This is a genomic window from Ottowia sp. (assembly GCF_047601385.1).
Classification (GTDB): Bacteria; Pseudomonadota; Gammaproteobacteria; order Burkholderiales; family Burkholderiaceae_C; genus Ottowia.
The window spans coordinates 1,571,022-1,626,846 of sequence record NZ_JASGJP010000001.1; the positions used below are offsets into that span (position 1 = coordinate 1,571,022).

Annotated in this window: 52 protein-coding genes, 1 other RNA gene and 2 pseudogenes (2 of these 55 only partly in view); 17 read left to right on the forward strand and 38 right to left on the reverse strand. The window is 70.4% G+C overall.

All coding sequences use genetic code 11. The annotated features are described in order from the left end of the window. On the forward strand, positions 1-1,041 hold the 3' portion of the coding sequence (locus QM772_RS07640) for a trypsin-like peptidase domain-containing protein (RefSeq protein WP_415135133.1). 114 nt of this gene lie to the left of the window's left edge; 1,041 of the gene's 1,155 nt are visible here — the last part of the coding sequence; its start codon lies off the left edge, out of view; the stop codon is at positions 1,039-1,041. A gap of 78 nt (positions 1,042-1,119) precedes the next feature. On the opposite strand, the gene tatC is transcribed toward QM772_RS07640, so the two are convergent. The 8 genes from tatC to hisI form a co-directional block, all read right to left on the reverse strand. Next, a complete protein-coding gene (gene tatC, locus QM772_RS07645; RefSeq protein WP_415135135.1) occupies positions 1,120-1,920 on the reverse strand; it encodes a twin-arginine translocase subunit TatC in 801 nt (266 codons plus the stop codon). 55 nt (positions 1,921-1,975) lie between these two features. After that, the gene (gene tatB / locus QM772_RS07650; RefSeq protein WP_415135137.1) at positions 1,976-2,461 is read right to left on the reverse strand and encodes a Sec-independent protein translocase protein TatB; all 486 of its coding nucleotides are present in this window, start codon (positions 2,459-2,461) and stop codon (positions 1,976-1,978) included. 97 nt (positions 2,462-2,558) lie between these two features. After that, positions 2,559-2,786, reverse strand: a complete 228-nt coding sequence (tatA, locus tag QM772_RS07655; protein WP_415135139.1) for a Sec-independent protein translocase subunit TatA — start codon at positions 2,784-2,786, stop codon at positions 2,559-2,561. 204 nt (positions 2,787-2,990) lie between these two features. Then, entirely contained in the window at positions 2,991-3,359 is a 369-nt protein-coding gene (locus QM772_RS07660) for a histidine triad nucleotide-binding protein (protein WP_415135141.1), read from the reverse strand. Continuing rightward, on the reverse strand, positions 3,356-4,396 hold the full coding sequence (locus tag QM772_RS07665; protein ID WP_415135143.1) for a patatin-like phospholipase family protein: 1,041 nt from the start codon (positions 4,394-4,396) through the stop codon (positions 3,356-3,358). Before QM772_RS07665 ends, QM772_RS07660 begins: the two co-directional genes overlap by 4 nt. Further along, complete coding sequence (locus QM772_RS07670) at positions 4,389-4,784, reverse strand: DUF4870 family protein (RefSeq protein WP_415135145.1); 396 nt, start codon at positions 4,782-4,784, stop codon at positions 4,389-4,391. Before QM772_RS07670 ends, QM772_RS07665 begins: the two co-directional genes overlap by 8 nt. Beyond that, entirely contained in the window at positions 4,781-5,170 is a 390-nt protein-coding gene (locus QM772_RS07675) for a phosphoribosyl-ATP diphosphatase (protein WP_415135147.1), read from the reverse strand. Before QM772_RS07675 ends, QM772_RS07670 begins: the two co-directional genes overlap by 4 nt. Before the next feature lie 5 nt (positions 5,171-5,175). Next, a complete protein-coding gene (hisI, locus tag QM772_RS07680; RefSeq protein WP_415135149.1) occupies positions 5,176-5,565 on the reverse strand; it encodes a phosphoribosyl-AMP cyclohydrolase in 390 nt (129 codons plus the stop codon). Positions 5,566-5,761: 196 nt separating this feature from the next. On the opposite strand from hisI, the gene QM772_RS07685 reads away from it, so the two are divergent. Further along, positions 5,762-6,190 carry a polyhydroxyalkanoic acid system family protein gene (locus QM772_RS07685; RefSeq protein WP_415135151.1) on the forward strand — a complete coding sequence of 143 codons (429 nt, stop codon included), beginning with the start codon at positions 5,762-5,764 and terminating at the stop codon, positions 6,188-6,190. Between the two features lie 93 nt (positions 6,191-6,283). Here the strand turns inward: QM772_RS07685 and hisF are convergent, their stop codons facing one another. Next, positions 6,284-7,063 carry an imidazole glycerol phosphate synthase subunit HisF gene (gene hisF, locus QM772_RS07690; protein WP_415135153.1) on the reverse strand — a complete coding sequence of 260 codons (780 nt, stop codon included), beginning with the start codon at positions 7,061-7,063 and terminating at the stop codon, positions 6,284-6,286. A 120-nt stretch (positions 7,064-7,183) separates the two neighbouring features. Between hisF and QM772_RS07695 the strand changes: the two genes are divergently transcribed. Both QM772_RS07695 and QM772_RS07700 read left to right on the forward strand, forming a co-directional pair. Further along, complete coding sequence (locus tag QM772_RS07695) at positions 7,184-7,447, forward strand: AbrB/MazE/SpoVT family DNA-binding domain-containing protein (RefSeq protein WP_415135155.1); 264 nt, start codon at positions 7,184-7,186, stop codon at positions 7,445-7,447. Between the two features lie 10 nt (positions 7,448-7,457). Beyond that, positions 7,458-7,850, forward strand: coding sequence for a type II toxin-antitoxin system VapC family toxin (locus QM772_RS07700; RefSeq protein ID WP_415135157.1), 393 nt, complete (start codon positions 7,458-7,460; stop codon positions 7,848-7,850). A gap of 27 nt (positions 7,851-7,877) precedes the next feature. On the opposite strand, the gene hisA is transcribed toward QM772_RS07700, so the two are convergent. From hisA to hisC, 4 genes are all read right to left on the reverse strand, one after another. Continuing rightward, positions 7,878-8,624: a 1-(5-phosphoribosyl)-5-[(5-phosphoribosylamino)methylideneamino]imidazole-4-carboxamide isomerase gene (gene hisA, locus QM772_RS07705; RefSeq protein WP_415135159.1), complete on the reverse strand. Its 747-nt coding sequence runs from the start codon at positions 8,622-8,624 to the stop codon at positions 7,878-7,880. 74 nt (positions 8,625-8,698) lie between these two features. After that, positions 8,699-9,370 (reverse strand): imidazole glycerol phosphate synthase subunit HisH, encoded by a 672-nt coding sequence (hisH, locus tag QM772_RS07710; protein ID WP_415135161.1) that lies wholly within the window; start codon positions 9,368-9,370, stop codon positions 8,699-8,701. A 43-nt stretch (positions 9,371-9,413) separates the two neighbouring features. Further along, positions 9,414-10,013, reverse strand: coding sequence for an imidazoleglycerol-phosphate dehydratase HisB (gene hisB, locus QM772_RS07715; protein ID WP_415135163.1), 600 nt, complete (start codon positions 10,011-10,013; stop codon positions 9,414-9,416). Next, positions 10,010-11,113, reverse strand: a complete 1,104-nt coding sequence (gene hisC / locus QM772_RS07720; RefSeq protein ID WP_415135165.1) for a histidinol-phosphate transaminase — start codon at positions 11,111-11,113, stop codon at positions 10,010-10,012. Before hisC ends, hisB begins: the two co-directional genes overlap by 4 nt. A 148-nt stretch (positions 11,114-11,261) precedes the next feature. Between hisC and QM772_RS07725 the strand changes: the two genes are divergently transcribed. Then, positions 11,262-12,290, forward strand: a complete 1,029-nt coding sequence (locus QM772_RS07725; protein ID WP_415135167.1) for an NAD(P)-dependent alcohol dehydrogenase — start codon at positions 11,262-11,264, stop codon at positions 12,288-12,290. A gap of 82 nt (positions 12,291-12,372) precedes the next feature. Here QM772_RS07725 and QM772_RS07730 read toward each other — a convergent pair. From QM772_RS07730 to QM772_RS07805, 16 genes and pseudogenes are all read right to left on the reverse strand, one after another. Then, positions 12,373-14,380 (reverse strand): annotated as a pseudogene (locus tag QM772_RS07730) (acyl CoA:acetate/3-ketoacid CoA transferase). 159 nt (positions 14,381-14,539) lie between these two features. Beyond that, positions 14,540-15,916: a histidinol dehydrogenase gene (hisD, locus tag QM772_RS07735; protein WP_415135169.1), complete on the reverse strand. Its 1,377-nt coding sequence runs from the start codon at positions 15,914-15,916 to the stop codon at positions 14,540-14,542. Next, a complete protein-coding gene (gene hisG / locus QM772_RS07740) occupies positions 15,913-16,587 on the reverse strand; it encodes an ATP phosphoribosyltransferase (protein ID WP_415135171.1) in 675 nt (224 codons plus the stop codon). Before hisG ends, hisD begins: the two co-directional genes overlap by 4 nt. Further along, positions 16,584-17,861, reverse strand: coding sequence for a UDP-N-acetylglucosamine 1-carboxyvinyltransferase (gene murA, locus QM772_RS07745; protein WP_415135173.1), 1,278 nt, complete (start codon positions 17,859-17,861; stop codon positions 16,584-16,586). Before murA ends, hisG begins: the two co-directional genes overlap by 4 nt. Before the next feature lie 71 nt (positions 17,862-17,932). After that, positions 17,933-18,178 carry a BolA family protein gene (locus QM772_RS07750; RefSeq protein WP_415135175.1) on the reverse strand — a complete coding sequence of 82 codons (246 nt, stop codon included), beginning with the start codon at positions 18,176-18,178 and terminating at the stop codon, positions 17,933-17,935. A gap of 1 nt (position 18,179) precedes the next feature. Beyond that, entirely contained in the window at positions 18,180-18,989 is an 810-nt protein-coding gene (locus tag QM772_RS07755; RefSeq protein ID WP_415139519.1) for an ABC transporter permease, read from the reverse strand. Between the two features lie 8 nt (positions 18,990-18,997). Continuing rightward, positions 18,998-19,942 carry an ABC transporter ATP-binding protein gene (locus QM772_RS07760; RefSeq protein ID WP_415135177.1) on the reverse strand — a complete coding sequence of 315 codons (945 nt, stop codon included), beginning with the start codon at positions 19,940-19,942 and terminating at the stop codon, positions 18,998-19,000. Between the two features lie 44 nt (positions 19,943-19,986). Then, entirely contained in the window at positions 19,987-20,289 is a 303-nt protein-coding gene (locus QM772_RS07765) for an STAS domain-containing protein (protein ID WP_415135179.1), read from the reverse strand. A 1-nt stretch (position 20,290) separates the two neighbouring features. Continuing rightward, positions 20,291-20,944 carry an MlaC/ttg2D family ABC transporter substrate-binding protein gene (locus QM772_RS07770; protein ID WP_415135181.1) on the reverse strand — a complete coding sequence of 218 codons (654 nt, stop codon included), beginning with the start codon at positions 20,942-20,944 and terminating at the stop codon, positions 20,291-20,293. Between the two features lie 94 nt (positions 20,945-21,038). Next, entirely contained in the window at positions 21,039-21,776 is a 738-nt protein-coding gene (locus tag QM772_RS07775; RefSeq protein ID WP_415135183.1) for a VacJ family lipoprotein, read from the reverse strand. A gap of 86 nt (positions 21,777-21,862) precedes the next feature. Continuing rightward, positions 21,863-22,354, reverse strand: a complete 492-nt coding sequence (mlaD, locus tag QM772_RS07780; protein WP_415135185.1) for an outer membrane lipid asymmetry maintenance protein MlaD — start codon at positions 22,352-22,354, stop codon at positions 21,863-21,865. 29 nt (positions 22,355-22,383) lie between these two features. Beyond that, positions 22,384-23,166, reverse strand: a complete 783-nt coding sequence (gene mlaE, locus QM772_RS07785) for a lipid asymmetry maintenance ABC transporter permease subunit MlaE (RefSeq protein ID WP_415135187.1) — start codon at positions 23,164-23,166, stop codon at positions 22,384-22,386. Beyond that, complete coding sequence (locus QM772_RS07790; RefSeq protein WP_415135189.1) at positions 23,163-23,987, reverse strand: ABC transporter ATP-binding protein; 825 nt, start codon at positions 23,985-23,987, stop codon at positions 23,163-23,165. Before QM772_RS07790 ends, mlaE begins: the two co-directional genes overlap by 4 nt. A gap of 170 nt (positions 23,988-24,157) precedes the next feature. Further along, positions 24,158-25,633, reverse strand: coding sequence for a glutamate synthase subunit beta (locus QM772_RS07795; protein ID WP_415135191.1), 1,476 nt, complete (start codon positions 25,631-25,633; stop codon positions 24,158-24,160). 15 nt (positions 25,634-25,648) lie between these two features. After that, entirely contained in the window at positions 25,649-30,427 is a 4,779-nt protein-coding gene (locus QM772_RS07800; protein ID WP_415135193.1) for a glutamate synthase-related protein, read from the reverse strand. A 181-nt stretch (positions 30,428-30,608) separates the two neighbouring features. Next, positions 30,609-31,307, reverse strand: a complete 699-nt coding sequence (locus QM772_RS07805; protein WP_415135195.1) for a transposase — start codon at positions 31,305-31,307, stop codon at positions 30,609-30,611. A gap of 173 nt (positions 31,308-31,480) precedes the next feature. On the opposite strand from QM772_RS07805, the gene QM772_RS07810 reads away from it, so the two are divergent. From QM772_RS07810 to QM772_RS07825, 4 genes are all read left to right on the forward strand, one after another. Then, on the forward strand, positions 31,481-33,766 hold the full coding sequence (locus QM772_RS07810) for a CARDB domain-containing protein (RefSeq protein WP_415135197.1): 2,286 nt from the start codon (positions 31,481-31,483) through the stop codon (positions 33,764-33,766). 243 nt (positions 33,767-34,009) lie between these two features. After that, positions 34,010-35,653, forward strand: coding sequence for an MBL fold metallo-hydrolase (locus QM772_RS07815; RefSeq protein WP_415135199.1), 1,644 nt, complete (start codon positions 34,010-34,012; stop codon positions 35,651-35,653). 68 nt (positions 35,654-35,721) lie between these two features. Beyond that, complete coding sequence (locus QM772_RS07820) at positions 35,722-36,876, forward strand: YjgN family protein (protein WP_415135201.1); 1,155 nt, start codon at positions 35,722-35,724, stop codon at positions 36,874-36,876. Continuing rightward, positions 36,873-38,009, forward strand: a complete 1,137-nt coding sequence (locus tag QM772_RS07825; protein WP_415135203.1) for a M48 family metallopeptidase — start codon at positions 36,873-36,875, stop codon at positions 38,007-38,009. Before QM772_RS07820 ends, QM772_RS07825 begins: the two co-directional genes overlap by 4 nt. Positions 38,010-38,085: 76 nt before the next feature. Here QM772_RS07825 and rnpB read toward each other — a convergent pair. Further along, positions 38,086-38,445, reverse strand: an RNA gene (rnpB, locus tag QM772_RS07830) — RNase P RNA component class A. 152 nt (positions 38,446-38,597) lie between these two features. On the opposite strand from rnpB, the gene cysK reads away from it, so the two are divergent. The 4 genes from cysK (at position 38,598) to QM772_RS07850 (ending at position 44,368) form a co-directional block, all read left to right on the forward strand. After that, positions 38,598-39,515, forward strand: a complete 918-nt coding sequence (gene cysK, locus QM772_RS07835; RefSeq protein WP_415135205.1) for a cysteine synthase A — start codon at positions 38,598-38,600, stop codon at positions 39,513-39,515. 247 nt (positions 39,516-39,762) lie between these two features. After that, positions 39,763-40,251 (forward strand): hypothetical protein, encoded by a 489-nt coding sequence (locus tag QM772_RS07840; RefSeq protein ID WP_415135206.1) that lies wholly within the window; start codon positions 39,763-39,765, stop codon positions 40,249-40,251. A gap of 53 nt (positions 40,252-40,304) precedes the next feature. Further along, on the forward strand, positions 40,305-42,644 hold the full coding sequence (locus tag QM772_RS07845) for a tetratricopeptide repeat protein (RefSeq protein ID WP_415135208.1): 2,340 nt from the start codon (positions 40,305-40,307) through the stop codon (positions 42,642-42,644). Continuing rightward, on the forward strand, positions 42,641-44,368 hold the full coding sequence (locus QM772_RS07850; RefSeq protein ID WP_415135210.1) for an NAD(P)/FAD-dependent oxidoreductase: 1,728 nt from the start codon (positions 42,641-42,643) through the stop codon (positions 44,366-44,368). The genes QM772_RS07845 and QM772_RS07850 overlap by 4 nt, the downstream gene beginning before the upstream one ends. A gap of 281 nt (positions 44,369-44,649) precedes the next feature. On the opposite strand, the gene QM772_RS07855 is transcribed toward QM772_RS07850, so the two are convergent. Together QM772_RS07855 and htpX are read right to left on the reverse strand one after the other, a co-directional pair. Then, entirely contained in the window at positions 44,650-45,831 is a 1,182-nt protein-coding gene (locus QM772_RS07855) for a hypothetical protein (RefSeq protein ID WP_415135212.1), read from the reverse strand. A gap of 142 nt (positions 45,832-45,973) precedes the next feature. Then, positions 45,974-46,843, reverse strand: a complete 870-nt coding sequence (htpX, locus tag QM772_RS07860; protein ID WP_415135214.1) for a protease HtpX — start codon at positions 46,841-46,843, stop codon at positions 45,974-45,976. A 117-nt stretch (positions 46,844-46,960) separates the two neighbouring features. On the opposite strand from htpX, the gene argE reads away from it, so the two are divergent. Continuing rightward, positions 46,961-48,112, forward strand: a complete 1,152-nt coding sequence (gene argE, locus QM772_RS07865; protein ID WP_415135216.1) for an acetylornithine deacetylase — start codon at positions 46,961-46,963, stop codon at positions 48,110-48,112. Between the two features lie 67 nt (positions 48,113-48,179). Here argE and QM772_RS07870 read toward each other — a convergent pair. From QM772_RS07870 to pyrC, 4 genes and pseudogenes are all read right to left on the reverse strand, one after another. Next, positions 48,180-48,933: pseudogene (locus QM772_RS07870) on the reverse strand (DUF3025 domain-containing protein). A gap of 8 nt (positions 48,934-48,941) precedes the next feature. Continuing rightward, a complete protein-coding gene (locus tag QM772_RS07875; RefSeq protein WP_415135218.1) occupies positions 48,942-49,799 on the reverse strand; it encodes an NYN domain-containing protein in 858 nt (285 codons plus the stop codon). Positions 49,800-49,891: 92 nt separating this feature from the next. Further along, positions 49,892-50,521: a hypothetical protein gene (locus QM772_RS07880; protein ID WP_415135220.1), complete on the reverse strand. Its 630-nt coding sequence runs from the start codon at positions 50,519-50,521 to the stop codon at positions 49,892-49,894. A gap of 13 nt (positions 50,522-50,534) precedes the next feature. Next, positions 50,535-51,578, reverse strand: a complete 1,044-nt coding sequence (gene pyrC / locus QM772_RS07885; RefSeq protein WP_415135222.1) for a dihydroorotase — start codon at positions 51,576-51,578, stop codon at positions 50,535-50,537. A 160-nt stretch (positions 51,579-51,738) separates the two neighbouring features. Here pyrC and QM772_RS07890 point away from each other — a divergent pair, with 160 nt between their 5' ends. The 3 genes from QM772_RS07890 to QM772_RS07900 all read left to right on the forward strand — a co-directional run bounded on the left by QM772_RS07890 (position 51,739) and on the right by QM772_RS07900 (position 55,010). Continuing rightward, positions 51,739-52,317, forward strand: coding sequence for a TRAP transporter small permease (locus QM772_RS07890; RefSeq protein ID WP_415135224.1), 579 nt, complete (start codon positions 51,739-51,741; stop codon positions 52,315-52,317). A 277-nt stretch (positions 52,318-52,594) separates the two neighbouring features. Beyond that, positions 52,595-53,893 (forward strand): TRAP transporter large permease, encoded by a 1,299-nt coding sequence (locus tag QM772_RS07895; protein WP_415135226.1) that lies wholly within the window; start codon positions 52,595-52,597, stop codon positions 53,891-53,893. Between the two features lie 76 nt (positions 53,894-53,969). Further along, complete coding sequence (locus tag QM772_RS07900; RefSeq protein WP_415135228.1) at positions 53,970-55,010, forward strand: DctP family TRAP transporter solute-binding subunit; 1,041 nt, start codon at positions 53,970-53,972, stop codon at positions 55,008-55,010. Positions 55,011-55,222: 212 nt separating this feature from the next. Here the strand turns inward: QM772_RS07900 and rimI are convergent, their stop codons facing one another. After that, positions 55,223-55,723: a ribosomal protein S18-alanine N-acetyltransferase gene (gene rimI, locus QM772_RS07905; protein WP_415135230.1), complete on the reverse strand. Its 501-nt coding sequence runs from the start codon at positions 55,721-55,723 to the stop codon at positions 55,223-55,225. A gap of 46 nt (positions 55,724-55,769) precedes the next feature. Then, positions 55,770-55,825 carry the final stretch of a DUF1566 domain-containing protein gene (locus tag QM772_RS07910; protein ID WP_415135232.1) on the reverse strand. The gene runs 892 nt beyond the window's last position, so the window shows 56 of its 948 coding nt (coding positions 893-948); the start codon falls outside the window, past its right edge; it ends in the stop codon at positions 55,770-55,772.

Sequence of the window (55,825 nt, forward strand, 5' to 3'; positions counted from 1 at the left end):
AGCACCGGCAGCATCTCGATCATCGAGGCGCCCAGCGCGCCGCCGGGCACGCCGGCGCCGGGCAGCCTGAACGGCGCGGTGCGCAAGGCGGCGCCGGCGGTGGTGAGCATCAACACCAGCACCGCCGTGCGCGGCCCGCAGCGCAACGACCCGTGGTTCCGCTTCTTCTTCGGCGACCAGGCCGGGCAGCAGCAGCAGTCCGGCCTGGGCTCGGGCGTGATCATGAGCCCCGAGGGCTACGTGCTGACCAACAACCACGTGGTGGAGAGCGCCGACGCCATCGAGGTGGTGCTGCAGGACGCGCGCCGCGCCACGGCCAAGGTGATCGGCACCGACCCCGAGAGCGACCTGGCGGTGCTGAAGATCGACCTGGGCAATTTGCCCGTGATGACGCTGGGCAACTCCGACGCGCTGCTGGTGGGCGACCAGGTGCTGGCCATCGGCAACCCGTTCGGCGTCGGGCAGACGGTGACCAGCGGCATCGTCAGCGCGCTGGGGCGCAACCAGCTGGGCATCAACACGTTCGAGAACTTCATCCAGACCGACGCCGCCATCAACCCCGGCAACTCGGGCGGCGCGCTGACCGACATCAACGGCAACCTGATGGGCATCAACACCGCCATCTACTCGCGCTCGGGCGGCAGCATGGGCATCGGCTTCGCCATTCCCGTCTCCACCGCCAAGCAGGTGATGGAGAGCATCGTGAAGAACGGCCAGGTGGTGCGCGGCTGGATCGGCGTGGAGGCGGGCGAGCTGACGCCCGAGCTGGTGCAGACCTTCGGCATCAAGGCGGCCGAGGGCGCGATCGTCACCGGCGTGTTCAACGGCGGCCCGGCCGCCAGCGCCGGCATCCGGCCCGGGGACGTGATCACGCAGGTCGGCGGGCAGCCGGTGCGCACGGTGTCGGAGCTGCTCACGCGCATCGCCGCCCTGGCGCCGGGCGAGGCCGCGCCCTTCGCGCTGGACCGCCGCGGCGAGCCGGTGCAGACCAGCGTCACGCCCGCGCAACGGCCGCGCCCACGCGCGCAGCAGCAGCGCTGAATACTATTTAATTGATAGCTGCCAGCGCACGGCTGGCGGGCGCTGGAGGCCGATTTGGCTTGAAATCATCGAGGCGGCTCAGGGCTTGGCCGCCTCGGCTTCGTCCTCGTCCTCCGGCGCCTTGGTGTGCCGGATGAACAGCGCGGCGGCGCGGATCCCCACCTCGTACAGCAGGCACATCGGGATGGCCAGCGCCAGCTGCGACACCACGTCGGGCGGCGTGACCACGGCGGCGACGACGAAAGCCAGCACGATGAAGTAGCCGCGGAAGCTCTTGAGCTGCTCCACCGTGACCACGCCCAGGCGCGCCAGCACGACGACCGCGATCGGCACTTCGAACGCCAGCCCGAAGGCCAGGAACATGGTCATCACGAAGCTGAGGTAGGCCGCGATGTCAGGCGCTGCGGTGATCGACTTGGGCGCGAACTGCTGGATGAAGGCGAACACCTTGCCGAACACGAAGTAGTAGCAGAACGCCACCCCGGCGAAAAACAGGATGGTGCTGGACACCACCAGCGGCAGCACCATCTTCTTCTCGTGCGAATACAGCCCTGGCGCGACGAAGGCCCACACCTGATAGAGCACCACCGGCAGCGCGATCAGGAAGGCCGCCATCAACAGGATCTTCAGCGGCACCATGAAGGGCGTGATCACGTCAGTGGCGATCAGCGTCGCCCCCTCCGGCAGGTGCGCCACCAGCGGCGCGGCCAGGAAATCATAGAGCTGGCCTGGCCCCGGGTACACAGCCAGCACGCCGGCCACCAGGCCGATGGCCACCATCGCCTTGATCAGCCGGTCGCGCAGTTCCATCAGGTGCGCGACGAAGGGCTGCTCGGTGCCGGCCAGTTCGTCCTCGGGGTCTTGCTTGGGGTCGCTCATGGGAAGGGGATTGTCGCCCAGCCGCGCCGGTGCCGCGGCAGCGCCGCAGCCGCGCTCAGGCGCCGGGCCGTTTCGGCCGGAAGCGGGCCACGCGCGCCGCCCCCGACTGCACCTGGCGGCGCACGCCGTGGCGCGCCTTGTACCACTGCGGGGTGGCGCCGCGCTTCAGGCGCCAGTTCTTGCCGGGGCGGCGGTATTCGGGCGGCGGCGGCGTCCAGGCCGGGGTTTCGGCGGCGGCGTCGGAAGAGGTTCCTTCCAGCCCGGCGGTGGCGTCGCTCCACTCCTTCTCGAAGTCGGCCTTGGTGGCGTGGATGCTCTGCTCGACCTCGCGGCCGGCCTCCTCGACCGACGCCTTCATCTTCTTCAGCTCGTCCAGGTCCATGGCCCGGTTGACCTCGGCCTTGACGTCGGCCACGTAGCGCTGCGCCTTGCCCAGCAGCGTGCCGACGGTGCGGGCCACGCGCGGCAGCTTCTCGGGGCCGATGACGATCAGCGCCACGGCGCCGATCAGCGCCATCTTGGAAATGCCGAGGTCTAGCATGAGAGAGGTTGAGCGTTCGGCGTTGAGCGTTCAGGGGGGAAACCACCCGGAAGCACGCTCAACGCACGACGCTGAACGCTCAACCGGAAAAGAGCCATCAGCTCTTTTCCTTGGCCTGCACGTCGATGGTGTCCTTGGCGGCGCTGGCGTTGGTAACCTGCTCGGCCGACTTGTCGGCATCGGCCGTGCCGTCCTTCATGCCGTCCTTGAAACCTTTGACCGCGCCGCCCAGGTCGGAACCCAGGTTCTTCAGCTTCTTGGTGCCGAACACCAGAACCACGATGATCAGCACGATCGCCCAGTGCCAAATGGAAAAAGAACCCATGATGCTCACTCCTTGCGCCGCACGAAAGCAGCGGCGCGATTGATCGATTTTAGACGGCCGACTTCATTTCAAGTACTTGGTGCTGAAGATGAGGGCCACGAGCGCCAGGGCGATCAGCCAGTGCCAGAGGGAAAACGAATCCATGATGCGCACTCCTTGCGCCGCACGAAAGCGGCGTGGCCGGTCGATTCTAGGCGGCTGACCTCATCCGCGCGCCCACGGGCGCGGCCCGCCCATGACGTGCACGTGCAGGTGGTGCACCTCCTGCCCGCCATCGGCGCCGGTGTTGACGACGACGCGGAAGCCCCCTTCCGGGTACGGCCGGCAGCCCTGCTCCAGCGCCAGCCTGGGGGCCAGGGTCATGATGCGGCCCATCAGCGCCGCGTGCTCGGGGCCGATCTGCGCGAAAGAGGGAATGTGCGCCTTGGGGATCAGCAGGAAGTGCACCGGCGCCCAGGGGGCGATGTCGTGGAAGGCGAGGATTTCCTCGTCCTCATAGACCTTCTTCGAGGGGATCTGGCCGGCGGCGATCTTGCAGAAGACGCAGTCGGGGTCGTGTGCGGGTGCGGTCATGGCTGGGACTGGGGCAGTGGGTTGGTCTTGTGGCGCGCCACCTTCTCCAGGCTGGAGCGCACGCCCACGTCGCCTGCATGGGCTTGCAGCCAGGCGTGGCCGGCGGAGCGCCCCAGATCGTACAGGCGGGCGATGAAGGCGCCGTCGGCGCGCGACTTGCTGGCGGCGCCGAACTCGGCCATGGCGGCGCCGCCATCCACCCGGTGCAGCAGGATGTTCTTGTAGCGCCCTGGGTCCAGCCGGCCTTCGGCCAGCAGGCGGCTGACGAACTCGATGGCGCGCATCTCGGCCAGCAGCGGCGCGTTGAAGGTGATCTCGTTCACGCGCTCCATGATCTCGGGCGCGCTGGCGCCGGGGTTGAAAGGCGCCTCGACCGGGTTGATCTGCACCAGCAGCACGTCGGCGCTCTTCGTCTCGTAGATCAGCGGGTAGATGGCGGGGTTGCCGGAATAGCCGCCGTCCCAGTAGTGCTCGCCCTCGATCTCGACGGCGCGGAACAGCGTCGGCAGGCAGGCCGAGGCCATGACGGCGTCGGCCGACAGGCGCTCGCCGCTGAACACCTCGCCGCGCCCGGTGCGCACGTTGGTGGCGGTAACGAAGACCTTGAGCAGGCGCTGGCGGGCCAGACGGGCGAAGTCCACCTCGCGCTGCAACAGCTGGCGCAGCGGGTTCAGCCCCAGCGGGTTGGCCTGCGCGGGCGACAGCCATTGCGTGAACATCGCGGCGAACGCCTGCGCGGCCGGCAGCGGCACGCCGGCGGCGAAATTGCCCAGCAGGCCCACGCCGTCCCAGAAACGCCGCAGCGCGGCGCGGGCGGCGGCGCGCGCGGCCGCGTCGTCCCGCCCCTGCTCGTGCGCCTTGGCCAGCGCGTGCGCCAGCACGGCGGCGTTCATGGCACCGGCGCTGGTGCCGCTGGCGCCCTCGAAGGCCAGGCGCCCGTCCTCCAGCAGCGCGTCGAGCACGCCGGCCGTGAAGGCGCCGTGCGAGCCGCCGCCCTGCAGGGCCAGGTTGACGCGCCGGGCGCCCGCCTCAGGCATCGACGGGCCGGCCGGCGTTCATGCGCACCATGCCCTTGACGATGCGGTAGAGGAACCAGATGGAGATGACCGCCCAGGCGATGGCGCCCGGCAGGTAGAGCAGCAGGAACAGCGGGAAGGTGACCACGTACAGCACGCCGGCCCACAGCACGGTGCTGATGCGCCACTTGAAATGGCTTTCCTGCCAGGTGCCGGCGGCATCGTCCTTCTTCACGATGTCCATCACCAGCGCGATGATGAGCAGCGCGACGCTCACCTGCGCGCCCGGCACCACGGCGGCCACGGCCACGATCAGGTGCAGGATGTAGCTCACCCAGCCCCAGGTCTTGAGCGAGTCGTCGGCCCGGCGCTGCACGGGCTCCGCGTCGATGATGGTCCTGTCGTTCATGCGTCTGTTCCTTTGGGCTTGGCTTCCGATGCCTCGCGCTCGCGCACCTTGCGCAGCGCCTTTTCCTCGATGCCTGAGAGTCCCTCGCGGCGCGCCAGTTCCGCCACCACGTCGGCGGCGGTAAAGCCGTAGTGCGCCAGCGCCACCATGCCGTGGAACCACAGGTCGGCCATCTCGGCGACGATCTTCTCGCGCGGGCCGCCGTGCTCGGCGTCCTTGGCGGCCATCACCACCTCGGTGGCCTCCTCGCCGATCTTCTTGAGGAAGGCGTCCGGGCCCTTGTGCAGCAGGCGGGCGACGTAACTCTTGTCGGGGTCGCCGCCGACGGCGGGCTTGCGGCTTTCGATGACGGCGGTGAGGTGCGCCAGGGTGTCTTGCGTGGACATGGCGCTCATTTATAGATGCTCGCCGGGTCTTTCAAGACCGGATCGACGGGCTGCCAGCGGCCGTCCTTCAGCACGCTGTAGAAGCAGCTGTGGCGCCCGGTGTGGCAGGCGATGCCGGGCTCGTGCCCGAGCTGGGTGACCTTGAGCAGCACCACGTCGTTGTCGCAGTCGATGCGGATCTCGTGCACCTGCTGCACGTGGCCCGACTCCTCGCCCTTGGCCCACAGCTTGCCGCGCGAGCGGCTCCAGTACACCGCCCGGCCCAGTTCGGCCGTCTTGGCGAGGGCCTCGCGGTTCATCCAGGCGAACATGAGAATGTCGCCCGTGCCCTGCTCTTGCGCGATCACGGGCACCAGGCCCTGCGCGTCCCATGCGACTTGGTCCAGCCAGTTCATGGCGGCATTGTCGGCGATTCGCATCCTCTGGACATGCGCTACTCTTTCAATAGCTTCTGGCGCTTGTCAGGCGGGCGCTGGCGGCAGTTTTCGCCATGAATTTTTTGGGCAGGGCGCTCGACGGGGTGCCGATGGCGCCACAATGGCCGCCTGCCGCGCCACATCCAGCGCGGCCATCACCAGGAGCGAGACCACGATGCCCGACATCCACATCGAACGCCGACACGCCCTGGGACTGCCGCTGGCCCGGCAGATCGCCCGCCGCTGGACAAGCAAGCTGGAGAGCGACTTCAGCCTGCGGTGCCGCTACGAGGAAGGCGCGAAGGACGATCAGGTAGCCGTCAGCGGCCCCGGCGTGGCGGGCTGGGTGGTGGTCAACGCCCGCTTCCTGCAGGTGCAGCTGGACTTGCGCTTTCCGCTGATCACCCTGCGCTCGATGCTGGAGCGGCGCATCGCCAGCGAGCTGGACGAGGCACTGCAAGAGCACGCCCCCCGGAAAGCCGTGGCGAAGAAGCCAGCGCGCGCCGTCGCGCCGCGCGAGGCCGCGGCCGCGAAGCCGGCCGCCCGGAAGACGGCCCCCAAACCCGCCGCGAAGAAACCCGCCCCCCGCGCGCGCAAGGAATGAGCGCCGCCATCCTGGCTTGAAGAACGCCCCGGGGCCGGCAGGGCGTGGCCGACTCTGGACCCTATCTCACCGGAACGGGTTGACCCGGGCGCGTCAGCGCCGCACCTCGATGCCGCGCTCGGCCATGCGCTGCTTGGCCTGCGCCACGGTGTATTCGCCGTAGTGGAAGATGCTGGCGGCCAGCACGGCGTCGGCCAGGCCGGTCTGCACGCCGTCGGCCAGGTGGTCGAGGTTGCCCACGCCGCCGGAGGCGATGACGGGCACCGGCACCGCCTCGGCCACGGCGCGGGTCAGCGCCAGGTCGAAGCCGCTCTTGGTGCCGTCGCGGTCCATGCTGGTCAGCAGGATCTCGCCCGCGCCGTGCTCGGCCATCTGGCGCGCCCAGGCCACGGCGTCCAGCCCGGTGTTCTTGCGGCCGCCGTGGCTGTACACGTCCCAGCCTTCGCCGCGCGCGGCCACCTCGTCGCCCACGCGGCGTTTGGCGTCGATGGCCACCACGATGCACTGCGCGCCGTATTTGCTGGACGCATCGCGGATCACCTGCGGGTTGGCGATGGCGGCGGAGTTGAAGCTGGTCTTGTCGGCCCCGGCGTTCAGCAGCCGCCGCACGTCATCGACGGTGCGCACGCCGCCGCCGACGGTGAGCGGGATGAACACCTGCGAGGCCACCGCCTCGATGATGTGCAGGATCAAATCGCGCCCATCGCTGGTGGCGGTGATGTCAAGGAAGGTGAGCTCGTCCGCGCCCTGCTCGTTGTAGCGCGCGGCGATCTCCACCGGGTCGCCAGCGTCGCGCAGCTCGACGAAGTTGACGCCCTTGACGACGCGGCCGCCGGTGACGTCGAGGCAGGGGATGATGCGTTTGGCGAGCATGGCGCGATTATCGGTCTTGCGCGCCAAGCGCCTGGGTCGAGACAAAATTGTCACTCCCATCTGATTTGACAATTTTCTATAAATTGACAAACTTCAGGCAATCAAGGATTCTTCATTGTCATGACAGACCTCACCATCTCCGACAACGGCCGCGTGCTGATACCCGCCGCGCTGCGCGAGCAGCTGGGCCTGAAGCCCGGCACGCGCGTGCACGCCGAAGTGCGCGATGGCAGCCTGGTGCTGACCTCGGCCAGCCAGCGCGCCGTGCAGCGCCGCGCCTATTTCAGCCGCCTGATGCAGGAGCTGAACGTGGCGCCCGGGCACAGCCTGGCGGGCGAGCTGATCGGCGAGCGCCGCGCCGACAACGCGCGCGACGGCCACTGAAGCACCTGCCATGCCGCACGTGCTGGATGCCTCCGCCCTGCTCGCCCTGATGCAGGCCGAACCCGGCAGCGAAGTGGTGGAGGCCCTGCTGGAGGAAGGCGAGTGCGTGATCAGCACCGTCAACCTGGCCGAGGTGGCCAGCAAGCTGATGGACTACGGCCTGGCGCCCGCGCGGCTGGGCGAGGTGCTGCGGCAGAGCAATGTCGCGCCGGTGGATTTCGATGCCGGGCAAGCCGTCATCAGCGCCGCGCTGCGCCCGCTCACGCGCGAGGCCGGCCTGTCGCTGGGCGACCGCGCCTGCCTGGCGCTGGCCAAGGGCTTGCAGGCCAGGGCCGTGACGGCCGACCGCGCCTGGGCCGACGTGGCGGCGGCGGTGCAGGTCGAAGTGGTGCCGATCCGCTGACGCGGTGGCGCGCGGGCCGCGCCGGATTTACGCCGCGCCGCCCAGCTCGTCCGCACGCGCCTGCGCGGCGGCGAAGTCCAGGTCGCCCGAGTAGATGGCGCGGCCGGCGATGACGCCCTCGACGCCCTCCTCCTCCACCGCGCACAGCGCCTCGATGTCGGCCATGCTGGACAGCCCGCCCGAAGCGATCACCGGGATCGACAGCGCCTGCGCCAGCTTCACCGTGGCCTCGACGTTGATGCCGGAGAGCATGCCGTCGCGGCCGATGTCGGTGTAGATGATGCTTTCGACGCCCCAGTCCTCGAACTTCTTCGCCAGGTCGATCACCTCGTGGCCGGTGAGCTTGCTCCAGCCGTCGGTGGCGACCTTGCCGTCCTTGGCGTCCAGGCCGACGATGACGTGGCCGCCGAAGGCGGTGCAGGCGTCTTTCAGGAAGCCGGGGTTCTTCACCGCCGCGGTGCCGATGATGACGTAGCGCAGGCCGGCGTCGATGTACTGCTCGATGGTGTCCAGGTCGCGGATGCCGCCGCCCAGCTGCACCGGGATGTCGTCGCCCACCGCCTTCAGGATGGCCTTGATGGCGGCCAGGTTCTGCGGCTTGCCGGCGAAGGCGCCGTTCAGGTCCACCAGGTGCAGGCGGCGCGCGCCCTGCGCCAGCCAGTGCGCGGCCATCTCGGCCGGCGCCTCGCTGAAGGTGGTGGCCTGGTCCATGTCGCCCTGTTTCAAGCGCACGCAGTGGCCGTCCTTGAGGTCGATGGCGGGGATGAGCAGCATGATCGGAGTTAAGGGTTAAAAAGACCGCCAGCGCGCACCAGTCAAGCGCCGCCAGCTATCAAAATCAGAGTATCTCAGGGGTTCCAGTGGAGGAAGTTGCGGTAGAGCATCAGGCCCTGATCAGCGCTTTTCTCGGGGTGGAACTGGGTGGCAAAAATGTTATCGCGGGCCACGGCGGAGGTAAAGCGCGCGCCGTAGTCGGTCTCGCCCACGCTGTGCGCCGCCTCGCGCGGGCGGGCGTAGAAGCTGTGCACGAAGTAGAACCAGCTGCCGTCGGGCACGCCGCCCCACACCGGGTGCGGGCGCGCCTGGTGCACGCGGTTCCAGCCCATCTGCGGCACTTTGTAGAGGCTGCCGTCGGGGGCGGTCCGCCCGGCCAGGTCGAACTTGACGACCTCGCCCGCGATCAGGCCCAGGCCCGGCGTGCCGGCGGCGGTGCGGCCCTCGGCGCTGTGGTCCAGCAGCATCTGCATGCCGACGCAGACGCCGAACAGCGGCTTGGCGGCGGCCGCCTCCAGCACCGATTCGAGCAGGCCCGACTCGCGCAGCTCGCGCATGCAGTCGGCCATGGCGCCCTGCCCCGGCAGCACCACGCGGTGGGCGCGGCGCACCACCTGCGGGTCGGCGGTGATGACGGCGTTGACGTGCGTGTCGGTGGTGGCGTGGATCACCGCCTGCGCCACCGAGCGCAGGTTGCCCATGCCGTAATCGACCACGGCGACGGTCTGGTTTACTCCTGAATTCATAGCTGCTGGCGCTTGACTGGCAAGCTCTGGAGGCCGATTTTGCTTAAAGCATACCCTTGGTGGACGGAATCTGCCCGGCGGCGCGCGAGTCGGGCGTGAGCGCCATGCGCAGGGCGCGGCCGAACGCCTTGAAGATGGTCTCGGCCTGGTGGTGCGCGTTGACGCCCTTCAGGTTGTCGATGTGCAGGGTGACGAAGGCGTGGTTGACGAAGCCCTGGAAGAACTCGTGCAGCAGCTGCGTGTCGAACGCGCCGATCATGCCGCTGGTGAATTGCACGTCCGTGACCAGGCCGGGCCGGCCGGAGAAGTCGATGACCACGCGCGAGAGCGCCTCGTCCAGCGGCACGTAGGCGTGGCCGTAGCGGGTGATGCCGCGCTTGTCGCCCACGGCCTGCTTGACGGCCTGGCCAATGGCGATGCCTACATCCTCGACCGTGTGGTGGCCGTCGATGTGCAGGTCGCCCTGGCACTGCACGTCGAGGTCGATCATGCCGTGGCGGGCGATCTGGTCGAGCATGTGGTCGAAGAAGCCGATGCCGGTGGCGAGCTTGGACTGCCCGGTGCCGTCGAGGTTGAGCCTGACGGCGATCTTGGTTTCGGCCGTGTCGCGGGCGACTTCGGCGGTGCGTGGGGTGGTGGTCATAGCGAGGCTTGCAGGGCGGCCAGCATCTGGGTGTTCTCGTCGGCGGTGCCCACGGTCAGGCGCACGCAGTCGGCCAGCAGCGGGTGCATTTTAGAAACGTTCTTGATCAGCACGCCGCGCGCCTTCAGGCCCTCGAAGGCGCGCTGCGCGTCGGGCACGCGCGCCAGGATCATGTTGGCCTCGCTCGGGAACACGGTGACGCCGGGCAGCGCGGGCAGCGCGGCCAGCAGCCGCGCGCGCTGGGCCTTGATGTCGGCCGCCTGCTCGGCGAACACCTCGGCGTGTTCCAGCGCGAACAGCGCGCACTCGGCGTTCAGCACGCTGATGTTGTAGGGCGGGCGCAGCTTGTCCACCTCGGCGACCAGGCCCGCCTCGCCCAGCAGGTAGCCGATGCGCACGCCCGCCAGGCCGAACTTGCTGAGGGTGCGCATGACGAGCACGTGGCGGTGCCGCGCGGGCGCGGCGCGCACGCTGTCGATCCAGCTGCGGGCGGCGAAGGGCTGGTAGGCCTCGTCCATCACCACCAGGCCGCCCTGCGCGCCCTGGGCGTCGATCAGGCGCTCGATGACGCCGGCGTCCCACAGCGTGCCGGTGGGGTTGTTGGGGTAGGCCAGGTAGACGATGGCGGGGCGGTGGCGCGCGATGGCGGCCAGCATGGCGGCTTCGTCCAGTTCGAAATCGGCGGTGAGCGGCACGCCGTGGAAGGCCAGGCCCTGGAGCTGCGCGCTCATGCCGTACATCACGAAGCCGGGCAGCGGCGCCACGATGCTGGCGCCCGGCATGTCGCAGGCCATCGCCAGCAGGCTGATGAGTTCGTCCGAGCCGTTGCCCAGCATCAGCGACCAGCCCTCGGGCGGCGCGGCGTGGGCATGCAGGGCGGCGCGCAGATCGTCCACGCGGGTGCCGGGGTAGCGGTTGATGGCCACCTCGCCCAGGCGCCGGCCCAGCTCGGCGCGCAGCGCGGGCGGCAGGCGGTGCGGGTTCTCCATGGCGTCGAGCTTCAGCAGGCCGGCGGCGTCCTGCACGGCGTAGGCGTGCATGCTCTGCACGTCCTGGCGGATGCGGGCGAGGGGCGAGGGCAGGGGTACTTCGGGTTTCATGCGGTGGCGGTGGGAAGGCCGGCGCGGCCTGGCAGGGATGTTACCGCCCGCACCCGGATTGGCCCCAGGATTTGATCTGAATTCATTTACGCGGCGTCGGCAAGGTATAGGCTCGGCTTTCACGCCATCCCAACGAAGGAGACTCCGCATGAAAGCCGTTCGCTACGTCCAGACCGGGCGCTCGCCCGAAGTCGTCGATCTGCCCACGCCCACGCCCGGCCCCGGCCAGGTGCTGCTGCGGGTGGCGGGCGCCGGGGTCTGCCACTCGGACCTGCACGTGATCGACCACGCGCTGTTCCCCGGCAGCTTCACGCTGGGGCACGAGAACGCCGGCCACATCGCCGCGCTGGGCGAAGGCGTGGCGGGCTGGAAGGAAGGCGACGCCGTGGCCGTCTATGGCCCCTGGGGCTGCGGGCGCTGCCACCACTGCCAGACCTCGGCCGAGAACTACTGCGAGGCGCACGCCAGCCTGCCCGCCATGGGCGGCGGCCTGGGCGCCGACGGCGGCATGGCCGAATACATGATCGTGCCCTCCCCGCGCCTGCTGGTGCCGCTGGGCAAGCTCGACCCGGTGCAGGCCGCGCCGCTGTCCGACGCCGCGCTGACGCCCTACCACGCCATCAAGGCCGCGCTGCCCTGGCTGGTGCCGGGGGCGGACGTGGTGGTCATCGGCATCGGCGGGCTGGGCCACATGGCGGTGCAGCTGCTGAAGGCGCTGACGCCGGCGCGCCTGATCGCCTGCGACATCGACGACGCCAAGCTGGCGCACGCGCGCCAACTGGGCGCCGACCACACCGTCAACAGCCGCGACGGCAAACGCGCGGCCGAGGAAATCCGCGCCCTGGTCGGCGCGCGCGGCGCCGACGTGGCGCTGGACTTCGTGGGCGCGCAGCCCACGGTGGACCTGTGCGCGCAGGTGGTGGGCCGCGGCAGCCGCATCGCCGTCGTCGGGCTGGGCGGCGGCGTGCTGCACTACGCGGCCAACCAGCCGCCCTACGGCTGCCAGGTGAGCGTGCCCTACTGGGGCTCGCGCACCGAGCTGATGGAGGTCATCGCCCTGGCCGAGGCCGGGCGCATCCATGCCGACGTGGAGTCGTTCCCGCTGGACGAGGCGGTGGGCGTCTACCAGCGCCTGCGCGAGGGCCGCATCCACGGGCGGGCGGTGCTGGTGCCCTGAGCCCCATCGCTCCTGATTCAAGAGCTGCCAGCGCTTGATGGGCGGGCGCTGGAGGCCGATTTCATTCAAAAACCCTGGCCGCTCAGCCCTCGCCCCCCAGCGTCTCGCGCACCGCGTCCGTGGCCTCGCCCTCGGACTCGAAGATGTGCGGCGCGACGCCGCGCGAATCCAGCCGCTCGCCCAGCTTGGCGCGCATGAAAGCGCTGCTGGAGAAGCGCGTGACGCCCAGGAAATACTTCTCGCCCATGGCCTTGACCGCCTCCAGGTAGCGGTCCTCCAGCTCGCGGTCCACCTCCCAGCCGTCGTAGTTGACCACGGCGTACACCTTGTGGCCCAGCGGCTCGACCATGGCGCGGATCTTGTCGCAGTAGCGGTCGATGAGCTCCTGCGACTTGACGTGCTCGTCGGAGAAGTTCATGAACAGCGTGTTGCGCTCCTCGTCGTAGGCGAAGCGCGCGTCGAAGGGCAGCCGCAGCAGATCGTCGCGCAGGCCCATCGGCTCGGGGCGGAAGATGCGCGCGTCCATCAGGCGCGGCTCGCGCACGATGGGCGCGAAGGCCATCCTGTCGATGACGTCGCGCTGCACGTCCACGCCCGGGGCGACCTCGATCAGCTCCAGCCCTTCGCGCGTGAGGCGGAACACCGCGCGCTCGGTGATGTAGAGCACCTCCTTGCCGTTCCGCGCGGCGACCGGGCCGGAGAAGGTGCGGTGCTCCACCTGCTCGATGAACTTCTTGTGCTTGCCGTCGCGCTCGATCAGCAGCTTGCCCTCCACGATGGCGACCTCCAGGTCGCCGGCCGTGTGGGTGCCGCAGAACACCACCTTCTTGGCGTTGCTGCTGATGTCGATGAAGCCGCCGGCGCCCGCCAGCCGGGCGCCGAACTTCGACACGTTGATGTTGCCCTCGCGGTCGGCCTGCGCCAGCCCGAGGAAGGCCACGTCCAGCCCGCCGCCGTCGTAGAAGTCGAACTGGTAGGGCATGTCGATGACGGCCTGCGCGTTGGTGGCGGCGCCGAAGTCGCGCCCGCCGGCCGGCACGCCGCCGATCACGCCCGGCTCGGCGGTGAGCGTCATCAGGTCGGACGCCTTCTCCTCTGCGACCACCGCCGCCACGCCCTCGGGCATGCCCACGCCCAGGTTCACCACGCTGTTGGGCCGCAGCTCCATCGCCGCGCGGCGGGCGATGATCTTGCGCTCGCTCATCTCCAGCGGCGCCAGCGAGGTCATGGGCACCCGCATCTCGCCCGAATAGGCCGGGTTGTAGGGCGTGGCGTTGGTCTGCCACTGGCTCTTCTCGTCCGTGGCCACCACGATGCAGTCCACCAGCACGCCCGGGATCTTGACCTGGCGCGGGTTCAGCGTGTTGGCCTCGGCGATGCGCTCGACCTGCGCGATCACCAGGCCGCCGGAGTTGTGCGCCGCCATCGCCAGCGACAGGGTCTCGTTGGTCAGCGCCTCGCGCTCCATCGTGATGTTGCCGTTGGGGTCGGCCGTGGTGCCGCGGATGATGCCGACGTTGATGGGGATCGTCTTGTAGAACAGGTATTCCTCGCCGTCGATCTCCATCAGCCGCACCAGAATCCTCCGTGGTCCTGGCGTTCAGCTTGCCGCCGCCCAGGCGCGGATCGACGAAGGTGCCCAGGCCGATGCGCGACACATGGCCCGGCTTGCCGGCGGCGATGTCGCGGTACAGGTGGCAGATGGTGCCCAGCGGCAGGTTGTAGGCCTCGACCTGGTTGCCGATGACCAGCTGCTGGATCGTGGGAATGAAGTTGAAGTGCGCGCCGATGACGCGCTTGACCAGCCCCGGCTGGGCCAGCCGGTTGACGCCCCGGCCCTCGACGGCCCGGCCCTGCCCGACGCCGAAGAGCAGCGTCAGGTCGCTCGGCCGCCCGAAGGTGGCGGCATCCTGCTCGCTGGCGGCATGGGCTTCGGCAATGGTGTGGATGATCTCTTCGGCGAAGCCGACGCCGCCGAAGCCGCCGATGGCGACCGTGTCGCCGCTGCGGATCAGGCGCACCGCATCGCGCGCGGTCACGATCTTGTTGACGGGGCCCGAGCTTGCGCCGGGCACGATCCTGGTGGCCATGGATTTGTCTCCTCTTGCTATGGATGGGTACTGCGGAACGGTACTCGCCAGAATGTAGATGAAGTCCGGCCCGGATCGGCGCGCGGCGCCGCCTTCATGGAAAACCCCCATGCTCCCCAGAGGAGGGCGTTCCGCCTTGGGGCGGCCCGGCGGTAAAAATCAGGGCGAGGGCTTCAGCCGCAGCTCCGCCGCCCGCGCGTGCGCCTGCAAGCCCTCGCCGTGCGCCAGCACGCTGGCGATGCGGCCCAGCGCCTGCGCGCCCTGCGCGCTCACCTCGATCAGGCTGCTGCGCTTCTGGAAGTCGTACACCGACAGCGGCGACGAGAAGCGCGCCGTGCCGCTGGTGGGCAGCACGTGGTTGGGGCCGGCGCAGTAGTCGCCCAGGCTCTCGCTGGTGTAGGCGCCCAGGAAGATGGCGCCGGCGTGCTTCAGCAGCGGCTCCCACTTGTGCGGCTCGCGGCTGCTGACTTCCAGGTGCTCGGGCGCGATGCGGTTGGCGATGGCGCAGGCCTCCTCCATGCTGCGCGTGTGGATCAGCGCGCCCCGGCCGGTGAGGCTCTTGGCGATGATCTCGGCGCGCGGCATGTCGGGCAGCAGGCGGTCGATGGCGCGCTGCACGGCGTCGATGTAGGCGGCGTCGGGGCACAGCAGGATGGACTGCGCCAGCTCGTCGTGCTCGGCCTGGCTGAACAGGTCCATCGCCACCCAGTCGGGCGGCGTGCTGCCGTCGGCCAGCACCAGGATCTCGCTCGGGCCGGCGATCATGTCGATGCCGACCTGGCCGAACACGTGCTTCTTGGCACTGGCCACGTAGGCGTTGCCGGGGCCGGTGATCTTGTCCACGCGCGGGATGGTCGCGGTGCCGTAGGCCAGCGCCGCCACGGCCTGCGCGCCGCCGATGGTGAAGGCGCGCGTGACGCCGGCCACGTGCGCGGCGGCCAACACCAGCGGGCTGCGCTCGCCCTGCCCCGCGGTGGCCGCGCCCTCACTGCCGCCCGTGGCCACGCTGCCGCGCGCCGGGGTGGGCACCACCATGATGATCTCGCCCACGCCGGCCACGTGCGCGGGCACGGCGTTCATGATCAGGCTGCTGGGGTAGGCCGCCTTGCCACCGGGCACGTAGATGCCCACGCGGTCCAGCGGCGTGACCTTCTGGCCCAGCAGGGTGCCGTCCTCGTCGCGGTAAGTGGCCGTCTCGCCGCCCTGCTGCTTCTGCCAGGCGTGGTAGCGGCGCACGCGCGCGGCGGCCTCGGTCAGCGCGTGCTGCTGGGCGGACGGCAGGCTGTCGAAGGCGGCCTGGAAATCAGCGGCGGTCAGTTCCAACTCGGCCATGCCGGCGGCTTGCAGGCCGTCGAAGCGCGCGGTGTATTCCAGCACCGCCGCGTCGCCGCGCGCGCGCACGTCGGCCAGGATGCTCTTCACGCGCTGCTCGATGGCCTCGTCCTGCTCGGCGCTCCAGTGCAGGCGCTGCTGGAAACTGGGCTCGAAATCCGCCTCGGCCGTTGACAGGCGTGCGGGAGCAGCTATCGGTTTCATAGTTTCTCGGCCTGCGGTGCGGCCGCCGCGAAGGCATCGATGATGCGGCGGATCGGCGCGGTCTTGAGCTTGAGCGCGGCCTGGTTGACCACCAACTGCGCGCTGATGCCCATGATGTGCTCGACCTCGACGAGGTTGTTGGCCTTGAGCGTCTTGCCGGTGCTGACCAGGTCCACGATGGCATCCGCCATGCCGGTGAGGGGCGCCAGCTCCATGCTGCCGTAGAGCTTGATCAGGTCCACGTGCACGCCCTTGTCGGCGAAGAACTCGCGCGCGATGGCGGTGTACTTGGTGGCCACGGTGATGCGGCTGCCCTGGCGCACGGCGCGCGCGTAGTCGAAGCCGGCGGGCGCGGCCACGGCCATGTGGCATTTGGCGATCTGCAGGTCCAGCGGCTGGTACAGGCCCGTTCCCCTTGGGGAACCATCCTGGTTCGCGCCATGTTCGATCAGCACGTCCTTGCCGGTCACGCCCAGGTCGGCGCCGCCGTATTCGACGTAGGTGGGTACGTCGGTGGCGCGCACCAGCACCACGCGCACCTCGGGCTGGCTGGTGGGCAGGATGAGCTTGCGCGACTTCTCCGGGTCTTCCAGCACCTCGATGCCGGCGGCGGCCAGCAGCGGCAGGGTCTCGTCGAAGATGCGGCCCTTGGAAAGCGCCAGGGTAATCATGCCGAGACTCTTTCGATGTCGGCCCCGATGCCGCGCAGCTTCTCCTCCATCTGGTCGTAGCCGCGGTCGAGGTGGTAGATGCGGTCCACCAGCGTCTCGCCGTCGGCCACCAGGCCGGCGATGACCAGGCTGGCGGAGGCACGCAGGTCGGTGGCCATGACGGTGGCGCCGGACAGTTGCTGCACACCGTCGATCATCGCCGTGCGACCGTCCACGTGGATGCGCGCGCCCAGGCGCACCAGCTCGTTGACGTGCATGTAGCGGTTCTCGAAGATGGTCTCGGTGACCACGCTGGCGCCCGCCGCCACGCAGTTGAGCGCCATGAACTGCGCCTGCATGTCGGTCGGGAAGCCCGGGTATTCGGTGGTGCGGAAGCTCTGGCCCTTCAGCGCCCGGCCGCCCAGGCTGAAGACGCGGATGCCACCCTCCAGCGGCTCCACGGTGGCGCCGGCGTCGCGCAGTTTCTCGATCACGGCGTCCAGGTGGTCGGCGCGCGCGTGGCGCAGCACCGCGTCGCCGCCGGCGGCGGCCACGGCGCACAGGAAGGTGCCGGCCTCGATGCGGTCGGCCACCACGGCGTGCTCGCAGCCGCGCAGGCGCTCCACGCCCTGGATGCGGATGCGGCTGGCGCCGTGGCCCTCGATGCGCGCGCCCATCTTGATGAGCATCTCGGCCAGGTCGGTCACCTCGGGCTCCTGGGCGGCGTTCTCCAGCACCGTCTCGCCCTCGGCCAGGCAGGCGGCCATGAGGAGGTTCTCGGTGCCGGTCACCGTCACCATGTCGGTGGCGATGCGCGCGCCTTGCAAGCGCGTGCGCCCCTCGGGCAGGCGGGCGACGATGTAGCCATGCTCGACCACGATGTCGGCGCCCATGGCTTGCAGCCCCTTGATGTGCTGGTCCACCGGCCGCGAGCCGATGGCGCAGCCGCCCGGCAGCGACACGCGCGCGCGGCCGAAGCGCGCCAGCAGCGGCCCCAGCGCCAGCACCGAGGCGCGCATGGTCTTGACCAGCTCGTAGGGCGCCTCGGGCGTGATCGGGTCGGCGGCGTGGAAGCTCATGCCGCCGCGCTCGCCGTGCGTCTCGGTCGCCACGCCCATGTTGTCCAGCAGCTTGCGCATGGTGCGCACGTCCTGCAGGCGCGGCACGTTGAGCAGGCGCACGGGCTCGTCGGTCAGCAGCGCGGCGCACATCTCGGGCAGGGCCGCGTTCTTGGCGCCGGAGATCGCCACCTCGCCACGCAGTGGGCGGCCACCGCGGATCAGCAGTTTGTCCATTCGATCATCTTATGAATCAAATCGGGCTCCAGCGCTTGCTGGGCAAGCGCTGGCAGCTATGAAAAATGTAGTCACACACCGCCCTGCGCCGCCCATTCGGCCGGCGTCAGCGTCTTCATCGACAGCGCGTGCACCTCGTCGGTCTTCATGCGCTCGCCCAGCGTGGCGTACACGCGCTGGTGGCGCGCGATGGGGCGCAGGCCCTCGAACGCCGGAGACACGATGGTGGCGAACCAGTGGCGGCCGTCGCCCTCCAGGCGCAGGTGCTCGCAGGGCAGGCCGGCGGCGATGAGGGCTTTGAGTTGGTCGGCGGTCATGTCAGTTGCGCAGCTTGTAGCCGGTCTTCAGCAGGTGCAGCGTCAGCGCCGACAGCAGCGCGAAGCTGCCGCCGGCCACCGCCAGGCTGAGCCAGGGCGAGACGTCGCTGACGCCGAAGAAGCCGTGGCGAAAGCCGTCGATCATGTAGAAGAACGGGTTGAGGTGGCTCAAGCCCTGCCACACGCCGGGCAGCGTGTGGATGGAATAGAACACGCCGGCCAGGAAGGTCATGGGCATGACGATGAAGTTCTGGAACATGGCCATCTGGTCGAACTTGTCGGCCCACAGCCCGGCCAGCACGCCGAGCACGGCCATCATGCCGGCGCCCAGCAGCGCGAAGGCCAGTACCCACAGCGGCGCGGCGGCGCGCGGCGGCGCGTACAGCAGCGTCACCAGGTACACGCCCAGGCCCACCAGCAGGCCGCGCGCCACGGCCGCGCCGACGTAGGCGACGAACCAGCTCCAGGCCGACAGCGGCGTCAGCAGCTGGAACACCAGGTTGCCCATGATCTTGCTCTGCACCAGGCTGGAGGCGCTGTTGGCGAAGGCGTTCTGCAGCACGCTCATCATCACCAGCCCGGGCGCCAGGAAGGCGACGTAGCTGACGCCGGGGTAGACCTGCACGCGGCCCTCCAGCACGTGGCCGAAGATCATCAGGTACAGCACCGCCGTCAGCACCGGCGCGGCGATGGTCTGGAAGGCCACGCGCCAGAAGCGCAGCACCTCCTTGCGCAGCAGCATCTTCCAGCCGTCGTCGGGCGCGGGCAGGGCTTGCAGGGGCTGCGCAGGCGTGGCCAGGGCGTCGTTCATCGAGACACTCATGCCGCGCGCTCCAGCATCGGCGCGGCCGCCGGCCCGCTCATGAGCTGCACGAACACGTCTTCCAGGTCGGCCTTGCGGATCTCCACGTCCTCGGCGCGCACGCCGGCCTGGCGCAGCGCGGCCAGGTGGCGCTCGATCTCCTCGGGGCCGTGGGCCGGCAGCTCGACGATGCGGCCGGTGACGCGCGCCTGCGCCGCCAGCGCCGGCGGCAGGCGCTGGTCGGTCTTGAAGTGCAGCACGCTGGCGGTGGCATTGGCCAGCAGCGTGCTGGTCTTCTCCAGCGCGATCACGCGGCCCAGCTTGAGCATGGCCAGGCGGGAGCACAGCGCCTCGGCCTCCTCCAGGTAGTGCGTGGTCAGCAGCACGGTGTGGCCCTGGCGGTTGAGGTCGGCGACGAACTGCCACAGCGTCTGCCGCAGTTCCACGTCCACGCCGGCGGTGGGCTCGTCGAGCACGATGACGGGCGGCTTGTGCACCAGCGCCTGCGCCACCAGCACGCGGCGCTTCATGCCGCCGGAGAGCTGGCGCATGTTGGCGCCGGCCTTGTCGGCCAGGCCCAGGCCGTGCAGCAGCTCGTCGATCCAGGCGTCGTTGCGGCGCAGGCCGAAATAGCCGGACTGGAACACCAGCGCCTCGCGCACGGTGAAGAAGGGGTCGAACACCAGCTCCTGCGGCACGATGCCGAGGTGCCGGCGCGCCTGCGCGTAGTCGGCCTGCACGTCGAAGCCGTGCACCTTGACGCGGCCCGCCGTGGGCCGCGCCAGGCCGGCCAGGATGGAGATCAGCGTGGTCTTGCCAGCGCCGTTGGGGCCGAGCAGGCCGAAGAACTCGCCGGCTTCGATGTCGAAACCGACGTTGTCGAGGGCTTTCAGGGGGGTGGCGCCGGGCCGCTGGGAGGCCGGGTAGACCTTGGACACCGACTGGAACGAGATTGCGGGCATGAAGCCCGCCATTCTACTTTTTTGCCGTGGATCGAACGCTGCGCTCAGGCGGCCGCCAGCACCGTTTCCTGCGACGCGGCGGGATCGGGCAGCAGGCCGAGCACCCCGTACAGCCCGGCCAGTTCGCGCAAGCGCGGCGGCAGCCCGCGCACGGCGAAACCCTTGCCGTCGCCCAGGCACTCGCGCCGGCATTCCAGCAGCACGGCCAGCGCCGACGAGTCGAAGCGCAACAGCGCCGAGGCATCCACCAGGATCCGCGGCTGCGCCTCGGCGCGCGCGGCCTGCAGCAGCATCCTCAGGCAGGCCTCGGCCTGCGCGTGCGTCAGCTCGGCGGGCAATACCAGCACGTCAGCTCTTGCCGTTGTTCGCGACGTTGGCCTTGTTGCGCTCGGCCAGCGAACCGATCAGGGCATCGATGCCGCCGGCATTGATCTGCTGCGCGAACTGCGGACGGTAGTTGTCGACCAGCCAGACGCCCAGCACGTTCAGGTCGTAGATCTTCCAGCCGCTGCCCTGGCCCGGGGTTTTTTCCATGCGGTAGTCGAGCTGCACCGGCTCGCCCTTGCTGCGCACCAGGGTCCTGACGACGACTTCCTTGTCGGCGGCGCCGCCGCGCAGCGGCTGCACTTCCACCGTCTGGTCGCTGACCTGCTTGAGCGCGCCGGCATAGGTGCGCACCAGCAGCGTCTTGAACTCGGCCTGCAGGCGCTGGCGCTGCTCCGGCGTGGCCTTGCGCCAGCCCGGGCCGGTGGCCGAGGCCGTCATGCGCGTGAAGTTCACGTTGGGCATGATCTTCTGGTCGACGATGGCCATCACGCGGTCCACGTCGCCGCTCTGCACCGCCTTGTCGGCGCGGATGATCTGCAGCACCTCGCCGGACAGGCGGTCGATCATGGCGTCCGGCGCCTCGTCGGCGGCGCGCGCCCAGGGGGCGGCCAGCGCCAGGGCGATGACGAGAGGGCTGAGTACGGCTCGGCGTCGGTCTGCTTGCATGAGGTTCATTCTCCACCGGGCGCAACCGCGCGCCCCGGTGATCTTGGAATATCCGTGGCGCGCGGGGGTTCCCGCCGGCTGTTACAGGTTGTGCGGCGGCGCGTCAGGGCTTGGCGGGCGCCTCGCCCTCTTCCAGGTCGTAGCGCTCTTCGTCCTGGGGCGGATTGCCGTCGTAGATGTCGTTGCGCCGCTTCTGGAAATAGGCGTCGCGCCGGAAGGTGTAGGGGTCGAGCGCGGCGGCCTCGAAGAGTTCGCCCGCCTCCAGCAGCTGCGAGCGCAGGTGGATGATCTGCAAGGCGCGCAGCGAGTTGCGCAGCGACACGTCGTTGACGTGCCCGATGGGGTGGCCGTACCAGTCCACCGGCAGCGCCGCGGTGTCGCGCAGCGTGGACGAGCCCAGGAACGGCAGCACGAAGTACGGCCCCGGCGGCACGCCCCAGTAGCCCAGCGTCTGGCCGAAGTCCTCGCGGTGGCGCTCCAGGCGCATCTCGGCGGCCGGGTCGAGCACGCCGCCCAGGCCGAGGGTGGTGTTGACGACCACGCGCCAGAACGAGCTCAGCGCCGCTTCCGGCTTGGCCTGCAGCACGCTGTTGACGAACGACCAGGCGTCGCCCAGGTTGCCGAGGAAGTTGCCCACGCCGGTGCGCACCGGCTGCGGCAGCACTTCCTTGTAGACGGTGGCCACGGGCTTGATGACGGCGTCGTCCACGGCGTCGTTGAACTTGGTCATGCTCCGGTTGTAGCCCTCCCACGGATCGCGCGGATCGGGGTTGGCGACGGTGGCGCAGCCCGCCAGCAGCGCCGCGCCGCACAGCATGGCGGCCAGGGCGGCGCGCCTCATTGCGGTAACTGCTCGAATGCTCATGTTGTCGTTGATCTGCTGCCGATCGTGCTTTTCGTGGGTGGGGAAACGCCGCGCGCCCTGCCCTATTTCTGCGCCGGCTTGCCGGCGCTGGGGGAGGCGTTGTTGGCGGCGCTGTTGTAGAGGAACTGGCTGATCAGATTCTCCAGCACCACGGCCGACTGCGTCTGCGTCACATTATCGCCGCCGGCCAGGTTCTGGTCGTCGGCGCCGGGCTCGACGCCGATGTACTGCTCGCCCAGCAGACCGCTGGTCAGGATCTTGAGCGAGCTGTCCTTGGGGAAGTGAAAACGCGCGTCCATGTCGAGCGCGATGCGGGCCTGGAAGCGCTCGTCGTCGAAGCCGATGCCGGCCACCCGGCCCACCACCACGCCGGCGCTCTTGACCGCCGCCTTGGGCTTGAGGCCGCCGATGTTGTCGAAGTTCGCCGTGATGCGGTAGGTCGGCTGGAAGCTGGTGGTCAGCAGGTTGGCCGACCGCAGCGCCAGAAACAGCAGCGCCGCCAGGCCCAGCATCACGAACAGGCCTACCCAGATGTCGTTCTTGGAGCGTCCCATGATTTTCTCGCCCTCGTTCCTTGCCTAAATTACCTGCTGAACATCATGGCGGTGAGCACGAAGTCCAGCCCCAGCACCATGAGCGACGCCATCACCACGGTGCGCGTGGTGGCGCGTGCCACCCCGTCGGCCGTCGGCTTGGCCACGTAACCCTGCAGCAGCGCGACGAAGGTCACCGTCACGCCGAACACCACGCTCTTGATCACGCCGTTGCCCAGGTCGGCCCACCAGTCCACGCCGCCCTGCATCTGGCTCCAGAAGGCGCCCGGATCGACGCCGATCATCGGCACGCTGACGACCCAGCCGCCCACCACGCCGACGGCGTTGAACACCGCCGTCAGCAGCGGCATGGCGACCACGCCGGCCCAGAAGCGCGGCGCGACGATGCGCCGCACCGGGTCCACCGCCATCATCTCCATGGCGCTGAACTGCTCGCCCGCCTTCATCAGCCCGATCTCGGCCGTGAGCGAGGTGCCGGCGCGGCCGGCGAACAGCAGCGCCGTGACCACCGGGCCCAGCTCGCGCAGCAGCGACAGCGCCACCATCATGCCCACCGCCTCGGCCGAGCCGTAGCGCTGGAGGATGTTGTAGCCCTGCAAGGCCAGCACGAAGCCGACGAACAGGCCCGACACGCCGATGATGGCCAGCGAGTAGTCGCCCAGGAAGTGGATCTGCTCGCGCACCAGCCCGAAGCGCCGGAACGTCGGCCCCGCCAGCCGCACCAGCCGCCAGAAGAAGCGCGCGGCGTAGCCCACGTCCGCCAGTTGCGAACGCACGGCGAAGCCGACGTCGGACGGCCGCCACCAGCTCATCGCGCCGACTCCACGCCGAAGTCTTGCTCCACACTCGGCCCGGGGTAGTGGAACTGCACCGGGCCGTCGGCGTCGGCGCCGACGAACTGGCGCACCAGCGGGTCGGTGCTGGCGCGCACCTCGTCGGGCGTGCCCTGCGCGGCCACTTTGCCGTCGGCCAGGATGACGACCTGGTCAGCGATGTGGAACGTCTCCACCACGTCGTGCGACACCACGATGCTGGTGATGCCCAGCGCGTCGTTCAGCTTGCGGATCAGTCGCGCGGCAGTGCCCAGCGAGATCGGGTCCAGCCCGGCGAAGGGTTCGTCATACATGATCAGCTCGGGGTCGAGCGCGATGGCGCGCGCCAGCGCCACGCGCCGCGCCATGCCGCCCGACACCTGCGCCGGCATCAGCTCGCGCGCGCCGCGCAGGCCGACGGCGCCCAGCTTCATCAGCGCGATGTCGCGGATCAGCGCCTCGGGCAGGCGGGTGTGCTCGCGCAGCGGGAAGGCGACGTTCTCGAACACGCTGAGGTCGGTGAACAGCGCGCCGAACTGGAACAGCATGCCCATGCGGCGCCGCGCGGCGTAGAGCTGCGCCTCGTCCATCGCGCCCACGTCCTGGCCACTCACCAGCACCTGGCCTTTCTGCGCGCGCTGCTGGCCGCCGATGAGGCGCAGCACGGTGGTCTTGCCGCCGCCCGAGGCGCCCATCAGCGCCGTCACCTGGCCGCGCGGCACGGTGAGCGACAGCTCGCGCAGCACCGGCCGCTCGCCGTACCCGAAGGTGACGTCGCGCAGCTCGACCAGGGCGTCAGGGGACGAAGCGGTAGCGGCCATGAAAGAAATAGAAAAGCCGGCGCGTGCACCGGCTTGTTCCAATGATACCGGGTTGACCCGAATCCGTTGGTCACGCCCTATCGCGCCTTGTTTCCATTCATGAAACTACGATTTTTATAGCTGCCGGCGCTTGCCAGACGGGCGCTGGAGGCCGATTTCATTCATAAACTTCAGCGCGGCAAATCGCTCATGCCCATCAGGAACTCGTCCACCGCCCGCGCCGCCTGCCGGCCCTCGCGGATCGCCCACACCACCAGGCTCTGCCCGCGCCGCATGTCGCCGGCGGCGAACACCTTGGGCACGCTGGTGGCGTAGCCGCCGCTGAAGTCGGTCGTGGCCTTGGCGTTGCCGCGCGCGTCCTTGTCGAGGCCGAAGGCGTCCAGCACGCTGGCCAGCGGGTTGGTGAAGCCCATCGCCAGCAGCACCAGGTCGGCCGGCCAGTCCTTCTCGGTGCCGGGCACCTCGGTCAGCTTGCCGTCCTTGAACTCGACCTGCACGGTGGTCAGCGCCTTGACCTTGCCGCGCTCGCCCACGAACTGCTTGGTGGAGATGGCGAACTCGCGCTGCGCGCCCTCCTCGTGGCTGGAGCTGGTGCGCAGCTTGATGGGCCAGTAGGGCCACACCAGCGGCTTGTCCTCCTGCTCGGGCGGCATGGGCATGACCTCGAACTGCGTCACGCTTTTGGCGCCGTGGCGGTTGCTGGTGCCCACGCAGTCGCTGCCGGTGTCGCCGCCGCCGATGACGATGACGTGCTTGTCCTTGGCCGTGATGGCCCCCTTGACCTTGTCGCCCGCGTTGGCGCGGTTCTGCTGCGGCAGCAGCTCCATGGCGAAGTGGATGCCCGCGAGGTCGCGGCCGGGCACGGGCAAATCGCGCGACTGCTCGGCGCCGCCGGTGAGCAGCACGGCGTCGTAGTCCTTCATCAGCTGCTCGGCGGCCACCGTCTCGGTCGCCAGGTTGGTGGCCTTGGCGCCGGGGCCATCGGCGGGCATGGCGCCGACCAGCACGCTGGTGCGGATGGTGACGCCCTCGGCCTCCATCTGCGCCACGCGGCGGTCGATGTGCGACTTGTCGAGCTTGAAGTCGGGAATGCCATAGCGCAGCAGGCCGCCGACGCGGTCGTTCTTCTCGAACAGCGTCACGTCGTGGCCGGCGCGCGCCAGCTGCTGCGCCGCCGCCAGGCCGGCGGGGCCGGCGCCGACCACGGCCACGCGCTTGCCGGTCTTGTGCGGCGCCAGGCGCGGCTTCACCCAGCCCTCGTCCCAGGCGCGGTCGATGATGGCGTGCTCGATGCTCTTGATGCCGATCGGGTCGTCGTTGATGTTCAGCACGCAGGCGGCCTCGCACGGCGCGGGGCAGATGCGGCCGGTGAACTCGGGGAAGTTGTTGGTGGAGTCGAGCACCGCGAAGGCGTTCTTCCAGTCGCCCCGGTACACCAGGTCGTTGAAGTCCGGGATGATGTTGTTGACCGGGCAGCCGTTGTTGCAGAACGGCGTGCCGCAGTCCATGCAGCGCGCGCCCTGCTGGCGCGCCTGCGCATCGTCCAGGCCGATGACGAATTCCTTGTAGTGCTTCAGGCGCTCGGGCACGGGCGCGTAGCCCTCCTCGATGCGCTCGAATTCCATGAAGCCGGTGACTTTACCCATGATCTCGCTGCCCTCTCACTTGGCCGAAGCCGCTTCTTTTTTGCTAGCGGCCGGCGCTTGACTGGCGGGCGCTGCGGCCCGTTTCCTTGCATACATCTCGCCCAGCGCGCGCTTGTACTCGGTGGGGAAGACCTTGACGAACTTCTGGCGCGTGGCGGCCCAGTCGTCGAGCAGCTCGCGGGCGCGGCGGCTGCCGGTCCAGCGCAGGTGGTCGTCCAGCAGGGCCTTGAGCTGCTCCTCGTCGGTCTGGCCGCGGTGCCAGGTGCCGGCGTCGCCGGCGGCCTTCTGCTCGGCGGCGGGCAGCACCTTCTCCAGCGTCACCATGGACAGGTTGCAGCGCTTGGCGAACTGGCCGTCCTCGTCGTAGACGTAGGCCACGCCGCCGGACATGCCGGCGGCGAAGTTGCGGCCGGTCCTGCCCAGCACGGCGACGGTGCCGCCGGTCATGTATTCGCAGCCGTGGTCGCCCGTGCCTTCCACCACCGCGGTGGCGCCCGACAGGCGCACGGCGAAGCGCTCGCCCGCCACGCCGGCGAAGAAGGCCTCGCCCGTGGTGGCGCCGTACATCACGGTATTGCCGACGATGATGTTCTCGTGCGCCTGGCCGCGGAAGTCCAGGCTGGGGCGGATGGCGATGCGCCCGCCCGAGAGGCCCTTGCCGGTGTAGTCATTGGCCTCGCCGATCAGGTAGAGCGTGACGCCCTTGCACAGGAAGGCGCCGAAGCTCTGCCCACCCGTGCCTTCGAGCTGGATGCGGATGGTGTCGTCGGGCAACCCCTCGGGGTGCGCCTTGGTCACCGCGCCCGACAGCATGGCGCCGACCGAGCGGTTGACGTTGCGCGCCGTGTCCATGATCTTCACCGCCTCGCCGCGCTCGATGGCGGGGCGCGACTTCTCGATCAGGCGGTTGTCGAGCGACTTGTCCAGCCCGTGGTTCTGCACATCGACGTGGCGGCGCGGCACGTCGGCCGGCACCTGGGGCCGCGCCAGCAGGCGGCTGAAGTCCAGGCCCCTGGCCTTCCAGTGCGCGATGCCCTTCTTCATGTCGAGCAGGTCGCTGCGGCCGATCAGGTCGTCGAACTGGCGGATGCCCAGCTGCGCCATGATCTGGCGCACTTCCTCGGCGACGAAGAAGAAGTAGTTGACGACGTGCTCCGGCTTGCCGCTGAACTTGCGGCGCAGCACCGGGTCCTGCGTGGCCACGCCCACCGGGCAGGTGTTGAGGTGGCACTTGCGCATCATGATGCAGCCCTCCACCACCAGCGGCGCGGTGGCGAAGCCGAACTCGTCGGCGCCCAGCAGCGCGCCGATGGCGACGTCGCGGCCGGTCTTCATCTGGCCGTCGGCCTGCACGCGGATGCGGCCGCGCAGGCGGTTGAGCACCAGGGTCTGCTGCGTCTCGGCCAGGCCGATCTCCCACGGCGAGCCGGCGTGCTTGATCGACGACCAGGGCGAGGCGCCGGTGCCGCCGTCGTGCCCGGCGATCACCACGTGGTCGCTCTTGCACTTGGCGACGCCGGCGGCGATGGTGCCGACGCCGATCTCCGACACCAGCTTGACCGAGATGTCGGCGTGCGGCGCCACGTTCTTCAGGTCGTGGATGAGCTGCGCCAGGTCTTCGATGGAGTAGATGTCGTGGTGCGGCGGCGGGCTGATCAGGCCCACGCCGGGCACCGAGTAGCGCTGCTTGCCGATGTAGTCGCTGACCTTGCCGCCGGGCAGCTGGCCGCCCTCGCCGGGCTTGGCGCCCTGCGCCATCTTGATCTGGATCTGGTCGGACGAGGCGAGGTATTCCGCCGTCACGCCGAAGCGGCCCGAGGCCACCTGCTTGATGCGCGAGCGCAGCGAGTCGCCGGCCTGCAGCGGCATCTGCACCTCGACGTTCTCGGCGCCGATGATGCCTTGCAGCGTGTCGCCCTGCTGGATGGGAATGCCCTTCAGCTCGTTGCGGTAGCGCGCCGGATCCTCGCCGCCCTCGCCGGTGTTGCTCTTGCCGCCGATGCGGTTCATGGCGATGGCCAGCGTGGAATGCGCCTCGGTGCTGATCGAGCCGAGCGACATGGCGCCCGTGGCGAAGCGCTTGACGATTTCCGACGCCGGCTCCACCTCGTCCAGCGGAATGGCCTTGGCGGGATCGACCTTGAACTCGAACAGCCCGCGCAGCGTCATGTGGCGCTGGCTCTGGTCGTTGATGAGCTGCGCGTATTCCTTGTAGGTGTTGAAGTTGTTGGCGCGCGTGCTGTGCTGGAGCTTGGCGATGGCGTCGGGGCTCCACATGTGCTCCTCGCCGCGCGTGCGCCAGGCGTATTCGCCGCCGGCGTCGAGCATGCCGTCCAGCACCGGGTCGTCGCCGAAGGCGGCGCGGTGGCGGCGGAAGGCTTCCTCGGCGATCTGGAACACGCCGATGCCCTCGACCCGGCTGGGGGTGCCGGTGAAGTACTTGGCGATGGTGTCCGAGTTGATGCCGATGGCCTCGAACAGCTGCGCGCCGCAGTAGCTCATGTAGGTGCTCACGCCCATCTTGGACATGATCTTGGACAGGCCCTTGCCGATGGCCTTGACGTAGTTGTAGATCGCCTTCTCGCCGCTCAGCTCGCCCGGCAGGTCCTTGTGCATCGCGGCCAGCGTCTCCATCGCCAGCCAGGGGTGCACGGCCTCGGCGCCGTAGCCGGCCAGCACGGCGAAGTGGTGCACCTCGCGCGCGCTGCCGGTCTCCACCACCAGGCCGGCGCTGGTGCGCAGGCCCTCGCGGATCAGGTGCTGGTGGATGCTGGACAGGGCCAGCAGCGCGGGAATCGCCACGCGCTCGCGCGACATGCCCTTGTCGCTGATGATGAGGATGTTGTGCCCGCCGCGGATGGCGTCCACCGCCTGCGCGCTGAGCGAGGCCAGGCGCGCCTCCACGCCGTCGGGGCCCCAGCCGGCGGGGTAGGTGACGTCGAGCACGGCCGAGCTGAACTTGCCCTGCGTGTGGCGCCTGATCTCGCGCAGCTTGACCATGTCGGCCGCGTCGAGGATCGGCTGGCTCACCTCCAGCCGCATCGGCGGGTTGACCTGGTTGATGTCCAGCAGGTTGGGCTTGGGGCCGATGAAGCTGACCAGGCTCATCACGATGGCCTCGCGGATCGGGTCGATCGGCGGGTTGGTGACCTGGGCGAACAGCTGCTTGAAGTAGCTGTACAGCGGCTTGTCCTTGCTGGAGAGCACGGCCAGCGGGCTGTCGTTGCCCATCGAGCCGATGCCCTCCTCGCCGTTGGCGGCCATCGGGCTCATCAGGAACTTGATGTCCTCCTGCGTGTAGCCGAAGGCCTGCTGCAGGTCCAGCATGGCGGGCGGGGTGGATTCGACGCCGGCCGACTGCGGCTCGGTGTCGCCGATGGGCAGCTCGCGCGCGTCGGCGCCGGCCACGGGCTGCTCCACGTCGTCCAGGCGGATGCGCAGGTCCTCGATCCAGCGCTTGTAGGGCTTGGCGTTGGCGAGGCTGGCCTTGACCTCCTCGTCGTCGATCATGCGGCCCTGCTCCAGGTCGATCAGGAACATCTTGCCCGGTTGCAGGCGCCACTTCTTGACGATCTTGTGCTCGGGCACCGGCAGCACGCCGGATTCGGAGCCCATGATGACGAAGCCGCTCTCCGTCACGCAGTAGCGCGCCGGGCGCAGGCCGTTGCGGTCCAGCGTGGCGCCGATCTGGCGGCCGTCGGTGAAGACGATCGAGGCCGGGCCGTCCCAGGGTTCCAGCATCGAGGCGTGGTATTCGTAGAACGCCTTGCGGCGCTCGTCCATGGTGGTGTGCTGCTCCCAGGGCTCGGGGATCATCATCATGGCCGCCTGCGCCAGCGGGTAGCCGGCCATGGTCAGCAGCTCGATGCAGTTGTCGAAAGTGGCGGTGTCGGACTGGCCCGGGAAACTGATGGGGTAGAGCTTCTTCAGGTCGGCGCCCAGCACCGGCGAGCTCATCACGCCCTCGCGCGCGCGCATCCAGTTGTAGTTGCCCTTGACGGTGTTGATCTCGCCGTTGTGCGCCACGTAGCGGTAGGGGTGCGCCAGCGGCCACTCGGGGAAGGTGTTGGTGGAGAAGCGCTGGTGCACCAGGCCCAGCGCGGAAACGCAGCGCTCGTCCCTCAGGTCGAGGTAGTAGGTGCCCACCTGGTCGGCCAGCAGCAGGCCCTTGTAGATCACCGTGCGCGTGCTCATGCTGGGCACGTAATACTCTTTGCCGTACTTCAGCCTGAGCGCCTGGATGTTGGCGCTGGCGGTCTTGCGGATGACGTAGAGCTTGCGCTCCAGCGCGTCCTGCACGATCACGTCGGCGCCACGGCCGATGAACACCTGGCGGATCACCGGCTCGGTGGCGCGCACGGCGGGCGACATGGGCATGTCGCGGTCCACCGGCACGTCGCGCCAGCCCAGCAGCACCTGGCCCTCGGCCTTGACGGCGCGCTCCAGCTCTTCCTCGCAGGCCATGCGCGAGGCGTGCTCCTTGGGCAGGAAGATCATGCCGACGCCGTATTCGCCCGGCGGGGGCAGCTCCACCCCTTGCGCGGCCATCTCGGCGCGGTAGAGCGCGTCGGGCATCTGGATCAGGATGCCGGCGCCGTCACCCATCAGCGGGTCGGCGCCGACGGCGCCGCGGTGGTCCAGGTTCTCCAGGATCTTCAGCGCGTTGGTGATGATGGCGTGGCTCTTCTCGCCCTTGATGTGGGCCACGAAGCCCACGCCGCAGGCGTCGTGCTCGTGGGCCGGGTCGTACAGGCCGGTATGCGTGAGGTGCTGTTGTTCGGCAGGCGTGGTCATGACGCGCTCCATCGTCCAATTCATCGGGGACGGCAAGCATAGTGCAGCGCAATAGACGTGCCAAGCTTTTTAATCGGGGTCAGATCACGATTTATTCTTGATAGCTATAGTTTTTCATTAATTAGGGACATATCAATTTCATAGCTTCCAGCGCTTGACAAGCAATCGCCAGCGGCTGTTTTTATTCTTGATCGCCGGGCTTGCGAGGTCGTCCGGCAGCGGCGCGGGCGACGCGGCGCTCGGTTCTTTTTTGCAATCCCGCCACGAAGTCGCCGCTGCCCAGCGCCCAACCGCTGTGCGCCGCGCGGCCGATCTCGGCCCGCTGCGCCTCCCCCAGGCCCGCGCGCACCAGATCGGCATAGGCCGCCTGGCGTGCGAACGGCGTGTTGCCCAGCGCCCAGTAGAGCGGGTGCGGCGTCAGCCAGGCGTCGTGCCGGTGGCCCGCGTGGTGCGCGTAGCTCGACCACGGGTAGCCCTCGGGCCGCGCCACCATGCCGGCGCGCACGGGGTTGAGGTCGATGTAGGCCATGCAGGCCAGCAGGTGGCGCTCGGCCTCGATCAGCGTGCCGCGGTAGCGCCCCTCGAACAGCGTGCCGCTGCGCCCGTGCCGGCGATTGAAGCGCCGCACGTAGCCGCGCCCCAGCGCCTGCATCATTTTGGGGATGCCCTCCCCGGTCTGGGGCGTGAGCAGCAGGTGCACGTGATTGGTCATCAGCACGTAGGCGTGCACCGCCACCTGCGCGGCCGCCGCCTGCGCGCGGATACCCTCCAGCAGGTGCGCGCGGTCGTCGTCGTCCAGCGCGATCGGCTGGCGGTTGTTGCCGCGCTGGATGACGTGGTGCGGGTAGCCGGGAAGGGTGAGGCGGGGGAGGCGGGCCATGGGGAAATTATCATCGGGGAAATCATGATCTGACCCCAAATAGCAGACCCCAAATAGCACCAGATAGCAGACTCCAAATAGCAACACCAGTGCCATCCCCAATGGCCTCGGCCCCAGAGACCATGGACAATGGGAAGGTTGTCTACTGTCACCGCTTCCAGGAGGGAATCGCCTTGAAAAACATCTCATCACTCATGGCCGCGCGCCGGGCCCGCCTGGTGGCGGCCCTGCTGTCGCTGGCCGCCACCACGGCCATGGCCGCGCCGATCACCGGCATCCAGGGCAGCCAGGGCGGCACGCTCTGGAACACGGCCGTGGGAGCGGAGGCCGCCGCCGCCACGGTGAGCACGGAACTGCTGGCCTTCACGGTCGGCGGCACGACGTACTCCACCGGCGTCAACGACGGCCTGGTGACCGGCACCTACACAGCCGCCAATTTCCAGGCCTTCGTGGTGCCGCCCTTCACGGCCGGCACCAGCACCCTGACCGCCTGGGGCAGCGCCATGACCGTTCCGGCCTCCTACCCGGCTCTGAACTGGTTCCTCTCCGACGGCACCCAGGGGCTGGAGCTGGCGACGGCGGTGTTCAACTCTCCCGCGCAGAACATCGATTTCCCGATCGCCATCCCCAGCACGGCCAGCCTCACCCTGCCGGCCATCGTGACCACGCAGGTGGGTGATCCAGGCACCACGGACACCTACTACTTCGTGGACAGCAGTGGCACCCAGGTGGGCAACGCGATCTCCGTGAGCTACGGCTCCGTCGCGCGGGTCGGGGAAATTACCTGGCAGTTCCGCACGGCCACTGGCGGCACCAGCACTCAGGCCACCGGAAATCGCAACCTTCGCTTGCAGTCCTACACGCTGGGCGACTTCCTGACGGCGGCCCAGGTCGGCAGCGTCGTGGCCTTCAGGCAGGTGCTCAGCGGCCAGTCCGACCTGGCCTTCGTGGCCTACAACAGCGACCTGCTCGCGGTGCAGGCCCCTGACCTGGCCATCGACCTGACCGGGCTGACCACCCCGGCGCTGGGCGTGTCCTACAGCGGCAGCTTCTCCTGCACCAACAACGGCGCGGCCGCCGCCACCGTCGGCACCACGTGCACGGTGAGCAACCTGCCGGCCGGCCTGTCGGTGGGCGCCTGCACCATCAGCGGCGGCGGCGCCTGGGTCGCGGGCGACGCCGTCCCCGTGGGCAGCACCGTCACCTGCGCCGTGACCGGCACGCCCACGGCCACGGGCACGACGACGGTCTCGGGCAGCACCAGCGGCTCCAGCACCACCACCGCGGGCGGCACCACCGTCACCACGGACGACTCCGATCCGTCGAACAACACGGCCACGCTGGATCTCACCGTCACCGCGCCCGACATGCAGGTGACCAGCGTGGACCTGCCGGCCGGCACCGAGGGCACGCCCTATTCCGGCAGCTTCGTGTGCACCAACCAGGGCGACGCGGCGGCGGCCAACGCCACCTGCGCGGCCACCAATCTGCCGGCCTGGGCCAGCGTCACCTGCGATCCGACCACGCCGGTCGCCTCGCTGGCGGCGGGCAGCGCGATCACCTGCACGGTGAGCGGCACCCCCCCCACCGGCAGCAACGGCACGACCGCCGTCACCGTCACCGCCGGCACCAGCACCCCCGAGTCGAACACCGACAACAACACCGGTTCGGGCAACATCGTCATCGCGGGCGTGCCGGACATGGCCGTGACCAGCGTGGACCTGCCGGCCGCCACCGTGGGCACGCCCTACTCGGGCAGCTTCGTGTGCACCAACGTCGGCACCGCCGCGGCGACGGACGCCACCTGCACGGCCACCGGCGTGCCCGCCTGGGCCAGCGTCACCTGCGATCCGACCACGCCGGTCGCCTCGCTGGCGGCGGGCAGCGCGATCACCTGCACGGTGACCGGCACGCCCGCCACCGGGGACAAGGGAACCTCGTCCGTCGACATCACCGCCGGCTCCAGCAGCTCCGACGCGGACACCACCAACAACACCGGCAGCGGCAGCATCGTGGTCACGGGCGTGCCCAACGTGGTGATCGACCTCGGCGGCCTGCCGACCACGGGCACCGTGAACCGGCCCTACAGCGGCACCTTCACCTGCACCAACGACGGCACGGCCGACGCGGACGCCGCCGCCTGCACGGTGACCGGCCTGCCGACCGGCGTGACCGTGGGCGCCTGCACCATCAGCCCCGACGACGCCGCGTGGACCTCGCCAGGCACCATTCCCGAAGGCCAGACCGTGACCTGCGCGGTGAGCGGCACGCCCACCGAGACCGGCACGTCGGACCTGACCGGCACCGGCGGCACCAGCACCGCCACCGCGACCGTGACCGTGAGCGCCGCCGTCGTGGCGCCCATTCCCACCATGGCGGAATGGGCCCTGGCCCTGATGGCCAGCCTGCTGGCCGTGCTGGGCCTGGCCGGCACCCGCCGCATGCGCCGCGCGGACTGACACCGGCGCCCCAAGGGCCGAAAGGGCTGCGCATGGCGCAGCCCTTTTTTTTGCCGCCGGGCCGCCCCAAGGCAAAACAGCCCCCTCAGGGGGCAGCGGACCACGCGCAGCGGGGAAGCGTGGGGGCGCCTTTTCGCCGCCGGGCCGCCCCAAGGCAAAACAGCCCCCTCAGGGGGCAGCGGACCACGCGGCGGAGGAGCGTGGGGGGCTTGCTCGTTCCACCAGGTGCCCATAATGCGCCCCATGCCCCGCCCCAGCCAGCTCCTGCACCCGCAGCGCGACCCCGCGCCTCCCCTGCCCGCCGCCACCGTGCTGCTGCTGCGCGATGCGGCCGAGGGCGGCGTCGAGGTGCTGATGACGCGCCGCTCGCTCACCGCCAGCTTCGCGCCCGGCGCCTACGTGTTCCCCGGCGGCGGCATCGACGCGGCCGATGCGGCGGCGCACGCGCGGGCGGCGCGGCGCGCGGGCCAGGGCGAGCAGCGCCTGACGCAGGCCATCGCCGCCATCCGCGAGAGCTTCGAGGAGCTGGGCGTGCTGCTGGCGCGCCGCGCCGACGGCTCGCCCGCCACGGCCGGCGACGTCGCCGCGCTGGACCGCCACGGCCCCTTCGTGCCCCAGTGCGCGGCACGCGGCCTGACGCTGGCCGCCGACGAGGTGTACGTGCTGGCGCACTGGACCACCGACCGCGACCTGCCGCGCCGCTTCGACGTGCCCTTCCTGGCCGCGCGCATGCCCGAAGGGCAGACGCCGGTGGCCGACGAGGCCGAGCAGTTCGAGCCCGTGTGGGTGCGCCCGGCCGACGCGCTGGCGCGGCACGCGGCGGGGCAGTTCTTCATCATCTACCCGACCATCCGCACGCTGGAGCGCCTCCAGCCCTACGCCAGCGTGGACGCGGTGCTCACCGCCTGCGCCGGCGAGCGCCCGCTGTGGACGAGCTGCCCGCGCGCCGGCCTGCTGGCCGGCGAGGTGGCGCGCTACATGGAGCACGAGCCGCCCTACGGCGAGCTGGAGCTGACCAGCCCCGACGGGCAGATCGTGCACGCGCTGGACTGGCAACACGAGCGCCCCGTGCCGCTGCTGAAGAACGTGATGCGCCTGACCGCGCCCAACAAGGGCTTCATGACCGGCCCCGGCACCAACAGCTACCTGGTGGGCGACGCGCGCACCGGCTACATCGCCATCGACCCCGGCCCGAACGACGCCGGCCACGTCGAGCGCCTGTGGCGCGCGGCGGGTGGCGACATCCGCCTCATCGTGTGCACGCATTCGCACGCCGACCATTCGCCCGGCGCCAAGCCGCTGCAGGCGCTGTGCGGCGGCAGGCCGCCGATCCTGGGCCTGCCCTCGCAGCCGACGGCGCGGCCGGCGAGCCACTTCATCCCTGACCGTGCGCTACAGGATCAGGAGCTGCTGGCGCTTGCTGGACAAGCGCCGGAGGGTGAAATCACCCACACCCTGCGCGTCATCCACACGCCCGGCCACGCGGCCAACCACCTGTGCCTGCTGCTGGAGGAAGACGGCCTGCTGTTCAGCGGCGACCACATCCTGAACGGCAGCACCACCGTGGTGGACCCGCCCGACGGCGACATGACGGCCTACCTGGATTCGCTCGACAAGCTCGACGCCGCCTGCGCCGCCGCCTGCGCGCGCTTCATCCTGCCCGCGCACGGCCACGTGCTGGGCAGCGCGCGCGCCGTCATCGCGCACCTGAAGGCGCACCGGCTGGCGCGCGAGGCCAAGGTGCGGGCCGCCATGCAGGCCGCGCCCGGCGGCAGCCTGGACGACTGGGTGGCGCTGGCCTACGACGACACGCCGCCCGCCGTGTGGCCGATCGCCAAGCGCTCGATGCTGGCGCACGTGCGGCGGCTGCAAGCACCAAACTCCTGAAAACATAGCTGCCAGCGCATGACCAGAGCGCTCTGGAGGCCGATTTGACTCATAAATAGAGAGGGACCATGGAGCACCAGCCCAGCCCCGCGGTGACGCCGCACCCCATCGAGTTCACCGGCTCGGGCGGCGAGTATTTCCGCGTCTGGATCGTCAACCTGCTGCTGACCATCGTCACGCTCAGCCTCTACACGCCGTGGGCGCGGCGGCGCACGGCGCAGTATTTCTACGGCCACACGCAGGTGGTCGGCAGCCCGCTGGAGTTCGTGGCCGAGCAGCGGCGCATGGTGTTCGGCTTCCTGATCTTCGTGGCGCTGTACGCGGCCTACGAGCTGGCGGTGCAGACGGGGCAGGATCTGGCCGCCGCGCTGCTGATCTTCGGCTTCGCCCTGCTTACGCCCTTCCTGTGGGGCAGCGCCATGCGCTTCCGCCTGGGGGCCACACGCTGGCGCGGCATCCGGCTGGCCTTCACGGCGAGCTGGAAGGAGGTGTACCTGGCGTCCTGGCCGGTGTTCGCCATCGCCGCCGTGTGGACCGGCGCCGCCATCGCCACCGACGCGCTGCTGCCGGCCCAGGCGCGCACCGCGCTGGCCCTGGTGCTGACGCTGCTGTGCGTGATCCGGCTCGAATTCAACTACAAGCGCCTGCTGGTGGCGCGCGCCCGCATCGGCGGGCAGGCGGGGCGCTGGAAGCCGGCGTACGGCGATTTCGTCAAGGTCTGGCTGGCGGCGGCGGGCATCTTCGTGCTGACGCTGCTGGGCGTGGCGGTGGCCGGCTCGGTGGTCACCGGCGGCATCGTCTACCTGGCCCGCGACCTCATGCGCGGCACCAGCGTGCCGGGCATGATCCTGCTGGGCGTGCTGTTCTTCGCGGCCGCCGTGCTGATGCTGATGCTGGCCAGCCTGCCGGCGCGCGCCTACCGCGAGGCGCGCGTGTTCCAGCTGGTTTGGAACAACGTCGGCTTCGGCCACATCGCACGCACCCGCACCAGCCTGCGCACCGGCGCCTACGTGGCGCTGCGGGTGAAGAACGTGCTGCTGTCGCTCCTCACGCTGGGCTTCTACCGCCCCTTCGCCATCGCCAGCGAATACGCGGCCAAGGCCGGCTCGGTCACCCTCCACGTCAAGGGCAGCCCCGAGCAGCTGGTGGGCGAGCTGGCACGGCAGCAGGGCGCGTTCGGCGACGCCGCCGCCGATGCGCTGGGACTCGATCTCATCGGATGAACACGCTGCACGCCCAGTGGTTCGACGGCCGCACGGCGCGCGCGCGCCCCGCGCGCCTGCGCCTGCTGCCGAGCCAGGGCGGCCCGCGCCTGCAACTCCAGGCGCTGGACGGCGAGCGCGAGTCGCTTGAGCTGACGCACCGCCAGGTCGGCTGGCCCGAGCGCTGGTCGGCCCGCCGGCCGCCGCCGCGCGTGGTGGTGGACCTGGGCGCGCACGGCAGCCTGCAAATCGATGACGCCGGCGCCTGGCAGGCCGCGCTGGCGGCAGCCGGCGGGCGCGCCACGCTGGCCGAGCGCATGCAGACGCGCTGGAGCGTGCTGCTGGCGGTGCTGCTGGTGGCGGGTGCCGGCGTGTGGGCCTTCTACCGCTGGGGCACGCCCTGGGCGGCGGCGCAGATCACGCGCCACGTGCCGCTGGCGTGGGAGCAGCAGTTGGCCGAGCGCGCGCTGGCCCAGCTGGACGACGGCACCTTCCAGCCCTCCAGGCTGCCGCCCGAGCGGCAGGCCGCGCTGCGCGCCGGGTTCGACAAGCTGGCCGCGCAGGTCAACGGCGCCCCCGCGCTGCGCCGCTACCCGGGTTATCAGCCGCGCCTGACGCTGGCCTTCCGCTCCGGCATGGGGCCCAACGCCTTCGCGCTGCCGGGCGGCGCCCTCGTCATGACCGACGCCATGGTCGAGCAGGCGCGCCTGCTGCCCGGCACCGGCGACCCGGCCCTGCTGGGCGTGCTGGCGCACGAGATCGGCCACGTGCACTTGCGCCACGGCACGCGCATGGTGGTCGAGCAGGGCGTGCTGCAAGTCGGGCTGGGGCTGGCGCTGGGCGACGTGTCGGTGCTGGTGTCCAGCGGCGCGGCGCTGCTGACCGGCCTGCACTACAGCCGCCGCCACGAGGCCGAGGCCGACTGCTACGCCCTCGCCCTGCTGCGCCAGGCCGATTTGCCCGCCGCGCCGATGGCCGACCTGCTGATGGGCCTCGACTACGACATGGGGAAAAAGGCGCGCCGCAGCACCGGTATCGAGGACCGCGCCGACGAGCCCGCGCGCCCGCGCCCCGGCACCGACTGGTTCAGCACCCACCCCGACACCCGCGGCCGCGCCGAGCGCCTGAAAACGGGCGCCCCGACGGGCTGCTGATTGCTACCAAAAAAATAGCTGCCCGCGCTTTATGGACGGGCGCTGGAGGCCGATTTGGCTTGAAACCCCCAGAAAAGTGTGAAGCCCGCCGATACGCCGGATTCTGTGCGCGGCGGTTGCCCGCCGCGTGACCGCCATCAATCTGGGCCGGGGGTCGCCCACCCGGCTCGGTGCCACCTACCCGCCAGCTCAGCGGGCCGCCTCGAAGCTGGCCTACTTGGTGTTGCTGCGCGCAGAGATTGCCCGTTTCACCCACCCCGGTGGCTCGCACCTTCGGCTGACGCCTCCGGTGCGGCACCCGGGGTGACTCGTCTCTGTTGCTCTGATCCTCACCTCGCGGTGGAGAGCCGTTAGCTCCTGCGCTGCCCTGTGCAGTCCGGACGTTCCTCCAGTGCGCCCTTTCGGGCCTCGCACCAGCGGCGGTCTGGCGGGCTTCACGCGGCGGATTATCGGCGCAAACCCCCGGGCCCGGGGCCCGGCGCCCGCCGGCCGCCGGCCGCCGGCCGCGGCATATCGATATCGCCGCAGGTAGGAACGCCTGCGCCACAATGGCCGCTCCCCTTTTCCCCGCACTTGCTGGAGGCCCTCATGAAAGTAGACAACATCCTGCAAACCATCGGCCGCACGCCCGAAGTGCGCATCCGCCGCCTGTTCGGCCCCGACGCCCAGGTGTGGATCAAGAGCGAGCGCGCCAACCCCGGCGGCTCGATCAAGGACCGCATCGCGCTGGCGATGGTCGAGGACGCCGAGCGCGCCGGCAGGCTCAAGGCCGGCGGCACCATCATCGAGCCCACCAGCGGCAACACCGGCGTCGGCCTGGCGATGGTGGCGGCCGTCAAGGGCTACAAGCTGGTGCTGGTGATGCCCGACAGCATGAGCGTGGAGCGCCGCCGCCTGATGCTGGCCTACGGCGCCACGTTCGACCTGACCCCGCGCGAGAAGGGCATGAAGGGCGCCATCGCCCGCGCCGAGGAGCTGGCCGCGCAGACCCCCGGCGCCTGGATCCCGCAGCAGTTCGACAACCCGGCCAACGTGGCGGTGCACGTCGAGACCACGGCCGCCGAGATCGCGGCCGACTTCCCCGACGGGCTGGACGTGCTCATCACCGGCGTGGGCACCGGCGGCCACCTGACGGGCTGCGCGCGCGTGCTGAAGGCGAAGTGGCCCCAGCTGAAAGTATTCGCCGTCGAGCCCACGCAGTCGCCCGTCATCAGCGGCGGGCCGCCCGCGCCGCACCCGATCCAGGGCATCGGCGCCGGCTTCATCCCGAAGAACCTGGACACCGGCCTGCTCGACGGCGTGATCCAGGTCGAGGCCGAGGCGGCGCGCGAGTACGGCCGCCGCAGCGCCCGCGAGGAGGGCCTGCTGGTCGGCATCAGCAGCGGCGCCACGCTGGCCGCCATCGCGCAGAAGCTGCCCGAGCTGCCGGCCGGCAGCCGCGTGCTGGGCTTCAACTACGACACCGGCGAGCGCTACCTGTCGGTGGAAGGCTTCCTGCCCGCCTGAGAAGGCGTGCTCCGGTGTGTATGCGCCGGGCGCCAGCCGTTACAGCCGGTTTCAAAACCGGTATTTTTTGGCAATCGACCCCCGTGTTCCGGGGGTTTTCTCATTGCCATTGGCATCGGACCAATCCCAGACTGGGCACCTGATTTTTTGCCGCCGGGCCGCCCCAAGGCAAAAAAGCCCCCTTGGGGGGCAGCGGACCTCGCGCAGCGGGGAAGCGTGGGGGCTTTTTTTCTTTGGTGCTACAGCCATGATCTATACCAAGTCGGCATTGGGCGCGCAGGCGATGAAGGACCGGCATGCGGTGGAGATCACGCGCGGCCAGCGTTCGGCCCTGATCCTGTTCGACGGCCAGCGCGACGCGCGCGACGTGCTGGCCGCCACGGCGGCGCTGGGCGTCACGCCGGCCGACATCGACGCGCTGGTGGCGCGGGGCCTGCTGGCACCGGCGGCCGGCGCGCCCGCCAGCGCCCCAGCCGCCAGCCCTCGGGCGCCGCCGGACGCGCCGGCCGCGCCGCAGCGCCCGCTGGACGAAGAGGAGCGCATTCGCCGCTACCGCGCCGCCTACCCGCTGGCCACGCAGCTCACCGCCGGCCTCGGGCTCAAGGGCTTCAAGCTGAACCTGGCGGTCGAATCGGCCCGGGGCTACGAGGGCCTGGTCGAGCTGCTGCCCAAGCTGCGCGCGGCCGTCGGCGACGAGCGGCTGCGGCCGCTGCGCGCGGCGCTGGAAGGGCGCTGAGCGGCGGCGCCGGCTGAGGGACAATCGCCGCTCCCCTCAGCCTGCCCCTCCCGATGCCCAAGAACCCGCGCGGCGGCGCCCGGCCGCCCTCCGCCGCCAGCGGCCTGTTCCCCGCCCCCCGCGCCGCCGCCTCGCCGGCGGCCCAGCTGCAACAGGCCGTCGCCCTGCTGCGCCAGGGCCAGAGCGGCCGCGCCGAGACGCTGCTGCGCGCGCTGGCGCAGCAGCCGGCGGCGCGCTTCGACGCCCTGCACCTGCTGGGCCTGGCGCACCTGCAACGCAAGGACGCCGCCGGCGCGCTGCGCTTGTTCGAGCAGGCCGCGCAGACCCGGCCGGCGCCCGCGCCGCTGCTGAACAACATGGGCATCGCCCTGCGCGAGCTGGGCCGCCCGCAAGACGCGCTGGCGCACTACGAACGCGCGCTCGCCGCGCAGCCGGACTACACCGAGGCCCTGGTCAACCAGGGCAACGCGCTGCGCGACCTGCGCCAGCCCGAGGCGGCGCTGGCCAGCTACGCCCGCGCGCTGGCCGTGCAGCCCGCGCACCCGCAGGCGCTGAACAACCGCGCGCTGGCGCTGCGCGAGCTGGGCCGGCTGCAAGAGGCCCTGGCCAGCGCCCAGGCCGCCCTCGCCGCGCGGCCCGACTACGCCGAGGCGCAGCTCAACCTGGGCCGGCTGCTGCTGGACGCCGGCCGGCCGGCCGAAGCGCTGGCGGCCGCAGACCGCGCCCTGGCGCTGCGGCCCGGCGCCGCCGACGCGCTGACCGCCCGGGGCGAGGCGCTGGAGGACTTGCAGCGCCCCGCCGAGGCCCTGGCCTGCCACGACCAGGCGCTGCGCGCCGCGCCCGGCCAGCCCGACGCGCTGGCCCACCGCGCCAGCGCGCTCGAAGCGCTGCACCGCCTGGAAGAGGCCGTGCAGGCCTACGACGACGCCATCACCGCCGCGCAGCCCGCCAGCGCCGCCCTGCTGGCCAACGCCGCCGGCCTGCTGGCGCGCCTGGGCCGCCATGCCGAGGCCGTGGCGCGCTACCGCGCGGCGCTGGCCGCCGACCCCGCCGCCCCCTACGCCGCCGGCGCGCTGCTGCACAGCCGCCTGCACCTGTGCGACTGGGCCGGGCACGACCGCGACGTGGCCGCCATCGAGGACAGCGTGGCCGCCGGCCGCCTTGCCGCCACGCCGTTCCACCTGCTCGGCATCACGCAGCGGCCGGCGCTGCTCAAGCGCGGCGCCGAGCTGTTCGCGCAGGACCAGCACCCGCCCCGCCCGCCGCTGGCTTTGCCGCGCGCCGCGCCCCTGCCGGACGGCCGCCTGCGCCTGGCCTACCTGTCGGCCGACCTGCACGACCACGCCACCGCGCACCTGATGGCCGACCTGTTCGAGGCCCACGACCGCGCCCGCTTCGAGGTCTGGGCGTATGCCTTCGGCCCCCGCACCGACGACGCCATGCAGCAGCGCCTGCGCCAGGCCTTCGACCACTTCATCGACGCCCGGGCGATGAGCGACCCGGCCGTGGCCGCCCACATGGCGCGCGCCGGCATCGACATCGCCATCGACCTGAAGGGCTACACGCGCGACAGCCGGCCCGACATCCTGGCCTGGCGCCCGGCGCCGGTGCAGGTCAGCTACCTCGGCTATCCGGGCACGCTGGGCGCGCCGTACATCGACGCCGTGCTGGCCGACGCCGTGCTGGCGCCGCCCGGCGACGAAGCGCACTACACCGAGCAGGTGGTGCGCCTGCCCGGCACCTACCAGGCCAACAACGCGCCGCGGCCGCCGGACGCACCGCCGCCCACGCGCGCCGAGGCCGGGCTGCCCGAGGCCGGCTTCGTGTTCTGCTGCTTCAACAACGCCTGGAAGATCACGCCGCCGGTGTTCGACGCCTGGATGCAGGCGCTGCGCGCCGTGCCCGCCAGCGTGCTGTGGCTGCTGGAAGACCACGAAGCCGCCGCCGGCAACCTGCGGCGCGAGGCCGCCGCGCGCGGCGTCGATCCGGCGCGGCTGGTGTTCGCCCCGCGCGCCGCGCACGGCGCCCACCTGGCGCGCCAGCCGCTGGCCGACCTGTTCCTCGACACCCTGCCCTACGGCGCCCACACCACCGCCAGCGACGCGCTGCGCCAGGGCGTGCCGGTGCTCACCTGCCACGGCGACAGCTTCGCCGGCCGGGTGGGCGCCAGCCTGCTGACGGCGCTCGGCCTGCCCGAGCTGGTCGCGCCCGACCTCGCCGCCTACACCGACCGCGCCATCGCGCTGGCGACCCAGCCCGAGCGCCTGCGCGCGCTGCGCGAGCGGCTGGCCGGGCGCGTGCAAAGCAGCGGCGTGTTCTCGCCCGAACACTTCCGCGCCGGCTACGAGGCCGCGCTGCTGGCGCTGTTCGATCAGAAACGGTCCAGCCCATGATCCGCATCGCCGAACTCCGCCTGCCGCTGGCGCAGGCCGACGCGCCCGAGCCGCACCTGCTGCCACTGGCGGCACGCAAGCTCCAGCTGCCCGAGGCCGCCATCGCGCGCCTCAGCGTCTTCAAGCGCAGCTTCGACGCGCGCAAGGCCGAGCTGCTGGCGGTCTACATCGTCGACGCCGAACTGGCCGACGCGGCGCAGGCCGCGCCCACGCTGGCGCGGCTGGCCGGCGACCCGCACGTGCAGCCCACGCCCGACATGGCCTGGCGCCCGCCCGTGGCGCCGCACGCCGACTGGCAGGGCGAGCGCCCGGTGGTGGTCGGCTTCGGGCCGTGCGGCATCCTGGCCGCGCTGGTGCTGGCGCAGCTGGGCCTGAAGCCCATCGTGCTGGAGCGCGGCAAGCCGGTGCGCGAGCGCACACAGGACACCTGGGGCCTGTGGCGGCGCGGCCGGCTCGACGCCGACAGCAACGTGCAGTTCGGCGAGGGCGGCGCCGGCCTGTTCTCCGACGGCAAGCTCTACAGCCAGGTGCGCGATGCGCGCCACCTGGGCCGCAAGGTGATGGAAGAGTTCGTCGCCGCCGGCGCGCCGGAGGAGATCCTGTGGGTGGCGCACCCGCACGTGGGCACCTTCAAGCTGGTGAAGGTGGTGGAGAGCCTGCGCGCGCGCATCACCGCGCTGGGCGGCGAGATCCGCTTCGGGCACCGCGTGACCGATGTGCTATTGAATCAAGAGCTGCCAGCGCACGCCCTGCAAGCGCTGGAGGTCGAAAACCTTCAGAACGGCGAGCGCTACCAGCTGCCCGCGCGCCACGTGGTGCTGGCCCTGGGCCACAGCGCGCGCGAGACCTTCGCCATGCTGCACGCGCGCGGCGTGGCGATGCAGGCCAAGGCGTTCTCGATCGGCGTGCGCATCGAGCACCCGCAGAGCGTGATCGACCGCGCGCGCTGGGGCCGCCACGCCGGCCACCCGCTGCTGGGCGCGGCCGAGTACCGGCTGGTGCACCACGCGGGCAGCGGCCGCACCGTCTACAGCTTCTGCATGTGCCCCGGCGGCACCGTGGTGGCCGCCACCAGCGAGCCGGGCCGCGTGGTCACCAACGGCATGAGCCAGTACAGCCGCGCCGAGCGCAACGCCAACGCCGGCCTGGTGGTGGGCATCGCGCCGGCCGACTTCCCGCGCGACCCGGCGCTGTTCGAGGCTGAACTGGGCGCCACGCACGGCGCCGATGCGCTGCCCGAAGGCAGCGCGCATCCGCTGGGCGGCATCGTGCTGCAACGGCAGCTGGAGGCCGGCGCCTACACGCTGGGCGGCGGCGGCTACCGCGCGCCGGCGCAGCGCGTGGGCGACTTCCTGGCGCGCCGCCCCTCCACGGCGATGGGCGAGGTGATCCCTTCATACAAGCCCGGCGTGACGCCCGCCGACCTGCACGCCGCCCTGCCCGCCTGGGCCACCGAGGCCATGCACGAGGCCCTGCCCGCCTTCGGCCGCAAGCTCAAGGGCTACGACCTGCCCGACGCGGTGATGACCGGCGTGGAGACGCGCACCTCCTCGCCCGTCAGCATCCCGCGCGGCGGCGACTTGCAGAGCCTGAACGTGCGCGGCCTGTACCCGGCCGGCGAGGGCGCGGGCTACGCGGGCGGCATCCTGTCGGCGGGGATCGACGGCATCCGCGTGGGCGAGGCGGTGGCGCAGGCGCTGCTGGGCCAGGCCAGCGCGGCCTGATTCTTACGGATTCGCGTTCATCGACAAGCCGTTCGGGCTGAGCCTGTCGAAGCCTGACGCGGCGCTTCGACAAGCTCAGCGTGAACGGACCTAGGAGTCTGCGCGGCAGAAGCCGCCGAAGCGAAACGCGCGAAAAACGAGGACAGCGTGGTGATACCGACAAGCCCAGGGTAGGCCCCCTGGGCGCAGGCGGTAGCGCCGCGATGGACCGTTTTCTCGCGCGTTGCAGCCGGCGCAGGTTCTGCCGCGCAGACTCCTAGATTCTTGAACGCACCTTGGCATCAGACCACAGATACCGCTTCCACCAAGTCGCGCCGCGCCAGCCTGACGCGCCGCTCACCCTCCAGCGCCGTGACCTCGTAGCCGTTGGTGATGACGGGCACGTCGTCCGCGCGCAGGTCGAACCCCGCCACGTGGGTCGCCAGCACCTGCGGCGTGCGGCTGTTCGGCCCGATGCGGATCAGCTCCCACGAGCCGGGCACCAGGCTGCCGGCGTGCTGCGCGTCGGTCTTGACCTTGCGCAGGTCGATCATGCGGCCGTGCAGCCAGAGCTGGCCCAGGTCCTGGTCCAGCTCGGGCGCGCGCGGGCCGCCGGCCGACTTCAGCGGCTCCTTGCCGTAGATCTGCGAGAAGAAGTTGAGGTAGCCGAACACCGCCTTGCCCAGGCGCAGCGGCATCATCACCGTGTCCTTCAGCGCCATGCCGGCCTGCTCGTGCGCGGGCTTCTCCACCGGGCGGCGGATGGCGTACAGCGCGCCGTCGCGGCCGGCGCGCGGCGCCACGTGGTCGTAGGCCGGGTCGTCCAGCACGGTGTCGATCTCGCCGGTGACGAAGTTCAGCCGGTTGATCACCGCGTGCCCCAGCGCCACCACGTAGCCGTGCTGCGGGTGCCGCGCCACGCCGCTGGACTGGTACACCAGCGCGTTGGGCAGGCCCCAGATGCGCGAGGGCGCGGCGTCGATGCAGTCGCCGCCGGTGACGGTGCCCTGGTGGTTGCCGTCCTCGTCGTACACGTCCAGGTGCGCGGTGCAGTCGGGGTGGGCGTTGGCCAGGATCAGGCGGCGCGCGTCGCCGTCGTAGGTCATGCCCAGCACGGACGTGGCGCTGCGGTGGAACAGCCGCACCTCGCGCTGCTCGTCCACGTGGTAGCGGAACAGGCCGATGCTGCCGGCCACCTGCAACAGGTAGTAGATGACCCCCGGCTGGCCGCCCGCGCAGGCGTGCAGGAAGCGCGGCGGCGCCACCGCCGCGCCCGGCGCGCCGCTCCGGCCCCACAGCTGCGCGCCCGACAGCATGCCGCGCCCGGACTCCTCGCGCTCGGCGTACTTCCAGGAGGTGTTGCGGCGGCTGGCGGCGTCGCGCGCCAGCAGGTCGCGCGCGAAGCGGGATTCGATGGCGACGGGGCGATCGCCGCCATCGCGGTGGAGGTGCAGTTCGCCGCCGGCGATCGAAAGCAGTTCCATGGGGACTCCGGGTCGGTTTGCGCGCAGTTTAGCGAACGCCCCGGGGCCGCCATGAAAAAACCGCAGGCCCTCGCGGACGCTGCGGTTTTGATAGCTGCCAGCGCTTGCTGCACAAGCGCTGGAGGCACTTTTTACTTAAAACTCAACCCTGGTAGGCTTTGAGCGCGGCGATGCGCTCCTCCATCGGCGGGTGGGTGGAGAACAGCTTGCCGATGCTGCCGGCGATGCCCATGGCGGCCATGTTCTTGGGCATCTCGTGGCCGTCGGCGTGCATGCCGCCCAGGCGCGCCAGGGCGTTGATCATCGGCTGCGGCCGGCCCATCAGCTGGGCGGCGCCGCGATCGGCGCGGAACTCGCGCTGGCGCGAGAACCAGGCCACCACGATGCCGGCCAGGAAACCGAACAGGATATCGAGCACGACGGTCGTCACGTAATAGCCGATGCCGGGGCCCGAGCTGTCGCTGCCGCGCCGCAGGAAGCCGTCCACCAGCGAGCCGATGACGCGGCTGGCGAACACCACGAAGGTGTTCATCACGCCCTGGATCAGCGCCATCGTCACCATGTCGCCGTTGGCCACGTGCGCCACCTCGTGGCCGATGACGGCCTCGACCTCCTCGCGCGTCATGCCGCGCAAGAGGCCCGTGGAGACGGCCACCAGGGCCGAGTTCTTGAACGCGCCGGTGGCGAAGGCGTTGGGCTCGCCCTCGTAGATGCCGACCTCGGGCATGCCGATGCCGGCCTTGTCGGCGAACCTGCGCACCGTCTCCACGATCCAGGCCTCGTCGGCATTGGCCGGCTGCTCGATGATCTTCACGCCCATGCTCATCTTGGCCATGGTCTTGCTCATCAGCAGCGAGACGATGGCGCCGGAGAAGCCCACCACCAGCGAGAAGATCATCAGATCGCCGGTGTTGGCGCCGGTGTAGCGGCCCACGCCCAGCAGGCTGGTGACGATGCCCACCACCACCATCACGGCGATGTTGGTGAGCACGAACAAGGCGATACGTTTCATGGATTCCCTCTGGCAGATCGTGGATATTTCAGATACGGCCCATTGGAGCAGATTCAAGCGCGCGGGTTCCGGCCAGCGCCTAAACTGCCGGCTTCTTTCCCCCCGCAGGCACGACCCATGAACACCCTCGACTGGCTCACGGCGCTGGCCGCCATCGACACCACCAGCCGCAACGCCAACCTGGGCCTGATCGAGACGGTGCGCGACGACCTGCGCCGCCAGGGGCTCGATCCCCGGCTGACGCACAACGCCGAAGGCACCAAGGCCAACCTGTTCTGCACCCTGCCGGCGCGGGACGGCGGCACGCAGGGCGGCATCGCCCTGTCGGGCCACACCGACACCGTGCCGGTGGACGGGCAGGACTGGACCAGCGACCCCTTCAAACTGACCGAACGCGGCGGCAAGCTCTACGCGCGCGGCAGCTGCGACATGAAGGGCTTCATCGCCTGCGCGGTGGGCATGGTGCCCGAGTTCCTGGCCACGCCGCGCGCCAGGCCGCTGCACCTGGCCTTCTCCTACGACGAGGAGATCGCCTGCATCGGCGCGCCCGTGATGCTGGCCGATTTGCAGGCGCGCGGCGTGCGGGTGGACGGCTGCATCGTCGGCGAGCCCACGTCGATGAAGCCGGTGGTGGCACACAAGGGCCTGAACGCCTGGCGCTGCCGCGTGCACGGCAAGGCCGCGCACTCGTCGCTGACGCCGCGCGGCTGCAACGCCATCGAGCACGCGGCGCGGCTGATCTGCGCCATCCGCGACGTGGCCGAGGCCTGGCGCGCCGAGGGGCCGTTCGACGACTGCTACGACGTGCCCTACAGCACCATCACCACCAACATGGTCAGCGGCGGCATCGCCATGAACACCATCGCGCAACTGTGCGAGTTCACCTACGAGTTCCGCAACCTGCCCGTGGTGCCGCCGGCCGAGGTGCAGGCGCGCATCGAGGCCTACGTGCAGGGCGAGCTGCTGCCGCGCATGCGCAGTGAATACGCCGAGGCGCGCGTCGAGTTCGAGAACCTGGCCGCCGCGCCCGGGCTGGACGCCAGCGAGCAGGCCGCCATCACGCAGCTGGTGCGCGCGCTGACGCAGGACGCCAGCGTGCGCAAGGTGGCCTACGGCACCGAGGCCGGGCTGTTCCAGCGCGCCGGCATCCCCACCGTGGTGTGCGGGCCGGGCTCGATCGAGCAGGCGCACAAGGTGGACGAGTTCGTCGAGCCCGATCAGCTGGCGCAGTGCGAGCGCTTCCTGCGCCAGGTGGCGGAATCGCTGTAGGCTCGATTGCTCTGCTATCGATAGCTGCCAGCGCTTGCTGGACGGGCGCTGGAGGCTATTTTTATTCTCAACCTGTCGGCCTGGGCCGGAACACGCCCGGGTCGTCGTAGAAGCCGGGCGCCTCGTTGCCCGGCCACCAGCCGGGCACGCCCAGCACCGGCAGCGGGGCGAAGGGCTTGGCCGCCAGCTTCCCGGCCGTCAGGTCCCGCGCCAGCCAGGCGTCCAGCGCCGCCAGCTCGCCCGCCGCGTCGAACGGCGGCGCCACGCGCCACACGTGCACCGTGATCGACTTGTAGGGCGCCACCAGCTTCTCCAGCGCGGCGTGGCCGAACACCAGCAGGCTGGCCTCGCCCCCACAGCGGGCGCAGCGGCCCGAAAAGGTCGGCCCAGCGGCGCGCGGCCAGCGCCTGCCACAGCGCGTCGGGCGCGTGCAGCAGGGCGGCGTTCTCGTCGAACACGGTGGCGGCGTCGCGCACCGGCCCGCGCCGCGCGCCCACGCCGCCCTGCGCGATCTCGGCGTGCTGCACCGCGTTCAGGCGCTGCTTGGTGCGCGGGAAGGCGTGCCAGACCAGGCCGTTGAAGAAGTCGTGCAGGTTGTCGCGCGTGGGCACGGCGCGCTGCTGGTAGATGAACCGCTCGTAAGCCTCGCCCTCCGGCAGCGCGGCCTGGGGCACGAAGCGCACCGGGCAGCCGGGCGCGGCGTTCAGCGCCTCAGCCACGTCGGCGCCGGCCTGCCAGCGTGCCAGCGCCGCCTGGCCCCGCGCGCGCACCGGGGCCCACCAGGGCGCGTGCCAGTCGATGGCCGGCGCGGGGCTCGGCATGAACCTCTTCAGCGCGGCTTGGCGGCGGCCGGGCGCTTGTCGCGCACGCTCACGCGCGAGGTGCCCTCGTCGCGGAACTCGAACGCGCCGGTCGCGGCCAGCAGCTTGCTCAGGGTGGCGTAGCCGTAGTTGCGCGGGTCGAACGAGACCTTGTTGCCGATCTGCGTGCCGACGGCGCCCACCTTGGCCCAGCCGGATTCGTCCTGCATGGCGATGGCGGCGTCGCGCAGCAGGTTCATCAGCGCCGTGTCCTGGCGCAGCTGCGCGGTGGGCACGCGGATGCGCCGGGGCGCGGGGGCCGGCGCGGGCGCGGCGGGGCTCTCGGGCCGGGGGGCGGCGGGCTCGTCCATCAGCGCGGCCACAGCGGCGATCGGCACGCCGGCCGTGTCCGCCTGCGCATCGGGCTGGGCGTCGGCGCGCGCCTCGGCCAGCGCCTCCAGGTACAGGAAGCGCGAGCAGGCGTTGACGAAGGGCCTGGGCGTCTGCGCCATGCCGAAGCCATAGACCGCCGCGCCCTTGGCGCGCAGGTGCATCACCAGCGGCGTGAAGTCGGCGTCGGACGAGACGATGCCGAAGGCGTCGGGCCGCTCGGTGTAGAGCAGCTCCATCGCGTCCACCGTCATCGCCATGTCGCTGGCGTTCTTGCGCTTGGAGTAGTCGAACTGCTGCATGGGGCGGATGGCGAACTCCAGCAGGCGCTCCTGCCAGCCGTTCAGCCCGTGCTTGGTCCAGTTGCCGTAGGCGCGGCGGACGTTGATGACGCCCAGGGTGGACAGCTCGGTCAGGATCTCGTCGATCAGGTCGGCCGGCGCGTTGTCGGCGTCGATGAGCAGGGCGATGCGCAGGGGGCGGGAATCAGCGTCCATCCTGGTGCTTTCCTTGATGCCAATGAATCATTTCCTCACTCCTGTTGGCCAGAACCTTCACGCCAGACACCAGCGCCCAGACGGGCGCCTCTTCATCCGAGGTAGCCCAGTCCCCGGCAGTGCGTGCAAGTCACGCCCGTTCCGGTCTCGCCAGTCCCCGCGCAGTAAAAGCACTGCTTGCCATCCTCGAACTTCTGCCGACGCAAATCGCTGTATGTCTCCATCGCCCGCGCGGCACGCTTCTCGCCGTCAGTCACTGACGCATCGAAAGGTATGTCGTCGTCGATGTCGAATCCGAATTTCTCCAGACTGAGGCACCGCTGATGAATGGCGTCCAGACGGTCCAGATGCCTGGCAAGGGTTTGCGTGGCTGGCACCTCGGCCTCGAAGAAGTACAGATCGTCGGCGCACGTCGCCCCGTCACCCGGCATGATCCTCTGGCCCAGGCCGGGGGGCGCCTCCTTGAGAATCCTGTCCCGATGGAGCCGGAAGAAATTGACCGCTTCATCGTTCAGCAGCGAGTCCCAAAGTACCTTGAACCGAGGATGCGCGCGGAAATGTGTGTGCAGCCTGTGCAGCGCGGATCTGGCGAACACGACGGATGCTTCGATATACGCCTCATACCGCTCACGGTCGGTCGCAGGCACCCCTCGCGCCAAACTCAGAAAATACTTTGCCCGGTTGATGGCCGACCGACTGTTGTTTTGATCGAGTTCATCCACCGCACGCCCTCGTTCAGAAAGAACCCAGCCGCCACGCCAGCGGCTCGCCGCCCGCCAGCGGCTTGACCTGCGCTTCGCCGAAGGGGTAGCTCTCCGGCGGCGTCCAGCTTTCGCGTACCAGGGTCACCGTGCCGGTGTTGCGCGGCAGGCCGTAGAAGTCGGGGCCGTGGAAGCTGGCGAAGCCTTCCAGCCGGTCCAGCGCGCCGGCGGCCTCGAAGGCGGCGGCGTACAGCTCCAGCGCGGCGTGGGCGGTGTAGCAGCCGGCGCAGCCGCTGGCGTGCTCCTTCAGTTGGGCCGGGTGCGGCGCGCTGTCGGTGCCCAGGAAGAAGCGCGTGCTGCCGCTGGTGGCCGCCTGCACCAGCGCCTGGCGGTGCACTTCGCGCTTGAGCACCGGCAGGCAGTAGTAGTGCGGGCGGATGCCGCCCTGGAAGATGGCGTTGCGGTTGTAGAGCAGGTGGTGCGCGGTGAGGGTGGCGGCGGTGTGCGCGTCGGCATCGGCCACGTACTGCGCGGCTTCCTTCGTGGTGATGTGCTCGAAGACGATCTTCAGCTCGGGGAAGTCGCGCCGCAGCGGGATCATCACGCGGTCGATGAACACGGCCTCGCGGTCGAACAGGTCGATGTCGGCATCGGTCACCTCGCCGTGCACCAGCAGCTTCAGGCCGGCGCGCTGCATCGCTTCCAGCGTTTTATAGGTCTTGCGCACGTCGGTCACGCCGGCGTCGCTGTTGGTGGTGGCGCCGGCGGGGTAGAGCTTGAGGGCGACCACGCCGGCCTCGGCCGCGCGGGCGATCTCGCCCTCCGGCGTGTTGTCGGTGAGGTACAGCGTCATCAGCGGCTCGAAGGCCGTGCCGGCCGGCACGGCGGCCTGGATGCGCGCCTGGTAGGCCAGCGCCTGCGCGGCGGTGGTCACCGGCGGCCTGAGGTTGGGCATGATGATGGCGCGCCCGAACTGCGCCGCCGTGTGCGGCACCACGGCCGCCAGCGCGGCGCCGTCGCGCACGTGCAGGTGCCAGTCGTCGGGGCGGGTCAGGGTGAGGGTGGGGGGCGTGGTCATGCGGCAAATTCTCGCATTGCGCCCGGGGCCGGCTTCAGGGTTTGCGCTGAGTTCGACACCCCGTATGAGTGCGCTTTGGGGCGCCGCCGGCAATTAAGATAACGCCTCGCGGCCGCTCGGGCCGCGCTTTGCATTCCGCGCCGGCAGTTTCCACCCCCCGATGTCCTCCTCCCCACCCCGCTCCCCCGAACCCACCGCGCCCGCCGCCGAAGAGGGCGCCGCGCCGCGCGTGCCGCTGGCCATCGAGGACTGGCTGACGGTGCTCATCATGGCGCTGCTGGCGCTGATCACCTTCGCCAACGTGCTGGTGCGCTACTTCACCGACGCCTCGTTCGCCTGGACGGAGGAGGTCTCGATCTTTCTCATGATCGTGCTGGCGATGGTGGCGGGCTCGGCGGCGGTGGCGCGCAACCGGCACATCCGCATCGAGTACTTCGCCGACTCGGGGCCCGAAGCCCGGCAGCGCGCGCTGGCCAGGTTCGGCGCCGCCATGGTGGCGCTGCTGTTCGCGCTGATGACCGTGCTGTCGGCCCGCGTGCTGTACGACGACGTGCGCTACGGCGAGACCTCGCCCGGCATCGGCGTGCCGCAGTGGTGGTACACGATGTGGCTGCCGATCATCTCGGCCGCCATCACGCTGCGCGCCATCGGCCTGCTGCGGCGCGGCGGCCGCGCGGCGGCCGACAACCCCGGCCTGCCGACCTCGCCCGAGGTGCGGGCCGAGGAGCATGCGCCGTGACGCAGGTGAATACTCCTCTTTTAGTAGCTGTCAGCGCTTGTTTGGCGCGGTCTGACGGCCTTTTTGACCATGAATCCATCACTGCCGACGCGGCGGCGCCCATGAGCGCCGCTCGGCCGCCCGAAGGCGCGAAGGCCCCCTCGGGGGGGCAGCGCAGCATGCGAAGCAGCGAAGCGTGGGGGCATTGTGAGCCGCCGCCCGGCCGCCCGAAGGCGGCGAAGGCCCCCTCGGGGGGCAGCGCAGCATGCGAAGCAGCGAAGCGTGGGGGCCAAGTTTCATGATCGCCACCCTGCTGTTCGCCCTGTTCATCGTCACCATGCTGATGGGCGTGCCCATCGGCGCCTCGCTGGGGCTGGCGGGCGCGGCGGCCATTGGCCTGGCCAACGCCGAGGCGCCCTGGTTCGGCCTGCTGGCGGTGCCGCAGAACTTCTACGCCGGGCTGGGCAAGTACCCGCTGCTGGCCATCCCCATGTTCGTGCTGGTGGGCTCGATCTTCGACCGCTCGGGCGTCGCCCTGCGGCTGGTCAACTTCGCCATCGCGCTGGTCGGGCGCGGGCCGGGCATGCTGCCGCTGGTCGCCATCGTGGTGGCGATGTTCCTGGGCGGCATCTCGGGCTCCGGCCCGGCCAACGCGGCCGCCGTGGGCGCGGTGATGATCGCCGCCATGTCGCGCGCCGGCTACCCGGCCAGCTACTCGGCCAGCGTGGTGGGCGCGGCGGCGGCCACCGACATCCTGATTCCGCCCTCGGTGGCGTTCATCGTGTATTCGGTGCTGGTGCCGGGCGCGTCGGTGCCGGCGCTGTTCGCGGCCGGCATGATCCCCGGCATCCTGGCCGGCATCGCGCTGATCGTGCCGGCGGTGTGGCTGGCGCGCAAACACAGGATGGGCCAGCTGGAGGCGAGCCTGCCGCGCCCGCCGCTGGGCAAGAGCTTCCTTGAAGCCATCTGGGGCCTGGCGGCGCCGGTGCTGATCCTGGGCGGCATGCGCATGGGCTGGTTCACGCCGACCGAGGCGGCCGTGGTGGCGGTGTTCTACGGCCTGTTCGTCGGCATGGTGGTGCACCGCACGATGACGTTCAAGGACCTGTTCCCCATCCTCAAGGAGTCGGGCGAGCTGTCGGCCGTGATCCTGCTGGTGGTGTCGCTGGCGGGCATCTTCGCCTACTCGCTGTCCACGCTGGGCGTGATCGACCCGGTGACCAACGCCATCGTCAACTCCGGCCTGGGCGAGTACGGCGTGCTGACGCTGCTGATCCTGATGCTGATCACCATCGGCATGTTCCTCGACGGGGTGTCGATCTTCCTCATCTTCGTGCCGCTGCTGTGGCCGATCGTGCAGCACTACAACTGGGACCCGGTGTGGTTCGGCGTGCTGCTGACGCTGAAGGTGGCGCTGGGCCAGTTCACGCCGCCGCTGGCGGTGAACCTGATGGTGTCGTGCCGCATCGCCGGCGTGCGCATGGAGCAGACGGTGCGCTGGGTCGGCCCGATGCTGCTGGCGATGGGCCTGGTGATGGTGGCCGTCATCATCTGGCCGCAGCTGGCGCTGTGGCTGCCGCGCGTGCTGGGTTATTGATGTTTCCGGCCGCCAGCGCTTGCCAGACGAGCGCCGGCAGCTATTTTTTGTGTAGCAACCCGAGGAGAGAAAAGACATGAGATTCCGCCGCACCCTGTTGACCCTGGCCGCCACGGCCGCCGCCGCGCTGACGCTGGGCGCCACCCTGCCCGCGCACGCGCAGAACTACAAGTCCGAATACCGCATGTCGCTGGTCGTCGGCACCGCCTTCCCCTGGGGCAAGGGCGGCGAGATCTGGGCCAACAAGGTCAAGGAGAAGACCAACGGCCGCATCAACATCAAGCTGTACCCCGGCGTGTCGCTGATCCAGGGCGACCAGACGCGCGAGTTCAGCGCGCTGCGCCAGGGCGTGATCGACATGGCCATCGGCTCCACCATCAACTGGTCGCCGCAGGTCAAGCAGCTCAACCTGTTCTCGCTGCCCTTCCTGATGCCCGACTACGCCGCCATCGACGCGCTGACGCAGGGCGAGGTGGGCAAGGACATCTTCAAGATCCTGGAGACCGCCGGCGTGGTGCCCCTGGCCTGGGGCGAGAACGGCTACCGCGAGATCACCAACTCCAAGCACCCGATCCGCACGCCGGCCGACATGAAGGGGCTGAAGATCCGCGTGGTCGGCTCGCCGCTGTTCGTCGAGACCTTCACCGCCCTGGGCGCCAACCCCACGCAGATGAGCTGGGCCGACGCGCAGCCCGCGCTGGCCAGCGGCGCGGTGGACGGGCAGGAGAACCCGATGAGCATCTTCACCGCCGCCAAGCTGCACACCGTGGGCCAGAAGAACCTGACCATGTGGGGCTACGTGGCCGACCCGCTGGTGTTCGTGGTCAACAAGGAGGTGTGGAACTCGTGGACCCCGGCCGACCGCGAGGCCGTGCGCCAGGCCGCCATCGAAGCCGGCAAGGAAGAGATCGCCATCGCGCGCAAGGGCATGGTCGAGCCCGGCCAGCCGCTGCTGAAAGACATCGCCGCGCTGGGCGTGAACATCGTGCAGCTGACGCCGGCCGAGCGCGACGCGTTCGTCAAGGTGACGCAGCCGATCGTCGCCAAGTGGAAGCCGCAGATAGGCAACGCGCTGGTGGACAAGGCCGAGAAGGCCATCGCGGCGCGCAAGAAATAAAGAATAAAGCGGCTCCCCGCGCGTGAAAACGCCCTGCCGGAAGGCAGGGCGTTTTTTATTGAAAGCAGGGGTATCTGTCTACATCGCCCGGCTGGCAAGCGCCAGCGACCGGATATGTCAGGAGTATGCACCCCGGGCGGGGCAGCCTGCGCATCGGGCCACTGGCCGGTGCGCGCGGCCCGGCGCGGCCGGCACCAGGGTGGACGAGGCGTTCACCCCTGCGCCAGCCGCAGGCTCATCACCACGGCGTCTTCGCGCTCGCCCTGGCCCAGCGGGTAGTAGCCCTTGCGCACGCCGACGCGGGCGAAGCCCCGTTCCAGGTAGATCTTCTGCGCCCGCGCGTTGCCGATGCGCACCTCCAGCCACAGCCATTCGGCCCCCTGCCCGCGCGACCACAGCGCCAGCGCGTCCAGCATCACCAGCGCCCAGCCCTGGCGCTGGAACGCGGGCGCCACGGTGATGTTCAACAGGTGCACCTCCTGGAAGCCCGGCATGGCGACGAAGTAGCCCAGCAGCTCGCCGCCCGCCAGCAGGCACTGCGCCTGGTGGCCGGCGGCCAGCGTGCCTTCGAAGTTGCCGCGCGTCCAGGGGTGGCTGTAGGCGGCCTGCTCGATGGCCAGCACGGCGTCCAGCAGCGCCGGGGTCATCGGCTCGAAGCGCGCCTCGATGATCTGCACCAGCGGCACGGCGTCGGCGAGGGAAGCGGCGCGCATCGGGCTGCCCTCGGCGCTTCCGAACACGCTTGGGGCCGCCCTGCGTTCAAACCCTCAACCAGCGGCGCCACCCCAGCCCTGCCAGCAGCGCCGCCAGCAGCG

Coding starts and splice junctions, on each gene's coding strand:
- tatC (WP_415135135.1), bottom strand. CDS start 1,920: ATGAGCGACCCCAAGCAAGACCCCGAGGACGAACTGGCCGGCACCGAG.
- tatB (WP_415135137.1), bottom strand. CDS start 2,461: ATGCTAGACCTCGGCATTTCCAAGATGGCGCTGATCGGCGCCGTGGCG.
- tatA (WP_415135139.1), bottom strand. CDS start 2,786: ATGGGTTCTTTTTCCATTTGGCACTGGGCGATCGTGCTGATCATCGTG.
- QM772_RS07660 (WP_415135141.1), bottom strand. CDS start 3,359: ATGACCGCACCCGCACACGACCCCGACTGCGTCTTCTGCAAGATCGCC.
- QM772_RS07665 (WP_415135143.1), bottom strand. CDS start 4,396: ATGCCTGAGGCGGGCGCCCGGCGCGTCAACCTGGCCCTGCAGGGCGGC.
- QM772_RS07670 (WP_415135145.1), bottom strand. CDS start 4,784: ATGAACGACAGGACCATCATCGACGCGGAGCCCGTGCAGCGCCGGGCC.
- QM772_RS07675 (WP_415135147.1), bottom strand. CDS start 5,170: ATGTCCACGCAAGACACCCTGGCGCACCTCACCGCCGTCATCGAAAGC.
- hisI (WP_415135149.1), bottom strand. CDS start 5,565: ATGAACTGGCTGGACCAAGTCGCATGGGACGCGCAGGGCCTGGTGCCC.
- QM772_RS07685 (WP_415135151.1), top strand. CDS start 5,762: ATGCCCGACATCCACATCGAACGCCGACACGCCCTGGGACTGCCGCTG.
- hisF (WP_415135153.1), bottom strand. CDS start 7,063: ATGCTCGCCAAACGCATCATCCCCTGCCTCGACGTCACCGGCGGCCGC.
- QM772_RS07695 (WP_415135155.1), top strand. CDS start 7,184: ATGACAGACCTCACCATCTCCGACAACGGCCGCGTGCTGATACCCGCC.
- QM772_RS07700 (WP_415135157.1), top strand. CDS start 7,458: ATGCCGCACGTGCTGGATGCCTCCGCCCTGCTCGCCCTGATGCAGGCC.
- hisA (WP_415135159.1), bottom strand. CDS start 8,624: ATGCTGCTCATCCCCGCCATCGACCTCAAGGACGGCCACTGCGTGCGC.
- hisH (WP_415135161.1), bottom strand. CDS start 9,370: ATGAATTCAGGAGTAAACCAGACCGTCGCCGTGGTCGATTACGGCATG.
- hisB (WP_415135163.1), bottom strand. CDS start 10,013: ATGACCACCACCCCACGCACCGCCGAAGTCGCCCGCGACACGGCCGAA.
- hisC (WP_415135165.1), bottom strand. CDS start 11,113: ATGAAACCCGAAGTACCCCTGCCCTCGCCCCTCGCCCGCATCCGCCAG.
- QM772_RS07725 (WP_415135167.1), top strand. CDS start 11,262: ATGAAAGCCGTTCGCTACGTCCAGACCGGGCGCTCGCCCGAAGTCGTC.
- hisD (WP_415135169.1), bottom strand. CDS start 15,916: ATGAAACCGATAGCTGCTCCCGCACGCCTGTCAACGGCCGAGGCGGAT.
- hisG (WP_415135171.1), bottom strand. CDS start 16,587: ATGATTACCCTGGCGCTTTCCAAGGGCCGCATCTTCGACGAGACCCTG.
- murA (WP_415135173.1), bottom strand. CDS start 17,861: ATGGACAAACTGCTGATCCGCGGTGGCCGCCCACTGCGTGGCGAGGTG.
- QM772_RS07750 (WP_415135175.1), bottom strand. CDS start 18,178: ATGACCGCCGACCAACTCAAAGCCCTCATCGCCGCCGGCCTGCCCTGC.
- QM772_RS07755 (WP_415139519.1), bottom strand. CDS start 18,989: ATGAACGACGCCCTGGCCACGCCTGCGCAGCCCCTGCAAGCCCTGCCC.
- QM772_RS07760 (WP_415135177.1), bottom strand. CDS start 19,942: ATGCCCGCAATCTCGTTCCAGTCGGTGTCCAAGGTCTACCCGGCCTCC.
- QM772_RS07770 (WP_415135181.1), bottom strand. CDS start 20,944: ATGAACCTCATGCAAGCAGACCGACGCCGAGCCGTACTCAGCCCTCTC.
- QM772_RS07775 (WP_415135183.1), bottom strand. CDS start 21,776: ATGAGGCGCGCCGCCCTGGCCGCCATGCTGTGCGGCGCGGCGCTGCTG.
- mlaD (WP_415135185.1), bottom strand. CDS start 22,354: ATGGGACGCTCCAAGAACGACATCTGGGTAGGCCTGTTCGTGATGCTG.
- mlaE (WP_415135187.1), bottom strand. CDS start 23,166: ATGAGCTGGTGGCGGCCGTCCGACGTCGGCTTCGCCGTGCGTTCGCAA.
- QM772_RS07790 (WP_415135189.1), bottom strand. CDS start 23,987: ATGGCCGCTACCGCTTCGTCCCCTGACGCCCTGGTCGAGCTGCGCGAC.
- QM772_RS07795 (WP_415135191.1), bottom strand. CDS start 25,633: ATGGGTAAAGTCACCGGCTTCATGGAATTCGAGCGCATCGAGGAGGGC.
- QM772_RS07800 (WP_415135193.1), bottom strand. CDS start 30,427: ATGACCACGCCTGCCGAACAACAGCACCTCACGCATACCGGCCTGTAC.
- QM772_RS07805 (WP_415135195.1), bottom strand. CDS start 31,307: ATGGCCCGCCTCCCCCGCCTCACCCTTCCCGGCTACCCGCACCACGTC.
- QM772_RS07815 (WP_415135199.1), top strand. CDS start 34,010: ATGCCCCGCCCCAGCCAGCTCCTGCACCCGCAGCGCGACCCCGCGCCT.
- QM772_RS07820 (WP_415135201.1), top strand. CDS start 35,722: ATGGAGCACCAGCCCAGCCCCGCGGTGACGCCGCACCCCATCGAGTTC.
- QM772_RS07825 (WP_415135203.1), top strand. CDS start 36,873: ATGAACACGCTGCACGCCCAGTGGTTCGACGGCCGCACGGCGCGCGCG.
- cysK (WP_415135205.1), top strand. CDS start 38,598: ATGAAAGTAGACAACATCCTGCAAACCATCGGCCGCACGCCCGAAGTG.
- QM772_RS07840 (WP_415135206.1), top strand. CDS start 39,763: ATGATCTATACCAAGTCGGCATTGGGCGCGCAGGCGATGAAGGACCGG.
- QM772_RS07845 (WP_415135208.1), top strand. CDS start 40,305: ATGCCCAAGAACCCGCGCGGCGGCGCCCGGCCGCCCTCCGCCGCCAGC.
- QM772_RS07850 (WP_415135210.1), top strand. CDS start 42,641: ATGATCCGCATCGCCGAACTCCGCCTGCCGCTGGCGCAGGCCGACGCG.
- QM772_RS07855 (WP_415135212.1), bottom strand. CDS start 45,831: ATGGAACTGCTTTCGATCGCCGGCGGCGAACTGCACCTCCACCGCGAT.
- htpX (WP_415135214.1), bottom strand. CDS start 46,843: ATGAAACGTATCGCCTTGTTCGTGCTCACCAACATCGCCGTGATGGTG.
- argE (WP_415135216.1), top strand. CDS start 46,961: ATGAACACCCTCGACTGGCTCACGGCGCTGGCCGCCATCGACACCACC.
- QM772_RS07875 (WP_415135218.1), bottom strand. CDS start 49,799: ATGGACGCTGATTCCCGCCCCCTGCGCATCGCCCTGCTCATCGACGCC.
- pyrC (WP_415135222.1), bottom strand. CDS start 51,578: ATGACCACGCCCCCCACCCTCACCCTGACCCGCCCCGACGACTGGCAC.
- QM772_RS07890 (WP_415135224.1), top strand. CDS start 51,739: ATGTCCTCCTCCCCACCCCGCTCCCCCGAACCCACCGCGCCCGCCGCC.
- QM772_RS07895 (WP_415135226.1), top strand. CDS start 52,595: ATGATCGCCACCCTGCTGTTCGCCCTGTTCATCGTCACCATGCTGATG.
- QM772_RS07900 (WP_415135228.1), top strand. CDS start 53,970: ATGAGATTCCGCCGCACCCTGTTGACCCTGGCCGCCACGGCCGCCGCC.
- rimI (WP_415135230.1), bottom strand. CDS start 55,723: ATGCGCGCCGCTTCCCTCGCCGACGCCGTGCCGCTGGTGCAGATCATC.